Raw genomic sequence first — 57671 nt, 5'->3', positions numbered from 1 at the left:
CTATGTTATCTGCGTAGTGTGGGTCATGCGTTATGCGCGCAAAGTCCGCAATCACCCGGAGTTGTCGATTGTGGCGGATAAAATGGAGGAAAACCGCGCGCATTTCCTCGGCAATCGCGGCAACGCTAACCTTGAATTCACAGCCACGCGTAAGTGGATCCTGCTGATATTCGCCGCCGCCTTTGCGGTAATGATTTATGGCGTCGCGGTACTCGGATGGTGGATGGCAGAAATATCCGCAGTCTTTCTGGCTTCTGCGATTATCGTCGGCGTGATTGCCCGCATGAGTGAAGAAGCCTTCACCAGTACCTTCATTGACGGTGCGCGGGATCTGCTCGGCGTGGCGCTGATTATCGGCATTGCGCGCGGTATCGTCGTGGTGATGGATAACGGTATGATTACCCACACCATTCTGCACAGCGCCGAAAATTTAGTCTCCGGTCTTTCCACTACCATTTTCATCAATGTGACCTACTGGCTGGAAGTATTGCTCTCCTTCCTGGTCCCTTCCTCGTCTGGTCTGGCGGTGCTCACGATGCCCATTATGGCCCCGCTGGCCGACTTCGCCCACGTGCAAAGGGATCTGGTCGTTACTGCGTACCAATCCGCTTCTGGCATTGTGAATCTGATCACCCCCACTTCAGCCGTCGTGATGGGCGGGTTGGCCATCGCTCGCGTTCCTTATGTGCGCTACCTGAAATGGGTCGCCCCACTGCTGCTGATTCTGACGGTGCTGAACATGGTCGTCCTGAGTATCGGCGCAATGCTATAGCCGTTTTGGCCGTCGGCTCCCGACGGCTTTTTTGAGCGTGCTCTCGTTTTTCTGCACAACCGCCCGTTTGAGCCGTTATTGATATAGCAAATGTGGTGAATTTCGCCATCGCATTGATACAAATAATAAATTTAGGGTGTTTTTATGAAGGAATTCGATGATTACTCGACCAAAGAACAGAAACAGCTGGCGATTTGTCAGCGCCTGATTACTGAAAAAAGCTACCTGTCCCAGGAAGCGCTTCGCCGCGATCTACAACAGCATGGTTTTACCGGGATTAGCCAGTCAACGGTATCTCGTCTGCTAAAGCTGCTCGGGGCGATAAAAATAAGAAATACAAAAGGGCAAAAAATTTATTCTGTAAATCCGCAATCGCGACCCGCGCCGGATGCTGCCCGATCGATTGCTGAAATGGTGGTCAGCGTGGAACACAATAGCGAGTTTATCCTCATTCATACTGCAGCAGGTTATGGCCGTGCCGTTGCCAGAATCCTCGATTATCACGCGTTGCCAGAAGTTCTCGGCGTGATTGCCGGTAGCAGTATTGTCTGGGTTGCGCCGCGAGTCGTGCAGCGAACGGGACTGGTGCACAAGCAGATTAACTATCTATTTAAAATGAATTAAAATTCATAAGAACCGTTTGCGATGAATAAATCGTGCATTTTTCGCTTGATCCCATAACGGAGCTGAGTATAATCGCGGACAATTTGCCGGGAGGATGTATGGTTCAGTGTGTACGACATTTTGTCTTACCGCGTCTGAAAAAGGACGCTGGCCTGCCGTTTTTCTTTCCGTTGATCATCCATTCCGAGCCCCTCAATTGAGGGGCTTTTTTTTTGCCCAGGCGTCAGGAGATAAACATGGCTAACCCGCTCTATCAAAAACACATCATTTCCATAAACGACCTCAGCCGCGACGACCTCAATCTGGTCCTCGCGACGGCGGCGAAATTAAAAGCCAACCCGCAGCCGGAGCTGTTAAAGCATAAGGTCATCGCCAGCTGCTTCTTTGAGGCGTCAACCCGCACCCGTTTATCCTTTGAAACCTCGATGCACCGCCTGGGCGCCAGCGTGGTAGGTTTCTCTGACAGCAGCAACACGTCGCTTGGCAAAAAAGGCGAAACGCTGGCCGACACCATTTCCGTCATCAGCACTTATGTCGACGCCATCGTGATGCGTCACCCGCAGGAAGGTGCTGCGCGTCTGGCAACGGAGTTCTCCGGTAACGTTCCGGTACTGAACGCCGGCGACGGCTCCAACCAACACCCGACCCAAACGCTGCTGGATCTGTTTACCATTCAGGAAACGCAGGGTCGCCTGGACAATCTGCACATCGCCATGGTGGGCGACCTGAAATATGGCCGCACCGTCCACTCCCTGACCCAGGCGCTGGCGAAGTTTGAAGGTAACCGCTTCTACTTTATCGCCCCGGACGCGCTGGCGATGCCGCAATACATTCTGGATATGTTGAACGAAAAAGGTATCGCCTGGAGCCTGCACGGCACCATCGAAGAAGTGATGGCGGAGGTCGATATTCTCTACATGACCCGCGTGCAGAAAGAGCGTCTGGACCCGTCCGAATACGCCAACGTGAAAGCACAGTTTGTTCTGCGCGCCAGCGATCTGGCGGGAGCCAAAGAGAACATGAAGGTGCTGCATCCGCTGCCGCGCATCGATGAGATCACCACCGATGTCGATAAGACGCCGCACGCCTGGTATTTCCAGCAGGCTGGCAACGGCATCTTCGCCCGCCAGGCGTTACTGGCACTGGTACTGAATAGCGAACTGGCACTGTAAGGGAGAAAAAGAGATGACACACGATAACAAACTGCAGGTTGAAGCCATCAAACGTGGCACCGTGATTGACCATATCCCCGCACAGGTTGGTTTTAAGCTGCTGACGCTGTTCAAACTGACCGAAACCGACCAGCGCATCACTATCGGACTGAACCTGCCGTCTGGCGAGATGGGCCGTAAAGACCTGATTAAAATCGAAAATACCTTCCTGACCGACGAGCAGGTCAACCAGCTCTCCCTGTACGCTCCGCAGGCAACGGTAAACCGCATTGACGATTATGATGTGGTGGGTAAATCACGCCCCAGCCTGCCGGAGCGCATCGACAACGTGCTGGTGTGCCCGAACAGCAACTGTATCAGCCATGCTGAGCCGGTTTCCTCCAGTTTTGCAGTGAAAAAGCGCGCCGATGACATCGCACTCAAATGCAAATACTGTGAAAAAGAGTTTTCGCATTATGTGGTGCTGGCCAACTAATTAGGGTTGGTTATGAAATCCCGGCTCCCTATAATGAGCGGGAACATTCTATTACCGCTGTAATTCAGGAGAAATCATGAGCAAGACTATCGCGACGGAAAATGCACCAGCAGCAATCGGCCCATACGTTCAGGGTGTTGACCTGGGTAGCATGGTAATCACTTCCGGTCAGATCCCGGTCGATCCGAAAACCGGTGCCGTAGCGGAAGACGTGTCCGCTCAGGCACGTCAGTCGCTGGAAAACGTAAAAGCTATCGTAGAAGCTGCAGGCCTGAAAGTGGGCGATATCGTAAAAACGACCGTTTTCGTTAAAGACCTGAACGATTTTGCCACCGTCAACGCGACCTACGAAGCGTTCTTCACCGAGCACAACGCGACCTTCCCGGCACGCTCTTGCGTGGAAGTGGCCCGTCTGCCGAAAGACGTGAAAATCGAGATTGAAGCGATCGCCGTTCGTCGCTAAGTCTCCTTGTGCCGGATGGCGGCTTCGCCTTATCCGGCCTACGCAAGCGTAGTTTGTAGGCCCGGTAAGCGTGAGCGCCACCGGGCATTTATCACATCACGCCAAACAGTTTCGGCAAGAACAGCGAAATCGCCGGAATGTACGTCACCAGCATCAGCACCAGGAACAGCACGAGGTAGAACGGCAGCATCGCCTTCACCACCTGCTCTATTTTCTGCTTACTCACCGCACTGGCCACAAACAGCACTGACCCTACCGGCGGCGTAATCAGGCCGATCCCTAAGTTCACCAGCATGATCATGCCAAAATGGACCGGATCAATGCCGAGCGCGTTGGTCACTGGCAGCAGAACCGGCGTCAAAATCAGGATCAGCGGCGCCATATCCATCAGCGTACCGATCAGCAGCAACATGATGTTAATGCACATCAGAATGACGTATTTGTTGTCCGAAATACTGGTGAAGGCTTCGGTGATACGCATCGGCAACTGCATATAGGTCATGACGGCACCGAATGCGGCGGCAAAGCCTATCAGGATCATGACGATCGTGACCGTTTTCACCGTGCGGAACATCAGCTTTGGCAGCTCAGACCATTTATAGTCACGATAGATAAACATGGTGACAAAGAAGGCCCACAGACAGGCAATTGCCGCTGATTCCGTCGCGGTAAAGATACCTGACAGGATACCACCCATAATGATCACAACCGTCATCAGGCCCCACAGCGTATCGACGAAAATCTTCAGCGCCTGGCGAAACGGTACGCGTTCCCCTTTTGGGTAACCGCGTTTGTGCGCAAAAGCCACGCACATCACCATCAGGCTGAGGCTTAACAGCAGACCCGGCAGGATCCCGGCGATGAATAGCGCGGCAATCGACACCGTCCCGCCTGTTGCCAGCGAGTAAATAACCGAGTTATGGCTGGGCGGTGTGAGGATCGCCTGCACCGAGCCGCTGGCAGTAACCGCTGCGGCAAAATCGCGCGGGTAGCCTTTTTTATCCATCTCCGGGATCATCACCGAACCGATGGACGCGGTATCAGCCACGGACGATCCAGAAATTGCGCCAAAAAAGGTCGATGCCACAATATTTACCAGCGACAGCCCTCCGCGAATAAAGCCAACAAAAATATAGGCAAAGTTCACCAGCCGCCGCGCAATTCCCCCTTCGGCCATAATAGCCCCGGCCAGAATAAAGAACGGGATCGCCAGCAGCGAAAACTTATTCACCCCACTGGTCAGTTGGATCATCACCGCTTCCAGTGGGATATCAATGTACCAGGCCCCAATGATGGCGCTAATACCAACCGCGTACGCTACCGGTACCCCAATCGCCAGCATAATGCCGAGCGTAAAGACGAGAATAAATGCATCCATCTGCTTTCCTTTCTGAAATGGGGGCGGTAACTAGCTGGTCGAACCCAGCATGACAACGGGACGTTGGTACTGCGGACCACGGAAAATCTTTTCCGCGATAAATAGCAGCGTTATGGCAGAGCCAATCGGCAATGGGAGGTAGTTTTGCCCGGCGCTTAAAAGCGGGAATTCCGCCACGGGCTGGTCCCACAGTTCAAGACAGAGATTGGTTCCGTACCAGAGGATAAACAGGCTTATCGCCACCAGCATAACGTCTGCGATTATCGAGCAATAACGACGGGAAGCATCACCCAGACGATCAATCACCATGCTCACTGCGATATGCGAACCTGCGCGATAGCTCACCGCCGCACCAATAAAGGTGAATGTCACCATACAGAGAATGGCGACGGGCTCAGGCCATGACAGAGCGTTATTCAGAACATAACGCGCGAATATGCCAATAGGGATAATGGCAACCATGACTAATAATGCGATACCGGCAATCCACATTGATACCCGATAAAGAAAATCCATTACCGATGAATAGCATTCACCCATAATCATCACCTCGAATTAATCAAAAGATTCAGGCGGAGGGTTGATATCCTCCACCTGATGAATTACTTCACATCCTGAATCCGTTTGATCAAATCCTGGTGGTCTTTACCGTAATTATCCCGCACTGACTGCGTGGCTTTATAGAAATAGTCCGTATCAATATCGTGGAACTGAACGCCATTGGCTTTCATGGTCTCCAGCGATTTCGCATTATAATCCTGCCAAAGTTTGCGTTGCTCTACCTGGGCTTCTTTAGCGAGCTTAATAATGAGATCCTGGTCTTCTTTTTTCAACTTATCCCATTTAGCTTTCGAGAACAGAAAAAGCTCAGGAATAATAAAATGTTTGCTCCAGGTATAGTTTTTCACGACCGGCAAATAGTTATGCGCAACAAACGTTGGCGGATTATTCTCCGTACCATCAATAACGCCGGTCTGCATGCCGCTAAAGACTTCACTGACGCCCATCACAACGGAGTTAGCGCCCATCGCTTTCAGGGTATCCAGCGCTATCGGACTCCCTTGAACACGGATTTTCATGCCGTGTAAATCTTCCGGTTTCACCACCGGATTTTTGGTGATCAGGTTGCGCGTTCCGGCATCCATCCAGCCGAGGAACACCAGCCGCGATTTGGTGTTTGCCGTCAGGCGGTCGCCAATCTCCTGACCAATCATGCCGTCGAGAACCTTATGCAGATGGTCTTCATCACGAAAGATATACGGCAGGGTAAAGACGTTAATTTCAGGGAGAATGGCGGCAACCGGCGTCATTGAAACGCGAATAATATCGATAGCGCCTAATTGCGCCTGTTCAATCATCTGTTTTTCGTCACCTAACACGCCACCGGGAAAGGTTTTAATCTCCAGACGACCGTCGGTGGCGGCACTCAGTTTTTCCCCCATATGTTTGACGGCGACAACGTTCGGGTAATCAGCCGGATGCACATCTGCGGCGCGAAAGGTTTGTGCCAGCGTTGCATGACTCGCCAGTAATACCGACGCGCCAATACACAGACTTAACAGGTTTTTTGTCAGTTTCATTTGTCCTTCTCCAGAAGTTCATAATATCCATTAACAGGAATAGCTTGCAGAGCAAATGACTGCCGGAATTAAAAATGGGCAGCGTGAAACTTTCTTAACGATGTTACCTGTGCAGACTAACTGGTGTAACAACTTATTTCGATGACTGTGTTCACAAAAAATCACAGACGCTCATTATTTTTAGCACACTGTTTCATTTTTGCAATGCAGATCGTTTTATTGATAAAAAAGCAACGCAAAGAAGGCAATTTGATACTAATTACCGCGTGAGCATTTCAATAAAAATAAAACACCAATATTTCGAGGGAATATCTTTCGAATGAAAAAGTGAAATGCAGGATGGTATTAACACCATCCTGCAGAAGAGAAGTTGAGGATTACTGCCAGCCGTAGCGGCGGCTATAAAAACCTTTCACAAGCTGAGTTAATGTCATGTAACCCGCCAGAATCGCAACCAGCCACGGGAAGTAGCTCAGCGGCAGCGCCTGCAATTGCAGATAGCTGGCCAGCGGAGAGAACGGCAACGCAATGCCCACCACCATCACAACCAGCGTCATCAGCATCAGCGGCCATGCGGCGCGGCTTTGGATGAACGGCACGCGACGGGTACGGATCATATGCACAATCAGCGTTTGCGACAGCAGACCCACCACGAACCAGCCCGACTGGAACAATGTCTGATGTTCAGGCGTATTGGCATGGAAGACGAACCACATCAGGCAAAAAGTCAGAATATCGAAGATCGAGCTGATCGGTCCAAAGAAGATCATAAAGCGGCCCAACTCGGCGGGATTCCAGCGCTGCGGCTTTTTGATCTGCTCTTCGTCGACGTTATCAAACGGAATCGCCACCTGGGATACATCGTACAGCAGGTTCTGAATCAGTAAGTGCAGCGGCAACATCGGCAGGAACGGTAAGAAGGCGCTCGCCACCAGCACGCTAAACACATTACCGAAGTTAGAACTGGCCGTCATTTTGATGTACTTCAGCATGTTAGAGAAGGTACGGCGTCCTTCGATCACCCCTTCTTCCAGCACCATCAGACTCTTTTCCAGCAGGATGATATCTGCCGCTTCACGCGCAATATCAACCGCGCCATCAACGGAGATACCAATGTCCGCCGCGCGCAGCGCCGGGGCGTCGTTAATGCCATCGCCCATAAAGCCGACCACATGACCTTCACGCTTGAGCAGTGTGACAATGCGCTCTTTGTGCATTGGCGTCAGGCGGGCAAACAACGTGGTGCGCTGGGCAAGTCGGGCCAGCTCGTCGTCGCTTAACCCTTCAATGCTGCTGCCGATAACCACATCACCTGCATCCAGACCCACTTCATGACACACTTTCGCCGCAACCAGTTCGCTGTCACCGGTGAGAATTTTCACCGTAATACCGCTGGCTTTCAGCGCTTTCAGCGCCGGGGCGGTCGTTTCTTTCGGCGGATCGAGGAACGCGATATACCCTTCGAGGATCAGATCGGATTCATCAATACGCTGATAGTCCCCTTCACGCGCAGGCAGGTATTTGGTTGCCACCGCCACCACACGCAACCCCTGACGATTCAGCGTATCGGTAACGCGTTTCACCCGACGCAGCATGTTGTCATCTAACGGGACAATCTCACCGTTATGGCGCACCTGGGTGCAAACGCTGAGGATCTCCTGCAGCGCGCCTTTACATACCAGTTGGTGCACATCGGTTTCTTCAGCGACCACCACCGACATGCGGCGGCGTTCGAAATCAAACGGGATCTCATCGATTTTTTGCCAACGGGTAGAGAGCCGGCGGGCGGATTCTTCGTCCACGCCTTCCAGCACTGCCGTATCCAGCAGATTCTTCAGCCCGGTCTGATAGTGGCTGTTCAGCCACGCAGAATGCAGGACATGTTCGCTGGGCTTGCCGGAGATATCGGTATGATTCTCCAGCACTATTTTATCTTGTGTCAGCGTGCCGGTTTTATCGGTGCACAGAATATCCATCGCGCCAAAGTTCTGGATAGCATCGAGGTGTTTAACGATGACCTTTTGTTTTGACAGCTTCACCGCCCCACGCGCCAGCGTCGAGGTGACGATCATCGGCAGCATTTCTGGAGTAAGTCCCACCGCCACAGACAGGGCAAACAGCGCCGCTTCCCACCAGTCACCTTTGGTGTAGCCATTGATGATAAGCACGATGGGCGCCATCACCAGCATAAAGCGGATCAGCAGCATGCTGACGCGGCTGATCCCTTTCTGGAAGGCATTCTGCTCGCTTTCCTGCTCGCTAACACGGCCCGCCAGTTGCCCGAACCAGGTATTGGCTCCGGTCGCAATGACGATAGCCTGTGCCGTTCCGCTCACCACGTTAGTGCCCATAAAGCACAGGGTATCGCATTCCAGCGGGTTGCTTTGCTGCGGGTCGCGGCTGGTGGCGACTTTCTCCACCGGCAACGATTCACCGGTCAGTGAAGCCTGGGCCACGAACAGATCGCGCGCCTGCACCACTCGCAGATCGGCTGGGATCATATCCCCTGCTGCCAGCTTAATAATATCGCCAGGCACCAACTGGTCGATCGGCAGTTCAACCCAGCCGTTCTCCCCTTTCTCGTTGATGACGCGCAGCACCGTAGCAGTGTTGCTGACCATCGCTTTCAACGCATCCGCCGCTTTGGTGGAACGCGCTTCCTGGACAAAATTCAGCAGCGTGGAGATGACAACCATCAAGGCGATAACGCCCGCGGCAAACAGATCCTCGGTGGCATAAGAAATGCCGCCTAAAATAGTCAGCAGAATATTAAACGGGTTGCGGTAGCAGACCCACAGGTGTACCCACCATGGCGACGGCTTCTGCGCCGGTAGCTGGTTCTCGCCATGTAACTCGCGAGCGTTTTCCACTTCTGCGGCGTTCAATCCTTCCGGGTGCGCGCCAAACGTTTTCCACAGCGCTTCTTCGTCCATCAGCGCCATTTTCAGGCAATGTTCGCTCAGCGAAGGCGGGATCGGCGTGCTGGCGACGGTCTGCGCATTGGGTAGCGGATCGCGATGCACCAGACGATGCGGTAAATGGCGGTTTAGCCGGGCAAACAGCTGGCGAGTAATATTTTTGAACATAGGCAGTCCCTCTGCACCAGTATAAGCGGGCGCAGTAAATCCTTCAGGCGTGGCAAAGCCTTGCCTGGTGGCAATTTTAAAATCACAACAGGGACGTCAGAACGTCACTGTCTTACAGCTCCGGTAAGACAGTGAAAACAGGCTTACCGGAGAGGGGGGGTTCTCCATTTAGGGAGAGGGGTGGGATCGGGATCCATATAGCCTCCGGTAAGTGAATGATAAGCGCTGCGGATTATACGCAGAAAACCATAAGGTTTGTGACAATTATGGCGGTATGATACAGCATGGAAACTAAACCAAACGTATACACATCGCCTGAAGGGTGAACGGTTTAAAGCAGACTTTCCCCATTGCACTCCACATGGGTAAAGTTACTCTCTTTGATATAACTGAAAAAGTGCGCAACGGGAAAACAGGATGCAAAATCGGCTGACTATTAAAGACATCGCCCGCTTAAGCGGTGTGGGGAAATCAACGGTTTCCCGTGTGCTCAACAACGAAAGCGGCGTTAGCGAACGCACCCGTGAACGTGTTGAAGCAGTGATGAATCAGCACGGTTTCTCCCCTTCCCGCTCCGCACGTGCCATGCGTGGGCAAAGCGACAAAGTCGTGGCGATTATCGTCACGCGTCTGGACTCACTTTCGGAAAATCTCGCCGTGCAGACCATGCTACCCGCCTTTTATGAGCAGGGTTATGATCCGATTATGATGGAAAGCCAGTTCTCACCTGAACTGGTAGAAGAACATCTGGGAATGCTCAAACGTCGCAACATTGATGGCGTCGTGTTGTTTGGTTTTACCGGCGTAACAGAAACCATGCTCACCTCCTGGCAGGACTCTCTGGTTCTGCTGGCCAGGGATGCCAAAGGCTTTGCCTCCGTCTGTTATGACGACGAAGGCGCCATTCATACCCTGATGCAGCGTCTGTACGATCGCGAACATCGTCATATCAGTTTCCTTGGCGTCCCCCATAGCGACGTGACCACCGGCAAGCGTCGCCATGAAGCTTATCTGGCATTCTGTAAGAAACACAAACTGCATCCTGTCGCTGCTCTGCCTGGTCTGGCCATGAAACAGGGCTATGAGCATGCCGCCGATGTCATTACGCCGGAAACAACTGCGTTAGTCTGTGCGACGGACACGCTTGCCCTTGGCGTCAGCAAATATCTGCAGGAACAGCGAATCGACAACCTGCAACTGGCAAGCGTCGGTAATACGCCGCTGATGAAATTCCTCCATCCGGAAATCATCACTGTCGATCCCGGCTACGCTGAAGCCGGACGGCAAGCGGCCTCGCAGCTGATCGAACAGATCAACGGCCGTAGCGAACCACGACAAATCGTTATTCCCTCCAGCCTCTCCTGATTGCTTTCTGAGCACTAATTTGTGATCTTCACTGCGTTTCGGGAACGTTCCCATTTTTAAATATTCACCGACGATATACTCTGGAACCAACAACGAGACAGCTGCCGGATGACGTCGCGAAAGCGTCTAATCCGACCTACGGGGAACACACGTCATCATGAGCAAAGTAAAACAAGCGGATATCGACCGGCTGATTGAGCTGGTAGGCGGGCGCGACAATATCGCCACGGTGAGTCACTGCATTACGCGCCTGCGTTTTGTGTTGAATCAACCCGCGAATGCCAGACCCAAAGAGATCGAACAGCTATCGATGGTCAAAGGCTGCTTCACCAACGCCGGGCAGTTTCAGGTAGTGATTGGCACCGAGGTGGGCGATTACTACAAAGCGCTGCTGGCGACAACCGGACAGGCCAGCGCCGACAAAGAGCAGGCGAAAAAAGCGGCGCGGCAGAATATGAAATGGCACGAACAGCTGATTTCTCATTTTGCGGAGATCTTCTTCCCGCTGCTGCCCGCGCTAATTAGCGGCGGTTTGATCTTAGGTTTCCGTAACGTGATCGGCGATCTACCGATGAGCAACGGCCAGACGCTGGCGCAGATGCATCCTTCGCTGAAAACCCTTTACGACTTCCTGTGGCTGATTGGCGAGGCGATCTTCTTCTATCTGCCGGTCGGGATCTGCTGGTCGGCAGTGAAAAAAATGGGCGGTACGCCGATCCTCGGTATTGTGCTGGGCGTAACCCTGGTTTCACCGCAACTGATGAACGCCTATTTGCTCGGTCAGCAAGTGCCGGAGGTGTGGAACTTCGGTCTGTTCAGCATTGAGAAAGTGGGCTACCAGGCGCAGGTTATTCCGGCGTTGCTGGCCGGGCTGGCGCTCGGGTTTATTGAAACGCGCATGAAGCGCATCGTGCCGGATTATCTGTATCTGGTGATCGTCCCGGTGTGCTCGCTGATCCTTGCGGTATTCCTTGCGCACGCCTTTATCGGTCCGTTTGGCCGCATGATCGGCGACGGTGTCGCGTTTGCGGTCCGCCATCTGCTGACCGGCAGCTTTGCCCCGATCGGCGCGGCGTTGTTCGGCTTCCTGTACGCCCCGCTGGTGATCACCGGCGTGCATCAGACTACGCTTGCCATCGACATGCAGATGATTCAGAGCATGGGCGGCACGCCGGTATGGCCGCTGATCGCGCTGTCGAATATCGCTCAGGCCTCTGCGGTGGTGGGCATCATTATCTCCAGTCGCAAACACAACGAACGTGAAATCTCAGTCCCTGCAGCCATCTCCGCGTATCTCGGGGTCACTGAACCGGCAATGTACGGCATCAACCTGAAATACCGCTTCCCGATGCTGTGCGCGATGATCGGCTCCGGTCTCGCCGGACTGCTGTGCGGCCTGAACGGAGTGCTGGCAAACGGGATTGGCGTCGGCGGTTTGCCGGGCATCCTCTCCATCCAGCCGACCTACTGGCAGGTATTTGGCATGGCGATGGTCATTGCGATTGTTATCCCAATGATACTGACCTCATTTGTTTACCAGCGTAAATACCGTCTGGGCACATTACAAATTATCTAACTTTTCTTCGGGGCGCAGTTGCGCCCCAGCGTATTTCCAGGAAACAACCATGACTATTCCACACTGGTGGCAAAACGGCGTTATCTATCAGGTTTACCCCAAGAGTTTTCAGGACACCACCGGCAGCGGCACCGGCGATTTACGCGGCGTGACCCAGCGTCTCGACTATCTGCAAAAGCTGGGTGTCGATGCCATCTGGCTGACGCCGTTCTATATTTCGCCGCAGGTTGATAACGGCTACGACGTCGCGGATTACCTGTCTGTCGATCCGGCCTACGGTACGCTGGAAGATTTTGACGAACTGGTGGCGCAGGCGAAAGCGCGCGGTATCCGTATTATTCTCGATATGGTGTTTAACCACACCTCAACCCAGCATGCGTGGTTTCGTGAGGCGCTGGATAAAGACAGCCCGTATCGCCAGTTTTATCTCTGGCGTGACGGTACGCCAGACAGTACACCGAACAACTGGCGTTCCAAATTTGGCGGCAGCGCCTGGGGCTGGCACGCCGCAAGCGAGCAGTATTATCTGCACCTCTTTGCTCCTGAACAGGCAGACCTGAACTGGGAGAACCCGGCGGTACGCGCCGAGCTGAAAAAAGTGTGCGAATTCTGGGCCGATCGCGGCGTGGACGGATTGCGCCTCGACGTGGTGAATCTTATCTCTAAAGATCAGAGCTTCCCGAACGATCCCGACGGCGATGGACGCCGTTTTTATACCGATGGCCCGCGCGCGCATGCGTTTTTACGCGAGATGAACCGCGACGTCTTCACGCCACGCAACCTGATGACGGTGGGAGAAATGTCATCCACTACGCTGGAACATTGCCAGCAGTACGCCGCGCTCGATGGCAGCGAACTGTCGATGACCTTTAACTTTCACCACCTGAAAGTGGATTACCCCAACGGTGAGAAGTGGACGTTAGCCAAACCCGACTATGTGGCGCTGAAAACCCTGTTCCGCCACTGGCAGCAGGGCATGCACAATCAGGCCTGGAACGCGCTGTTCTGGTGTAACCACGATCAGCCGCGCATCGTGTCGCGTTTTGGCGACGAAGGTAATTACCGCGTGCCGGCCGCTAAAATGCTGGCGATGGTGCTGCATGGCATGCAGGGCACGCCCTATATCTACCAGGGGGAAGAGATCGGCATGACCAATCCGCACTTCAGCCAAATTACCGATTATCGCGATGTGGAAAGCCATAACATGTTTGCCGAACTGAACGGTCAGGGGCGAGATGCCAACGAATTGCTGGCGATCCTCGCCAGTAAATCCCGCGATAACAGCCGCACGCCGATGCAGTGGGATGCCAGCCAACACGCGGGCTTCACCAAGGGCGAGCCGTGGATCAATCTGTGTGACAACGCGGCGGAGATCAACGTGGCGGCAGCGCTGAACGATACCGACTCGGTGTTCTATGCCTATCAGAGGCTGATCGCACTGCGCAAAACGGAGCCGGTTATCACCTGGGGCGACTATCAGGATCTGTTACCGGACAGCCCGCACATATGGTGCTATCAGCGCGAGTGGCAAGGGCAGCGACTGCTGGTCATTGCCAATCTGAGCGATACCTTCCAACGCTGGCAGCCGCCCCATACCGGGGGAAACTGGCAGGTGCTGATGCACAACTATGCCGAGGTCGCCAGCCAACCCGCAGACATGACGCTACGTCCTTTCGAAGCCGTCTGGTGGGTGCAAAAATAGCTTGCAATTGGTTTTGAGCCCGGTACGTATAGCGCTATCGGGCTTCAATGCTGACACTGCATTTACCTTCCTGTTTTTGTTGAATAATTAATCAGATTTTTCTTGCCACAATTTACAATCGCTGTACTGCCCGTCATCTGTACGCTCCGATTTTTACTTTGCGCTACATCAAATAAATCGTAAACATCCTTGATGCAAATCACTACATATAGAACTTAAAATGCACGCCGACCCAATATGTTGTATTAATCGACTACAATTGCTACAACTACAGTGCACCGCTTTACGGTGGAATTGTGGATAAAGTGGGTCAGGATTGCGGGAAGTCATTGGCCTGATAGATGAATAAACCCATGACCGCTTCCCCAACCTCTGTGGATAACCTGTTCTTATAAATATGGAGTGATCATGACACCGCATGTGATGAAACGAGATGGCTGTAAAGTGCCGTTTAAATCAGAGCGCATCAAAGAAGCCATTCTGCGTGCAGCTAAAGCAGCGGGAGTCGATGACGCAGATTACTGTGCCACCGTCGCAGAAGTCGTTAGCAGTCAGATGAATGAGCGCAGCCAGGTCGATATCAACGAGATCCAGACCGCGGTAGAAAACCAACTGATGTCTGGTCCGTACAAACAACTCGCCCGTGCGTACATCGAATATCGCCACGACCGTGATATCCAGCGTGAAAAACGTGGCCGTCTGAACCAGGAAATTCGTGGTCTGGTTGAGCAAACCAACTCTGCTCTGCTGAATGAAAATGCCAACAAAGACAGCAAAGTGATCCCGACCCAGCGTGACCTGCTGGCCGGTATCGTCGCCAAACACTATGCGCGTCAGCACCTGCTGCCGCGTGATGTGGTCCAGGCACATGAGCGTGGTGATATTCACTATCACGACCTCGATTACTCGCCGTTCTTCCCGATGTTCAACTGCATGCTGATCGACCTCAAAGGCATGCTGACACAGGGCTTTAAGATGGGTAACGCGGAGATTGAGCCGCCAAAATCCATCTCGACCGCGACCGCCGTCACTGCACAAATCATCGCGCAGGTTGCCAGCCATATTTATGGCGGTACCACCATTAACCGTATTGACGAAGTTCTCGCACCATTCGTGACCGAGAGCTTTAACAAGCATCGCAAAACCGCTGAAGAGTGGCAGATCCCGGATGCCGACGGTTATGCGCATTCCCGTACCGAGAAAGAGTGCTACGACGCATTCCAGTCCCTCGAGTATGAAGTGAATACCCTGCATACCGCTAACGGCCAGACGCCGTTCGTCACCTTCGGTTTTGGCCTGGGAACCAGTTGGGAATCACGTTTGATCCAGCAGTCCATTCTGCGTAACCGCATTGCGGGACTGGGTAAAAATCGTAAAACCGCCGTCTTCCCGAAACTGGTGTTCGCCATTCGCGACGGCCTGAACCACAAGTTTGGCGATCCGAACTACGACATCAAACAGCTGGCGCTGGAGTGCGCAAGCAAGCGTATGTATCCGGACATCCTGAACTACGATCAGGTAGTGAAAGTGACCGGTTCGTTCAAAACGCCGATGGGCTGCCGTAGTTTCCTCGGTGTCTGGGAAAACGAGAACGGCGAACAGGTTCACGACGGGCGTAACAACCTCGGCGTTATCAGCCTCAACCTGCCGCGTATCGCGCTGGAAGCGCACGGTGATGAAGCCACCTTCTGGAAACTGCTCGACGATCGCCTGGTGCTGGCGCGTAAAGCGCTGATGACCCGCATTGCGCGTCTGGAAGGTGTGAAAGCCCGCGTTGCGCCAATCCTGTATATGGAAGGCGCCTGCGGCGTGCGTCTGAAAGCGGACGATGATGTGTCTGAAATCTTTAAAAATGGTCGTGCATCCATCTCTCTGGGTTACATCGGCATTCATGAAACCATTAACGCGCTGTTTGGTGACAAACATCTGTACGACAGCGAGCAGCTGCGCGCCAAGGGTATCGCCATTGTGGAACGTCTGCGTCAGGCGGTCGACCAGTGGAAAGACGAGACCGGCTACGGCTTCAGCCTGTACAGCACGCCGAGCGAAAACCTGTGCGACCGTTTCTGCCGTCTTGATACCGCCGAGTTTGGTGTGGTGCCAGGCGTGACCGACAAAGGTTACTACACCAACAGCTTCCACCTCGACGTGGAGAAAAAGGTTAACCCGTACGACAAAATCGATTTCGAAGCGCCGTACCCGCCGCTGGCAAGCGGAGGCTTCATTTGCTACGGCGAATACCCGAATATTCAGCACAACCTGAAAGCACTGGAAGACGTCTGGGATTACAGCTATCAGCACGTGCCGTATTACGGGACCAACACGCCAATTGATGAATGCTACGAGTGCGGCTTTACCGGTGAGTTCGAGTGCACCAGCAAAGGCTTTACCTGCCCGAAATGTGGTAACCACGACGCCGCGCGCGTGTCGGTCACCCGCCGCGTCTGCGGTTATTTGGGCAGCCCGGACGCTCGTCCGTTTAACGCCGGTAAGCAAGAAGAAGTGAAGCGCCGCGTTAAGCATTTAGGTAACGGGCAGATAGGTTAATTTCGACAGTATTATTGCCCGGCAATGCGACGCTTTTCGCAAAGCAATTGGCGCCAGGACAAGGCGGCAAGCAAGCGAATCCCGGGGAGCTTACATTAGTAAGTGACCCGGGCGAGCGAGCGCAGCCAACGCAGTAATGACGTCAATTGAGACGCGAAAATGCAATACCATCAATATTACCCCGTCGACATCGTTAACGGCCCCGGCACCCGCTGCACGCTGTTTGTGTCCGGGTGCGTGCATGAATGCCCCGGCTGCTATAACAAAAGCACCTGGCGGCTCAATTCCGGCAAGCCATTTACCAAAGAGATGGAAGACAAGATCATTGCCGATCTGAACGATACGCGAATCAAGCGTCAGGGGATCTCGCTCTCCGGTGGCGATCCGCTACATCCGCAAAACGTGCCGGAAATCCTGCAACTAGTGCAGCGCGTTCGCGCTGAGTGCCCCGGCAAAGATATCTGGGTGTGGACCGGCTACAAGCTCGATGAACTCAACGCCGCGCAAATGCAGGTGGTCGATCTCATCAACGTACTGGTCGATGGCAAATACGTGCAGGATCTTAAAGACCCGGCGCTGATCTGGCGCGGCAGCAGCAACCAGGTCGTACATCATTTGCGTTGATCGCTAAAGCCGTTTGTTTGCATCGAGATAAACGGCCGAATGTTCTCGCTTGCCGACCGCGACAACAAACACGGTCACAACCTCATCCCGAACCTGGTACACCAGACGATAGCCGGACGATTTAAGCTTAATTTTATAGCAATCTGGAAGACCGTTTAAACGGGCAGAGTCAATTCTGGGGTTCAACAACACGTCGGCCAACTTCTTCTTAAACTGAGCCTTCACCGTATCACCCAGTTTATGCCACTCTTTTAAGGCTCTCGGGTCGAATTCCAGTTCATAAGTCATCCAGACTAACCTTGATTCCTTTTTGCGGGCTGGCCAGCCTCTCCCGGACTGTCTGAATCAGTGTATCTTCGCTGTCGCTAACGGTGACGGTTTTCACTGGCATGCGCCCCGTTTCCGCGACGTACTGAAACAGTAATCGCACAGCTTCCGTTGGAGTAATGTTCAGTTTTTCCAGCACGGCATAAGCCTCATTTTTGAGTTTGTCATCCAGACGGACGTTCAGCGTGGCCATTATGCCTCCAGTAGAATCGAATGTGTAATGCAGTTTAGCATTACATACGCATTACATCGAATTCTGGATAACGCCTCTCAAAAACGGCTCACACACTCCATGGCAACCGTTTTGAACTCGGCAAAATTCTGACATGCGCAGAGCCGCGTCATGGCGCGCTCGCGCAGGAAGGTGACGAAAATATCGTAAATGGCCATCGCCTCTTCGTATTCGCTTTTGCTGATGGCGAGCAGGAAGATCACGTGCGCGGTTTCATCGCCCCAGGCAATACCCTGCGGGGCGAGGATGGTGTAGACCACCGTTTTCTTTGCCAGCAGACCGAGGGCGTGCGGCAGCGCGATGCCATCACCCAGCATAGTGCTGACGATGGCCTCACGTTCAACCACCGAATCAAGAAACTCCGCGTCGACAAAACCTTCATCCTGCAACTGATGGCATAACGTTTTGAACAGCGTCTGCTGATCCATGGTGCCGTCGATCACGCGAAAATGGGCGGCATCGAAAAATTTATTCAGCATCCACGGGCGGGTTCTGTCCACCAGCACCAGCTTGCCAATTTGCTCCAGTTGATAATCGGTCGGAAACGGCGCAATCATCGCCACGGGCTTATCTTTTTCACCGATCCGCGCGGTCGAGATAACAAAATCTTCGCTAATGCTTTCCCGCTGTTCGTAGTCGCGCAACGTGACGGTATCGACGATTTCTATCTGCGGATACTTACGCGCCAGCACCGCTTCAATCATCCGCGCCATCGCATTTCCGGCATCGCATACCAGCAGAACTTTCGGTTGCCTCTGGTAACCGATGTTGTAACTACGTTCCAGCCCCACGCCAATATGCAGGACCAGAAAGCCAATCTCATTTTCACTGATGGTATACGGCGTATATTTCCCCCATCCCGAGACGGCGGCCAGCGTCATATCCCATGCCATCGGGTAGTGCTGTTTAATATTTTCCAGCAACGGATTAGGGATCATTATCTGGTAACGCACGCGGGTGATCATCGTCTTAATATGCGTCAGCAGATCGGCATGCAACTGTTTGTCATTCAACAGGTTGTAGTTGTATTGAGTATTGATAAAACGCAGGATGTAATTAACCAGCGCTTCGTCATCATCCGCATTAATAGCACTGGGGGCGATCTCTTGAACCTGACGGGCGGCGATGTGCACCTGTAGCCAATTCTCTTCGAAAACAGAAAGCGGTTTGTCTGCCAGCCGGTGCAGGACCGCCGCAATCTCACGCGCGGCCAGGCACACCGCCTGTTCAGTTTCTTCAGCGGCAAACTCCGGCAATGGATACCCTTCACTAATCCGCCGGATAGCCACCGCACAGTACAAGCGTAAAAACAGCTCGCCCTCGTCGGTCAAACGAATATGAAAACGGGCAAAAATGTCCTGTAAAACAGGCTGTAGCTGCTCAGGGATCCCGGCATTCAGCGCCTCCTGCATCACTAACGGGTGCTGCGGATCCTGCTGTGCCAGCGTCCACAACAGATCGGTCAAACAGGCGCGGATCGCCATCTCGCTGCCAAACAGCTTCATGCCGTGACGGGGACGCGTTTCCAGCGTCAGATGATAACGTTGCAGATGCTCACGCACCTCAGCCATATCGTTTTGCAGCGTCGCGCGGCTGATAAACCATTCATCAGCCAAATCTTCAAGCTTTAGCGAAAAGGCCGACGTCAGAAAACGGACCACCAACCAGTGTATCCGCTCCTGGCTGGTTCGCGGGATGCGCAGCAACGTTTCAGGCTGCTGCGTTTGCAGAGAGTGATAACTTGCCGGGTCGTCAATTTTGAGCTGATAACCGCTGCCCCGGCTGAGGACAAACTGCGCGCCGTACTGAGTAAGCAGCGCGTTTAGCGCAGTGATATCCGCCCGTACGGTGCGTGTAGAAACCGACAACCGCTGCGCCAGCTCATCCTGTGGAAGCGCTTCGTTTTGCAACATATCAAACAGCTGTGCTAAACGTTGGTTGGGGAATCGCACGTCAGTCTCCTCATCTGTCAGTTAGCCTATGCAAGCCCGGGTCATCGCCATCAGTTGGCGCACGTCGTCCGGGCGGGTGTTACCACTCACCTTATCAATAATCGAACTATAGATGTGAGGAATGATTTTGCTCACTCCGGCATCCAGGGCGATCTGCAGGATTTCAGTAAAATTATCCAGATCGATACCCCCGGTAGGCTCCAGCCAGAAGTCATGCCGGGCACAGGCCTGCGCGACGGCGATGTACTCGTCACGGCATTTCAGGCCGCCCATCGGGAAGTATTTAATCGAGCTACCGCCCATATCTTTGAGCAGCGCAATCGCGGTTTCTACCGGCACAATGCCGTCCGGCGTCTGGCTGCTCAGCGGACCGGTGGAGATTTTCACCATCCCCGGCGTACCCGTTGGCGAGACCAGACCGTTGACTACCGTCTCCTGCTGGCCCAACAGCGCCCGACTGGTCGCCACGCCGGTAAAGACCTGATTAACATGCTGCGGCTGTACCTGACGGGAGATCTCACTGACCATCGCCGACTGGTTTGGATCGCCCGCCCCCAACCCCACTGAAAGCGCATTGTCGATAAGCGCTGCGTATTCACGCATATCCGCGACCGCGCTTGCGACATCCGGGTAATTTTTTGACAACACGCCGACCAGCACGTGTCCTTCCGCCGCCGCGTAAATATCCCGCGCATTTTCTTTGGAGCCTGCCAGCACGTTCAGGCAGACGCGGTCGCGATAAAAGTTAGGGGTCAGTTTCATACGTTTTTCTCCTGCGAAATCACTTCACCAATTCGACGGGCCACAATTTCCAGCTGCACGCGATCCACGCTGCGCACATCGGCTTCGATAATGCCTTCGTTGGCTTTGTACCCACGGAAGTAAATCGCGTACTCGCCGTGTTTCAGGGCTTCAACCAGTTCGCCCGTGGCGATACCAGTTACCGCTTCGTCAAACTTAATTTCGGTACGGGCGATGTCGCGCCCTGCGCTGTCCCACACCACGCGGGCGCTGACGCCATTAAAGGAATTTAGCGCATTAATGAACGGCGTCATTTTCTCGACCATCTCCGCGCCGCTCTCTTTCTGCGCGTTCAGATACAGTTCGATAGCGCAGGTCAGGCCAAGAATCCCCTCTTTGCCCACCTTCATCGCCCGGCCGATCCCCGCCGTCTGGCGTTTCACCCACTCAACATACTGGGTTTTGCCAATCACCAGTCCACTGGTTGGCCCTTCAATCGCCTTTGCGCCGCTATAAATCACCAGGTCCGCACCAAGGCGGTAGTAGCACTGCAAATCTTCTTCCGCCGCGGCGTCCACAATCAGCGGCAGGTTATGCGTGCGCGCCACCACCGCAGCCTGCTCCACGCTGAGCATACTTTTCTGTACGCAGTGATGAGATTTGATATACAGAATCGCCGCCGTGCGCGGTGTAATGGCTGCCGCCAACTGTGCCGCGGAACATTCATTGGCATAGCCCGCTTCCACCAGCTTGCCGCCGCCGAGCGCCACCATAGTGCCTACCGGTGCGCCAAAGTTGACGTTGTGGCCTCTGGGCAGCACGATTTCGTTGTTCTCGATGGGCGTAACGTGCAGATTTTCCAGCAGCCAGTCGCTGTCTTTCACCAGCACCGCAGCCACCGACTGGGCGATTCCAGCCGATGCGCAGGAGACGACAGTCGCCCCTTCCACTTCCAGCAATTTCGCGATGTAGTCGCCGGTTTTATTGACCAGATCTTTCATTTCGAAGTACTGATTCATCCCCGCCATCGCCGCTTCAACCACTTCTGGTCGCGGCGTGGAAACGCCGAGCGCCGTCATGCGGCCTGATGTGTTAATCACCTGTTTTAAATTGTATTTCTCAAAAATCGAAGGCATGTTCCGCGCTCCCTTGTTCGGTCATATAGCCCTTGCCCGCACGTATTGCGGCAAGCGGCACCAGCATTTGTTCAGCCTGCAGGCTGTCGTTTTCAGCATCTACCAGCACGGTTGGCTGGCGCTTAAGCGTAAAGAGGGTTAAATCGGCATCCAGACCAGGCTGCAGTCGCCCTTTCTGTTTCAGGCGCAGGCCGTCAGCGGCATTGGCGGTCACGCACTCAATGACCTGTGGGAGCGACATCCCCATGGCGAGAAATTTCGACATCACATTCGCCAGGGAAAACACCGGACCGCTGATACGGTTGCGGCAATAAATATCGGAACTGATGGTGTGTGGCAAAATACCCAGTTCGATAGCGCGTTTTGCCACCGCAAAGCTCAGGCTGGCGGTGCCATGCCCAACGTCCAGACGCACGCCGCGTGAAATCGCCCGCGTCACTGACGCCCGCAGCTCGCCTTGCGGCGTCAGAATGCGATTCGGCTTACCGTTGTAACAGTGGGTAATGATGTCACCCGCGCTCAGGCGTTCGGCGATCTCATCGAGATTCGGCGGGTTGTTGCCAATGTGCACCATCAGCGGCAGGTCGCCGTTCTCTTTTTGCATCGCTTTGGCACGATCCAGCGGCGTGATGCCGTTTTCACCTACCACGCTGCTGCTCATGCGTGCCTTCAGGCCGACAATAAAATCAGGGTGGCGTTTCACCGCCTGGCGCACCGCATCGGCGTCAATGTTGGCCATGTTGGCCAGCTCATTCTGGGCGATAAGCCCAACGCGGGAGATGTTCAGCAGCGCATACACTTCCGTCGCCGCTTCCCGGGTCAGGGTGTAAAACTCGTCGATATCATCCGCCCCGGTACTGCCCGCATCCACGACCGTGGTGACGCCAGTCGCAATACCGACGCTGTCCGGCTGGTCGTGATAAATCGGGGATTTCGGGTAGCAATGAACGTGGGAGTCAATCCAGCCTGCGCTGACGTAGCACTCGCCGCCCAGCTCAATGGTTTTCAGCGCCGGGCCATCAACGTCGCCCAACGCCGCGATCTTGCCGTCTTTCAGCGCAATATCGCTCACCGTATCGTCAACGAGGCGCGCACGGCGCAGGAGTAAATCAAACATCGCTCTCTCCTATGCCGGATGGCGGCGTAACCGCCTTATCCGGCCTGCAAATCAACAGTTAGCTAATGGCAATCGGGAAGATGGAACCCAGGATCATTGCCCCAAGGATCGCCCCGCCGGTAATCGGTTTTTGCCACAGATAAAACAGCAGCGCACCCGCCAGAGAACCAATTCCGATAGGAATAGAAGCCGTCATCGCGCTGAGGATAATCAATGGCCCGAGGAAGCGGCCGGAGGCGTTACCGGCCCCCATCATGACGTCCGCACCGTAGGTTGAGTCGCTCTGGTTGATGGTGAACTTACGCGCCAGAATGATGATGTAGCCAATCGCCAGACCAATCACCAGACCGGTGACCAGCGAGGCGGCGAAGTTGGCGACCGGGAAGATAATGCCCGCGCCCAGCAGCAGCGCCGGAACACCTAACCCGACCCCGGTCTGAATCGCGCCGCCGATATCCAGAATCCCCACCAGCGAACCTTCAATGATGCGGGCAAACAGGAAGCTTGCGCCAAATGCCGCCACCGCGCCGTAAGAGCCGGTGTCCATTCCCGCCTTTAGCATCGCCACAAAAGCGACTTCGTTAAATGCGCCGATACCGTACAGGTAGTACATGTGCGTTCCGGCAAAGACGCCAGAGGAGAGCAGGCCAACGAAGATCGGGAACGACCAGTCGGCAAACCAAAAACCTTTATTCTGTTCCATGATGGCCTCCGTTATTTGCCGCTGAGCGAGTTGTGGATCAGTTCCAACCAGTTCGGCACGGTCAGATGGAAGGACTCGATCATCTTCATGTCGAAACCGCGGAAGAAGCCGCTCAGGACAAACAGTGCGACGATAGCTACCATCATCACTTTCGTGACGTGGTTCCAGCCGCTTTCTTCAACACCTTTGCCGATCAGAATGCCGAGCACCAGCCCCGGAACGGCGTTGCCCATGATCAGTTGCGCCGCGCCGCCAAAAACGGTGGCCCAGAAGCCGGATTTCTTACCGGCATCGATCGCCGCCAGCCAGAAGATCACCGGCATCACGGTATTAACCAGCAGGTTAGCCGCAGGCACCAGCACCTTGACGGCGGTAACCTGCAGCGCTTCCGGTACGGATGACGCGGTGAGGTTCAGGAAGGTCACGACAATCATCCCGATAACGCCACAGGCAATCGCCATGCGTTTGGGATCGTGTAGCGTTTCACCGACGTTGCGGTTTTTAACCATCAGCGCGGCGGCACCCCAGTTGGGAATGATGCGATGGTCGACATCCTGTGTGAACGCCCCCGCCGCAACGGAAGAAGCCCAGGCGTTAAAGAAGAAGCCCAGGCCGAACGAGAAGTGAGAAGCCGGATCCCCTTCGCAGGAATTCAGTTCTCCCAGAGTACGAAACGCGCCCATCCCTTGAGTGGTAGGCGCATGAAACATGCGTGCAGCCCCAGCGCCGACACCGACGCCAACCAGGCCACCAATGATGAGCGATTTTATTAATATTATCAGGAACATATTTATGCCTTTTAATAAAGAATCAGCGTTGCGTAACGAAATCCACCTTGTCGAGATTGATGGCAGTCACGTTGACGGTCACATCCAGCTCCACGCTGAAGGTGCGTCTTTCCCGGCGCAGAAAGAGGAATAAAAACGCCTCTTTACGCACCGTTTCACGCGCTTGAACAACCTGCACATCCTGTGGCTCAATACGCAGTAAGATATGCGGCGACGCTTTCATCACCGCAGCCTGAACGTGGTTCAGGGCATCGGCAAAGGCGCGCGCTTTGGCCTCGCCCTTGCCAGTGACTCTCACCGTTGTGGTGAATTGCTCTTTCATACTTAAGCGCCGTGTTTCTTTTGCCAGGCCTGCACCAGGCGCTCGCCGAGCTCTTCTTTGTCCATAAAACCGAATCCCAGCACGTTGCAACCTTCGTTGATGGCCGTTACGCCTTCATCAACCGAGCGCATGCCATATTTCGCCTTGTAGCCGTATTTGGTCTGTGCGGTAATCGCCCCTGCCCCGCCACTGCCGCAAAACGAGATACCAAAGGTGGCGTTTTCCGCTTTCATTACGTCACCCAGCTTCATGTCAGCCGCCACGCCCGGTACCACAACCGCACGGCCACCCGCTTTCTCAACGCCTGCCGCCACTTTCTGGCCTTTACCCAGACGATCGCCAATCACTACGGTAATCTGTTCCATCTTTTGCTCCTTAAAGGTTGTCTTTCGCGACTTCGAAGTGCACCGACAGCAGCCAGGCTTCTTCCTCGGGAAGATTGCCAAACTCGGCGACCACGTCGCGGGCAAGCGCCATTGACTCGGCAGAAATTTCATCAAATAAGCTGGCATCGACTTCTGGTAAGGGTTCACCCGTTATCGAGCGGTGCGCCATGGCGCGAACATGCGATGTCAGCATCTGTTCCTGTACGGCGTTGGGAATAATGTGGCGTTCACGCAGCAAGGCATATACCTGCGCCAGCATGCGGTCGGCCAGTTCCACCGATTCCCCCATGTCATTCATTACAGCTCCGTTATTCACTCGTCTTACCCCACTAATGGCTCTGAGGGTAAATTAGCGGTGGGGGTTAAAAGTTTGTAGCGAGTTGTTTTCCACTTCGAAGTGGAAAGGGGGTCAGCGATAGTGATCTGTGCCGCAAAACGGGTCGGGTTCACGATTTATCACTGGAAGAATGTGATTGAGATCGCAAGAGTGAGCCGCAAATTGGAAGGAAGTGCGAACAATGAATGGACGATAAAAATGAAAAAATGTGATGGGTATAGCGTTTACTTATGGGGCGTGCAGTAGCGGGGGATTTTATCCGGCCTACGGGTATGCAGGCCGGATAGCGTAGATTAGCGGAACTTCTTGTGGTTTTCGTTGCGCGTGGTTTTCAGCTCTTCCGCAACGGCTTTCGCCTCTTTGACTTTACCTTCGTTCGCCAGCTTAAGCGCACCATCAATCTGGCCGATCAGCGTGTCAAAACCGTGGCGGAAATCCTTCATCTCCGGGCTGTCCGGGGATTTGTTTTCCAGCTTCGGCGGCGTGGCCTTTTGAGCATCCAGCGCGGCTGCACGCATTTTGGTTAACGCATCTTTCAGTTCAGTCGCATTATCCGTTTTTTCAACGATCTTCAGGTTGTCGTTGAGGATCCCCATGTCGTCTTCAAGATCGGCTGCAAACGCAGAAGAACCAAGAACCAGCGTTGAAGCCGCGACGATCGCTAACAGGTGTTTACGCATTGCTCACTTCCTTTTTTATTATTAAAAATTAACGCCTTAACGAGTATCATTGCCCGGCGATTTTCATCTCCGGTAACAATACCGAACCACACTGGATATTACTGCGCGTTTCAATATCGTTCCCCACGGTCACAATATTGCGCCACATCTCTTTTAAGTTCCCGGCGATGGTAATTTCACTCACCGGATACTGAATTTCGCCGTTTTCGACCCAGAAACCCGCCGCGCCGCGCGAGTAATCGCCGGTAATGCCGCTTACGCCCTGGCCCATCAGCTCGGTAACCACAAGGCCTGTGCCCATCTCCTTGAGCAACTGCTCGAAGCTTAGACCCTGTCCCGGAATTCGCCAGTTGTGGATCCCGCCCGCATGCCCGGTGCTCTTCAGCCCCAGCTTACGCGCAGAGTAGTTGGTCAACAGCCATTGAGTCAGCACGCCGTCTTTAATGATGTCACGGCGTTCGGTCCGTACGCCTTCGCTGTCGAACGGCGACGACGCCAGCCCTTTCAGCAGGTGCGGATGCTCTTCAATGGTCAGCCATTCCGGCAGAATTTGTTTGCCCAGTGAATCCAGCAGGAAGGTAGATTTGCGGTACACCGAACCGCCGGCAATCGCGCCGACCAGGTGTCCGAACAGTCCGGTCGCCACTTCGTTGGCGAAAATCACCGGCGCTTTCATGGTGGACAGCTTACGCGGCGACAAACGAGATAAGGTGCGGCGAGCACAGTCAGCCCCTACCCACTCCGGCGTTTGCAGATCGCCCATCGCCCGGCCAATGGTGTAGGCGTAATCGCGTTCCATATCGCCATTTTCTTCCGCGATCACACAGCTGGAAAGGGAATGACGCGTGGAGCAGTAGCCCTGCAGCATGCCGTGGCTGTTACCAAACACTTTGATGCCATAGTGGCTGTTAAAGCTGCCGCCTTCGGTATTGGTGATACGCTTATCAGCCTGCAGCGCCGCCTGTTCAGCACGAGCAGCCAGTTCGATGGCTTCATCAGGGGAAACTTCCGCCGGGTGGAACAGGTCCAGATCGGGCGCCTCAAAGGCCAGCAAGTCTTTATCTGCCACGCCTGCGCACGGATCCGGCGAAGTGTAACGTGCAATGTCCAGCGCAGCCTGCACGGTGCGTGCAATTGCCTGCGGGCTTAAATCGGTGGACGATGCGCTGCCCTTACGGTTCTGGTGATAAACCGTAATCCCCAGTGCGCCATCGCTATTGAATTCGACGTTCTCCACTTCACCATAACGGGTGCTGACGCTAATACCCGTGGTCTTGCTTACAGCGACTTCCGCGCCATCCGACTTACCTGACGCTAATTCCAGTGCCGTCGAGACTGCTTCTTCCAGAATCTTACGCTGCGCTTCAACTTGTGAGATTACTTTCATCGCAAATGCCATAATGTAGAGAGAGTTTCTCTGAAGTCTAACAGAGAACCGTTTTTCAGTGCGCATCTTAACTGGTAACATTAGCCTCTTTTTTTAAGGAGCCTGACATGACTAAGCAGCCCGAAGACTGGCTCGACGACGTTCCCGGTGATGACATCGAAGACGAAGACGATGAAATTATCTGGGTCAGTAAAAGTGAAATAAAACGTGACGCCGAGGAGTTAAAACACCTGGGTGTGGAACTGGTAAAACTGGGGAAAAACGCGCTGGATAAAATCCCGCTCGATGCGGATTTACGTGCCGCGATTGAGCTGGCCCAGCGTATTAAGATGGAAGGTCGCCGCCGCCAGCTGCAGCTGATTGGCAAAATGTTGCGCCAGCGCGATGTTGATCCTATCCGTCAGGCGCTGGACAAGCTGAAAAACCGTCACAACCAACAGGTCGTTGTCTTCCATAAGCTGGAGCAACTGCGTGACCGTATGGTTGACGGTAGCGATGAAGCCATCGAAGAAGTGATGAACCTGTGGCCTGACGCCGACCGTCAGCAACTGCGTTCGCTGGTGCGTAACGCCAGGAAAGAAAAAGCGGGCAACAAGCCGCCAAAATCTTCCCGCCAGATCTTCCAGTATCTGCGTGAACTGGCGGAAAACGAAGCGTAATTCGTCGGCTATGACTCTTATAAGGGTAATAAATTACCCTTATAAGACATTTATATTATAAATATAATATTTAATATTATTCCTTCCAGCTATTTTTATAGTGCTCAAATATTGTTGCAGTCAGCACCTGAAAGTGATTGAATCTGAATTCTGAACGGAAGCGCTTCGGATAATATTCATATTCACAAGGATTATAAAATGGAGAAAGAATCAATTAATGCAAAATGGCGAGAGCGTTTTGACTTTCTGAGCACGCATGGATTGCCAGGAACACCATCTTATACAAAAATTTATAGAACAATGAAGTTTGGACAGAGGATAAGTATAGGAGCCAACTTATATGCTTTTTTCTTCGGCTTTGTCTACTTCTGCATCCTGGGCTTATGGAAAAAGGGACTGGTATTATTTTTGGGCGTAGCGGCCATACAGGCCGTACTGATCGCAATAGAAACTGCGGCAGATATTGATATGAATGCCTTTTCCAAAGTCATAAATATTGGATACGCCATTGTATGCGCTCATTTAGTCAATACCGCCTACTACCTGCGCACAGTGAAAGGTGTTGACAGTTGGAACCCGTTCCAGGGGTTAACCCGAAAAAGCGCAGAAGCGTTGTCAAACCTGCCATCACGTCAGTATTAATCTCACAGGGAGCATATTTGGCTCCCTGCTATTATTAAAAAGCAAATAATAATGTGGTAGATACGTACATTGCAGCTGATAAGCAGGTGATAATGAAAGCACAAAACGCCTTTAAACGATAATTCGACGATATCATTCCGGCAATACTCATCGAAAAACCAATAACAAAAAAGAGTATTCCAGCCATGACGAAAAATATCGCTATACAATCACCATCATCAATACCTGCGGTTATGAGATACAAGAAAAAGCAAATTGCAAGAATTAACCCAATGAAACTTACCCATAGAGAAACCGTTACCATTTCTCTGTTGCCATCACATGAAGAGGCTATGCTCGCTGTCATATTAAGGAACACCGATCCTTGTGTTGAATATTAAAATAACATTTTCAATGTGCAGCAAAATTATATTTATTGCAATAACCTATCAGAACAGGAAAAAGAAATCTGACGACATTAACTTTCTTTTTATTTAGAGAAACAAAGTTTAGCGAAATGAGCTTGCCGGATGGCGGTGCAAACACCTTATCCGGCCTACAATCCGTGAATTCGTTGTAGGCCCGGTAAGCGTAGCGCCACCGGGCATTTTTTTACTCTTGCGCTTCCGCCTGAGCTTTCTTCGCCAGACCATCCAGCAGTTTTTGATGAATACCACCAAATCCGCCGTTGCTCATCACCAGAATGTGATCGCCTGGCTGCGCGGTTTTCACCACCATATCTGCCAGGGCATCCACATCGCCACTCCAGTGCGCCGGCTGAACGCAGGCTTCAGCGACTTCTGCTACCTGCCACGGAATATGCGGGGGTTGCAGCAGGAACACTTCGTCCGCACGGCCTAACGACGGCGCCAGATCATCTTTGCACAGTCCCATTTTCATGGTGTTAGAGCGAGGCTCCAGAACCGCAATAATGCGTGCCGTACCGCCCACTTTCCCGCGCAGCGCCGCAAGCGTTGCCAGAATCGCGGTTGGATGATGGGCAAAATCGTCATACACCGTCACGCCGTGCGCTTCACCACGCAGTTCAAGACGACGACGGGCGTTAATGAACGAGCCTAGCGCATTGGCTGCATCCGCAGGCACGACGCCCACGTGACGGGCTGCCGCAATCGCCATCAGGCCATTGTGCATGTTGTGTTCGCCGACCAGACCCCACTTAACTTCACCCACTTTTTCACCGTCCAGCCACACTTCCCACTCGGAAGCATCGGTAGTGAGCTTTTTCGCCTGCCAGTGACCCTGCTCGCCCACCAGCTCCTGTTCGCTCCAGCAGCCCATCGCCATCGTCTGTTTCAGATTGATGTCGTTTTCCGGGTAGATGATGCGTCCCTGGCCCGGCACGATACGCACCAGATGGTGGAACTGTTTCTGGATCGCTTTCAGATCGTCAAAGATATCTGCGTGATCGAACTCAAGGTTATTGAGGATCAGGGTACGCGGGCAGTAATGCACGAATTTAGAACGCTTATCGAAGAACGCGCAGTCGTACTCATCCGCTTCAATCACGAAGAAGTCACTTTCGCCCAGACGCGCGGAAACCTCAAAGTTACCCGGCACGCCGCCGATCACGAAGCCCGGTTTATAACCACAGACTTCGAGGATCCAGGTTGCCATTCCAGCCGTAGTCGTTTTGCCGTGCGTCCCCGCCACCGCCAGTACCCAGCGGTCGCGCAACACAAAGTCATGCAGCCATTGCGGGCCAGACATGTATGGAATGTTCTTCTCCAGCACCGCTTCCACGCAGGGGTTACCACGGGTCATCGCATTACCGATGATCACCAGGTCCGGCTGCGGGTCGAGCTGGCTGGCATCGTAACCCTGAATCAGATCAATGCCTTGCTTCTCAAGTAAGGTACTCATCGGCGGATACACATTGGCGTCCGAACCCGTTACTTCATGACCGAGCGAGCGTGCCAGCATCGCCAGACCGCCCATGAAAGTGCCACAAATTCCCAAAATATGAATGCGCATACGTCACTATCCTTTTTTAATCTGGGGGCCATTTTACGCACATGTCTGGCAACTGAGAAACGCATTTCAGGATATTCCGTAGTTTGCTGGCGCGATTCACCTGAGCGCGATAGCTGAAATATTTGTTAATATTGTTGCGGTCGCTTTACTCCACATAAATTGCAGGGAAAGTGTTATGAAAACGTTAGGTGAATTTATTGTCGAAAAGCAGCACGAGTTTTCTCATGCTACCGGTGAACTCACTGCTTTGTTGTCGGCAATAAAGCTGGGCGCCAAGATCATCCACCGCGATATCAATAAGGCCGGTCTGGTCGATATCCTGGGTGCCAGCGGTGCAGAGAACGTGCAGGGAGAGGTGCAACAAAAACTCGATCTGTTCGCAAACGAAAAACTGAAAGCTGCACTGAAGGCACGCGACATCGTGGCGGGAATTGCCTCAGAAGAAGAAGATGAAATTGTCGTCTTTGAAGGCTGTGAACACGCAAAATACGTTGTGCTAATGGATCCGCTGGATGGCTCATCCAACATCGATGTTAACGTCTCTGTCGGTACGATTTTCTCTATTTATCGCCGCGTAACCCCCGTCGGCACGCCGGTCACGGAAGAGGATTTCCTGCAGCCGGGCAACAAGCAAGTTGCTGCGGGCTACGTGGTTTATGGTTCTTCCACCATGCTGGTGTACACCACCGGCTGTGGCGTGCACGCCTTCACCTACGATCCTTCTCTGGGCGTATTCTGCCTCAGCCAGGAACGTATGCGCTTCCCGGCGAAAGGTAGCACGTACTCCATTAACGAAGGCAACTACATTAAATTCCCGAATGGCGTGAAGAAATACATTAAATTCTGTCAGGAAGAAGATAAGTCAACCAAGCGCCCGTACACCTCGCGCTACATTGGCTCTCTGGTTGCGGACTTCCATCGCAATCTGCTGAAAGGCGGGATCTACCTGTACCCAAGCACCGCCAGCCACCCGGAAGGGAAACTACGTCTGCTGTACGAATGCAACCCAATGGCCCTGCTGGCCGAGCAAGCGGGCGGCAAGGCGAGCGACGGTAAAAATCGTATTCTGGATATCATCCCGGAAAGCCTGCACCAACGCCGCTCCTTCTTCGTGGGTAACGACCATATGGTTGAAGATGTAGAACGCTTTATCCGCGAGTTCCCGGACGCATAAGCGCAACATCCGGTCTACAGCACGTTGCAGGCCGGATAAGCGAAGTGCCATCCGGCACAATGCGATGATATTGCCGGATGGCGGCTTCGCCTTATCAGGCCTACGTTCGGTTAGGCTGTCTGTAGCTTAAATACGGCCATGGCTTCGATTAGCGCTGAAGACTGCTCTTCCAGCGAGCGGGTAGCCGCTGATGACTGCTGTACCAGCACCGCATTTTGCTGCGCCGTTTCATCCATCTGAATCACCGCAATATTCACCTGCTCAATGCCGCGACTCTGTTCCTGGGACGCACTGGCAATTTCACGCATCAGTTTGGTCATACGCATGACCTCGGTCGCAATCTCATCCATGGTTTCACCCGCCTGCTGCGCCAGTTCACTTCCCTCACCCACATGCGTATGGGAATCGCTGATCAATGTACGGATCTCTTTTGCCGCCTCGGCGCTCCGGCTGGCAAGATTGCGTACTTCCCCTGCTACCACCGCAAAACCACGGCCTTGCTCACCCGCGCGCGCCGCTTCAACGGAGGCGTTAAGCGCAAGGATATTGGTCTGGAAAGCAATACCGTCAATCACACTGAGGATATCGGCGATTCGGCTGGAACTGCCGGAAATATCGCGCATTTTTTCAATTACATAACACACCATCTCACTGCCCCTATCGGCGGTATCCGATACCGATTTTGCAAGCTGATGCGCCTGTTCCGCGTTCTGTGCATTCTGTTTCACCGTCGCGGTGAGTTCTTCCATACTGGCGGCGGTCTGCTCCAGTGAAGTGGCTGTCGATTCAGTGCGTTGTGCCAGATGCTGGTTCCCGGCCGTCAGTTCACGACTGCCAATATCAATTTGCGAGCTGGCATCGCGTACGCGTTGTACTGAGTCGCCCAGCGCATGGCGCATGTTATCCATTGCCGCGTTCAGGCGGTTGAATTCGGCGCTGGCCGATAACGCGCTAACAGGCGACAAATCCCCCGTCGCCAGACGTTCCAGCTGTTCAACAATGTTATCCAGGGGTTTAAGAAACTTATTTCGCAGCATAAACCAAATGACCGCCAGCAACACAATGGCAGCCAACATGGCAGCACTCATAATACCGTGATAAACCAAAGAGTTAACAACGCGGGTAGCGGCATAAAGCCCCATGCCGCCGGTCAGCAACAGAAGAAACGTCAGCAAAGACAATAACACCAACAAACTTGATCGAATTGAAAGGGATTTTGGCATCGTTATATTTCCGGTTGTAGGGTTAAAACAGACCTGTACAGAACCTATCGACTACAACCGGAAAAAGTTTAGGTATTTAAATGTTTTGTGCAAAATCAGGATGTTACTTTGGTGTTGCCGCCGTACCCACTCGGGTTACCGGCGAGCTCTGACGATTTTCCCAAAGCACCGTGAGACCACGTTGTAACGCTATAAAAATAAACAATAAAATGCCAATCGCGATCTTCGTCCACCAGGAACTTAATGTGCCATCAAAATTAATGTAGGTCTGGATCAGCCCTTGGATCGCCACGCCAAAAAGCGTACCTAACACCGTACCGACCCCACCACTTAGCAGCGTTCCGCCAATCACCACTGAGGCAATCGCATCCAGCTCAACGCCAACGCCCGCCAGCGCATAACCCGCCTGGGTGTAAATGGAAAAGACAATGCCGGCCAGCGTAGCAAGCCCGGTAGACAGCATATAAATGCGGATCGTTGTGCTGCGAGTAGAAATGCCCATCAGGTTAGCAGAGGTGGCGTTGCCGCCAATGGCGTAAACCTGATTACCAAAGCGCGTACGATGCGCAAGGAAGATGCCAATCACCACCACGCCCAGCATCAACAGCCCCATGGCGCTCAGGCGACCGCCGCCAGGAATTTTCCATGCCAGACTGGAGAGCGTGTCATAAATCGGATGGTTAATCGGGATGGATTCTTCTGAGACCAGATAGCTGACGCCGCGCAGGAAGAACATTCCCGCCAGCGTAATAATGAATGCCGGGATCTTCAGCGCATCAATCAGTAGCCCCATAAACGCGCCAAACGCGCAGCCCATTGCCAGAATCAAAGGAAACGCCAGCAGTGGCGAAATCCCCCAGTAACCAATCGCCTTTGCTAAAAATACCCCCGTAAAGGCAATCACCGACCCGACGGAAAGATCAATCCCCCCGGAGAGAATGACGAAGGTCATGCCCACGGCAATAATCCCTAAAAAAGCGTTATCGGTCAGGATATTGCAAATCACCCGGGTGGAAGCAAAAGCTGGAAATTGCGTCAGGCAGTAAAGGTAGCCCAGCACAAACACGCCGAGGGTGATCATCAGCGGTAAATTACGTTTTATCATGACCGCGCACTCCTTTTATCAGGCTGATAAAGCGTTGTGACTGCACGACCAGCACGCACAACACCACGATGGCTTTGACCACCTGATTCAGTTCCGGCTGGAAGCCCGACAGCAAAATCCCGGTGTTCATCCCCTGAATGATCAACGCGCCAATTACCGATAGCAGCAGGTTAAAGCGCCCGCCCATCAGCGAACCGCCGCCGATAACCACCGCCAGGATGGCATCCAGCTCCAGCCATAATCCGGCGTTATTGGCATCTGCCCCACGAATATCCGCCGTGACGATAATACCGGCGATAGCCGCACACAGGCCGCTCAGCACATAAGTGAGCATCACAATGATGCGGGTATTCACCCCGGCGTTTTTCGCCGCACGAATGTTAATGCCCACCGCTTCAATGAACATGCCCAGAGCCGTTTTACGCGTTAGCAGCCAAAAGGCGACCAGCGTCAGCAGCGCGATAATCACCGGCGTGGGAAACAGTAACAGCGAGCCGCTGCCAAACCACGACAGCTCGGGCGAGTTGAAAGTGACGATCTGCCCGGAAGTGATAAGCTGCGCCACTCCACGCCCGGCCACCATCAGGATAAGTGTCGCAACAAACGGCTGGATCTTGAGGATTGCCACCAGAATCCCGTTCCACAACCCGGCCAGAATGCCGGAGCCTAAGGCGGCAAACAGCACCACCGGCAGACTGTGCCCGGCCACCGTCATCGCCGCGGTGGTCGCTCCTGCAATAGCCATCACCGCGCCAACGGAAAGATCGATGCCGCCAGTGGCAATCACCAGCGTCATACCAATCGCCAGCAGCGCCACGGGAGCGGCACGGTTGAGAATATCAATCGGGCTGCCGAACAGGCGACCATCCTGCAAAACCACCTGGTAGAAGTGCGGGGCCACCAGGCTGTCGACCAGCAGCACCAGCAGTAGCGCCACCAGTTGCGGCATACCTTTTGGCCAACGGAACCGTCGTTTCGCGGTGTTGGATTGAGGGAGAGATTGAGGCATCACCATAGTCTCCTTAGGCCGCAATGGCATTCATGATCGCCGGTACGGACAGTTCAGCCAGTGGGATCTCGGCCACCTGTTTGCGATCGCGCATAATAATGACCCGATCGGCATAACCCACTAACTCTTCCAGTTCGGATGAAATCACCAGCAGCGCCAGACCATCCGCGCACAGCGTTTCGATCAGTCGGATAATCTCCGCATGTGCGCCGACGTCGATCCCGCGCGTGGGTTCATCGAGGATCAGGAACTGCGGTTTGGTCAGTAACCAGCGCGAGAGCAATACTTTTTGCTGATTGCCGCCGGAGAGAAACTCGATCGGCTGTTCAGCGTTAGGGGTGCGAATTCCGAGCTGGCGGATAAAACGCTCGGCAATCTCGTTTTGTTCTTTCCGTGGGATAGGCCGCAGCCAGCCGCGCTGCGCCTGCAATGCCAGAATGATGTTTTCCCGCACCGAAGCGGCGGCAATAATGCCATCCGTTTTGCGATCCTCCGGACAGAAACCGATCCCCAGACACGAAGCCTGATGCGGCGATCGCAAGGTCTGCGGTTTGCCTTTGATCAGCGCACTTCCGCTGTCGGCGGGTTTAATTCCGAAGATCACCTCTGCCGTTTCCGTTCGCCCGGATCCCAGCAGTCCTGCGAGACCGACGATCTCACCGGGACGCACCTGTAGATCAAACGGCGCGATGGTGCCTTTTTTGCCAAAGTCGCTAAAGGCCGCCACCGGCTTATCGCTCAGCAAGGTGCGGCCCGCACGCTGTAGCGCATGGGTATCCAGTTCGCGACCCAGCATCATTTTGACCAGTTCGATCTGTGGCAGTTCGCGGGTTTCGCGGCAGCCAACGAAGCCGCCGTTACGCAGGACGGTGATGCGATCGCTGACCTGATAAACCTGATCGAGAAAATGGGTGACGAAGATCAGGCTGACACCGCGATCGCGCAGATGACGCATCAGGCCGAACAGCATTTCAACTTCCTGGGTATCGAGGCTGGCGGTGGGTTCGTCGAGGATCAGCACTTTCGCGGAGAGATCTATTGCCCGACAGATGGCAACTATCTGCTGCATCGCCACGGAAAAGCGGTTCAGCGGCTCGCGGACGTCGAGGGAAAAACCGTATGACGCCATCAGCTCCGTCGCGCGTTTTTCCATCTGCTTACGCTGTAGCAGACCAAAACGCCGTGGTTCACGGCCAATAAACAGGTTATCTGCCACCGACATATTGGGCAGCAGGTTCACTTCCTGATACACAGTGCCAATCCCCAGTTGCTGGGCATGGGCGGTATTTTTCGGGGAGATCGGCTGGCCTTCGAGCCAGATAGTGCCACGATCGGCGTGGTAAACGCCGGTCAGCGCTTTGATGAGCGTCGATTTACCGGCTCCGTTTTCGCCCAGCAGCGCCATAATCTCGCCCCGACGCAGGCTGAAATCCACGTTATCCAGTGCTTTGACGCCGGGAAAAAATTTACTTAATCCTTCGGTGCGGAGGATCTCCTGATGTTGGTCGGTGGTCATGGTATTCCTCCGGAACGAAATCACGGCGTTTCGTAGGCCTGATAAGCGCAGCGCCATCAGGCAATAAATGCCGGATGGCGGCGTAACGCCTTATCCGGCCTACGGAAGACCGACAGCAAAACTAGTAGCCCATGTTTTTCTTCTTCTCTAACTCTTCTTTCGCCGTATCCGGCAGATAGAGGATAGATTTGGTAATGGTCAGCTTCTCAGGCATCGTGCCGTCTTTCTTGAATTTCTCCAGCGCATCGAATGCCGGCCCTGCCATATTTGGCGTCAGTTCGACGCTGGCGTTGGCTTCGCCATCAATCATCGCTTTATAGATATCCGGTACGCCGTCGATTGAACCGGTCAGAATATCTTTGCCCGGCTTCAGACCCGCTTCTTTGATCGCCTGGATAGCCCCGATCACCATGTCATCGTTGTGAGCGTAAACCATGCAGATGTTCTTGCCGTTGTTTTCAGCTTTGATAAAGCTCTCCATCACTTCTTTGCCTTTGCTGCGGGTGAAGTCCCCGGACTGAGAGCGAATAATTTTGATGTTTGGCGCGCTGGCGATGGCTTCGGCAAAACCTTTTTTACGGTCAATCGCCACGCTGGCCCCGACGGTCCCTTGCAGCTCAACGACGTTACACGGTTTGCCGTTCACCTCTTTAATCAGCCAGTCGCCGATTAATTTACCTTCCAGCACGTTATTGGCGGTAACGGTGGTCATATAGAGAGATTTGTCTTTTACATCGATGGAACGATCGAGCAAAAAGACCGGAATGTTGGCATCTTTCGCTTCTTTTAACACCGGCTCCCAACCCGTTGCCACGACCGGCGCAATGAAGATGGCATCCACGCCCTGCGCAACAAATGAGCGTACGGCTTTAATCTGGTTTTCCTGTTTTTGCTGGCCGTCAGCGATTTTCAGCGTAATACCTCGCTTTTCGGCCTCGCTTTTCGCCACATTGGTTTCCGCCGCGCGCCAGCCGGATTCAGAGCCAACCTGCGAAAATCCTACGGTTAAAGGGGCTGCCAATGCCATAGACGACATGGCTGTCGAAACTGCTGTGACTAAAAGTAAGCGCTTCCACATAAGTGCGTCCTCGTAGGGGGATTATTGTTGGTTAATAAACAGTCGCGAAAAAACTATAGACAATTGAGCATGTAACGAATTGCGTTACATCACACTTCAAAAAAGTAAATAAAACGTTAATCACAACTTTGTAATCGCTTTCATATCACTATGAAAAATGCGGCTGAAGATATGGATTTTTCTGTCACAAAAGAGAAGGGAAAAGAAGAAAATGTGCGCCGCGAAATCGAAAACAAGCGGAGACATTCGGCGCGAGTTGGCTATAATACCCGCCACTTGTTTGCCATAGCTTATTTAAAGGAAACAGACATGAGCTTACTCAACGTCCCTGCCGGTAAAGATCTGCCGGAAGATATCTACGTTGTTATCGAGATCCCTGCAAACGCAGATCCGATCAAATACGAAGTTGACAAAGAGAGCGGCGCCCTGTTCGTTGACCGCTTCATGTCCACCGCGATGTTCTATCCGTGCAACTACGGTTACATCAACCACACCCTGTCTCTGGATGGTGATCCGGTAGACGTTCTGGTCCCGACTCCGTATCCGCTGGAGCCAGGTTCAGTGATCCGCTGCCGTCCGGTTGGCGTACTGAAAATGACCGACGAATCCGGCGAAGATGCAAAACTGGTTGCGGTACCGCACACCAAACTGAGCAAAGAATACGATCACATTAAAGATGTGACCGACCTGCCGGACCTGCTGAAGGCACAGATCACCCACTTCTTCGAGCACTACAAAGACCTCGAAGCAGGCAAATGGGTAAAAGTTGACGGTTGGGACAACGCTGAAGCCGCTAAAGCTGAAATCGTTGCTTCCTTCGAGCGCGCGAAGAAGTAAGTTCGCCTGCTCTGAAAACCCTGAACACCAGCCTCTGGTTAGTAAGGGTTTTTTTATGCCTGTGCTTTTCCTCCCTTTATTTTCCCGGTATCCCGCTGGTTTCTTTTTGACCTACCAGATTGGGTAGTCACATTTCATTTATCTTAATTGCGAATGAGATTAGATCTCATTATCATTCGCACCATGTAAATAAATGTGAATAAAAGTCAATGAATCTCCACACTGTGAAGTCCCTGAAACGCTATTCTTGTGTGGCGCTCGCCACAGCACTGTTATTTACCAGCCTGCCCAGCGTGGCGCAGACGCTACCTGAGAAAGATTTTCTGACCCACGACGTCGGGAACGGCGTGTATGAACTGGCGGTTGATAGTCAGCAGAACACGCTCTTTGCCGCCTCGTCTCCGTCATTTGATAAAGACAAAACCCGCGGGCTTATCTACAAACTCGATCTGGAAAAACTCACAACCACCGAAGTCATCGACACCAGCCGTCGTGCCTTTGCCACCGCGCTGGACGAAGAAAATCAGGTGCTATATGTGGGCAACACGCTGGAAGGTTCGGTAACGCTAATTGATACCCGCAGCGGTAAAGAGTTGGCGATACTGCAACTGAGCGAGACCAAAAATCCAAAGGAAATCGTCCATACGCGTGAAATGGTGCTCGATAAGCAGCATCACCGTTTGTACGTTTCCGGCGTGGCTGAAAAAGGCATTGTCTGGGTGGTGGATACGCAAAAGCGCGAAAAAATCGCCACCATTGAAAATATGGGTCAGTATCCGACCGGTATGGCGGTGGATGCAAATAAGAACCGCCTGTATGTAGTGAATGGCAGAAACGAGCTGATTACGCTGGACACCAGCAGCCACAAAATCATTAGCCGCTTTTCCATTGAACCCGCTAAAAAACATTTCTTCCTGAATATTGCGCTGGATGCAAAAAATAACCGCGCGTTCCTGACCGATCCGGATTTAGCAGATGTTTTGGTTGTCGATATTAATACTGGCAAAGTTATTGCGCCAATTAAGGTCATTAACTCTTTGGCAGTTATATATAACGAAAAACGCCAGGAAGTGTATATCACCCACCGCAATGCAAAGCGCATCAGCATTGTGGACAGCAAGACTTATCAGGTAAAACAAAGCATTGAAACCACTGCGTTACCTAACAGCCTTGCACTTTCCCAGGACGCTAACACCTTGTATGTCAGCGTAAAACAGCCGGAAGAAATGATTGGCGTAAAGCCCGATTACGTGCTGAAAATCGATCTCTCTAAATATTAATAATTAAAAACGCTTCTTACACCTTGCAGCTTTTCCGGGCTGCAAGGTGATGCTTTTGTTTTTTACTTTTCAGGTGTCTTATATTATGAAAACGCGTCAACTTATTACGCTGACAGGGATCGTTGCATTCTCTGGCGGGGTTATTTTCCCCACTCAGGCAGAAGAACTCACCGAAACCTCACGCAATAATGAAGATGAAATGGTGATCACCGCATCCGGGTTCTCGCAGCAAAAGCGCGTAGCGCCGGCCACCATTTCAGTTATCGATCGTAAAACGCTGGATATTCAGCCGGACCGTAGCATTGGTGAAGCGATTAAAAACCTTCCTGGCGTCTCGGTTACCAACAGCAGCGGCATGAATGCGGGCAGCATTATGATCCGCGGTATGGACCCGTCCTATACCGCTTTTATGGTCAACAGTGTCAAACAAAATACCGGTGAGTCGCGCCCCTACGGCCATGATATCGGTACTGAAGCCAACTTCTTACCGCCAATGGAGGCCATTGAGCGTATCGAAGTTATCCGCGGGCCAATGTCCTCGCTGTACGGCTCAGATGCCATCGGCGGTGTGGTCAACGTGATTACCAAAAAGCCGTACGGCGCGAAAGACTGGACGACGGCAATTGCCGCCAATACCTGGCTTCAGGAACACCAGTATTTGGGTAATACCAGCCAGATGAATCTGTTTACCATGGGGCCGATTGTGCCAGATGTTCTCGGCCTTAGCGTAGCGGCTGACTGGCTCGACCGTCGCGATGACGATCGCAATGACTATTTTGGTAAGCACAACCGTAAATCCATTGATATGACTTTGGGCCTGGCCGCCAGCGAAAACAACCTGTTCGACCTCAACGTGGTCACCGGCGAGCAGGAGAAAAATCGCACTCAGAAACGCGGCGCGCCATGGTCATGGTTGTTTGATCGTAACGCCGCCACCCTGACACATACCGGCTGGTATGCAGATGACACCATCGCGACGACCAACTACATCAACTACGAAAAGGGCCGCTCAAAATACGTTTATGACGGTCAGTCCCCGCAGTATGTGCAGATGGAAAACTATGTCGCTAATTCGCAAACCACGTTTACACTCGACAACCATAAACTGACCATCGGGGCGAATTTTACCCGCGAAGAGTTAAATGACCGCTTTGATGTGGCTAACAAAACGCTGCCCGGCTCAGAGCCGGTAACCAAAATCAGCCGCAACGGCTGGGCGCTGTTTGCTGAAGATGGCTGGAGTGTTGACGATTTCATCCTGACCACTTCGGCGCGTATAGATCAGGACGATAACTTTGGTACACATATTACGCCAAAAATGTACGGCAACTGGGCCTTCAGCGATGCCTGGGCGCTAAAGGGCGGTATTTCGGCAGGATATAAAAAACCGGAGCTACGCGCGACCTCCAGCAACTTCGTCACCCCTTACGGCTCAACCGTGCCTTATCCCTTCCTGACGGTAGGTAATGACGACCTGAAACCAGAGAAAAGCGTTAACTCTGAACTGGGACTCTACTGGACGGGCGATGCGCTGGCTCTGGATAGCACGGTCTTCTATACCCAGTTCAAAGACAAAATCGCTGAACAAACCATTTGTGAAACCACGGCGACAAACCAGTGCTCGGTGAATGGCTACAAAGCAGATTCCGTCAGTAAATACTTTAACGTCAGTGAGGCAGACGTATACGGCATTGAGCTGAATGCCGACTGGCAAATTAGCGCCGACCTCAAAGCCAACGCTAACTACACCTGGAACCACAGCGAACAGAAAAGCGGCATAAACAAAGGCTACGCGCTCAACGATTATCCGCGTCATATGGCGAATCTGTCGCTGACCTGGGCGGCGACACAGAGTCTCGACGTGTGGAGTACGGTGAACTATCGCAGCAGTAACCGCAACAGTGGTAATAACTACAAGTACGATGACTACACAATGGTTGATGTGGGCGTACGTTATCAGCTCAATAAGCACACGCAGTTGATGGCAGGGGTCTACAACGTGCTGGATGAGGATCCGAAGCTGACTACCGCGTGGAATGAATCCGCGCAGGTGGAAGGCCGTCGCTATAATCTCGGCGCGCGCGTAGAGTTTTAAGCCTTAAATAAACAACGCCACCCGAAGGCGGCGTTGTTTATTCTCGTAGGCGATATATCAGTACTGGTCTCGGTCTAACCAGTTACCGCTTTCAATCAGCGTTAATCCCTCGACTGAACGTTGGTACACGTACATCCATGCACTTCCGTACGGCGTCTGAATTAACTGGCGTGCATATTCGCCACCTCGCGTACGCAGAGCGTCAAGCTCTGCCAGCGTGGCGTTGTCAATACGATAAACTTCCCCGTGTACCGTTCCGTTCCCCGGAACTGCGCCTGGATAGTGGCCCAGGCTGTACAACTGGTAGTTGTCGATACTGAAATTTCCCAGCAACAGGGCATTGGTCATCCAGTGGCTGTTGCCTTGTTTGGTTCGTAAACTGCCGTAGACAAATATTCGCATTGCTAAAACTCGAACTGATAGAGCAAATCAAGTGCCTGATCTACGCCAGACACGGCTTCCAGATATAGCTTAGGCATCAGACGATAACGTAGCGTGAGTGTCGCTAAGGAGTCAAATATACCCACACCATATTTCACCTGCAGACCTGGCAGTACGTATCCGCTGACAACCACCTGAGAGGAGTCACCCACCCCTTGCGTGTCCAGTGCCAGATTGCTTACGCCAAATGTCTCCCCGATTTTACCCACAACCTGACCACTTTGTGCAACCCCCAGGCCAATAAGCATTGAGGTCATCGCCGCGCTGTCGCTCTGCTCGCTGTCCAGCCCTTGTCCGCGCAGCAGGTAGGAAAGCGCCATTTGCTGCGACATTGCCGGGTCAGAGAAGATCTCCGCTTTCGGTTCATCAGCAGTGCCGGTGACGCGAACGCCGGCGATCACATCGTCTTCGGTGGCATCCGGGTTACGAATCGCTTCGATGTTAAGCAACGGCTGATCCGGCGGGCCGGAGAACAACAGCTCGCCCTTACGCACAATCAGATCCTGACCATAGGCATGGAAGCGACCGCTCGGGATATTAATTTGTCCGTTCAGCCCCAGCCCCTGCTTATCCTGCGCAACTTTCAGATCGCCCGTCAGACGTGCTTTCAGACCAAAAGCATCAATACGTACGTTGTTGCCTACATGAATGTTCAGGTTGCTGTTGATCGGAATACCGGCGCTTTGCGGCTTCTCTGGCTGCAGGTTGTCGTTGAGCATGACCATGTCGCTGGACACCCCTACCGCACTTTCCGGCAGGTCGTGCACCACAATACGCGCCCACGGCACATCCACGTTGCCATCCAGGGTAAACAGACTCGGCGTGGCTTCAAAGACCACGTCCGGAGAGACATCCAGACGAACCATCGGTGGCACGGTAATACGAACCCTACTGCCTTTAGCCGCGACCCGCGCCCGCCAGTTGTCTATCTGACTCCAGTCGGCATCGCCGCTCAGGTTAATCTGCCCCTGCTGCGTACGCACCACGCCCGCTAACGTCGAACGCGTTCCGGTGAAGTTAACGGCTAACTGGCTGGGCTGCATGTCAAACGGCATAAAGTTGCCGTCGATATCCAGACCGCTCAGTTGCAGTTGTCCAAGCAGTTGTGGGCTTTGCACATCGCCGCCCAGACGCAGGTTGGCGTTGATCATTCCCGCGGCTTTTTCACCTCTGGAGAAGATAGGGTTCACCATCGCCAGATTGAAGTTGCGGATATTCACATTACCGCCAAGATTACGTCGCCCCTGCGGATCGGTTACCTGCACCTGGCCGTCGAACTGCCCGTTGTTGGTCAGGCGAATCAGCCAGCCCAGTTCAGCACGGTTGTTGTGCAGGTCAGCGGTCAGATTCAGCGTCTCAAACGCCACCGGTAACGCGGCATCGTTTACGCTCTGGGTGACCTTCACGTTACGCCCACTTAGCGTGACCTGTCCCTGCGGCAGCCCCTCTTTGGTGGTGTCCCAGCTCACATCGGCTTTACCGGTGAACACGCCGCTGGCCTGGGTTGTCTCCGGCATAAACGGTTTCAGCATTGCCAGATCGAAACGGTTCAGATTCACCACCGCGCGCCCTTCCGCGCCCGCATCAATCGTCTGTGGCACGCACAGTTCCGCATTCGGGTTATTCCAGCAGTGTGGCCCAATGCTGATTTTCTGTTCCTGATTACGGTAATCAAGCGCAATCGCGCGGTTAAGCGACCACGGACCAACCGGCGTCTGGAAGCGCGTATTGCTCAGCGTCCCTTTCCAGCGCTGTTCTTTGCGATCAAAGCTACCCGCCAGATCAAGCTGTCCGGAAACCGGCTCCCCCTGAATGCGTAGCTGTAATTCATGTTGCTTTTCACTGCCTTTCGCGTTGAGCGTCACGAGGCCGATATTCACGTCAGGTTGTACAATCCGCTCTACGCGAACATTGAGATTACCGGCGATTTGCTCGGCCGATTTCACGTCGCCTTCGACGCGTACCTGAGCGACGGAAAGTTCCTGCCAGCGCAGACCACGGGCGGTGATATCCGCCAGCAGCTGTGGTGCTTCAACCGTACCGCGAACTTTTACCAGCCCTTTCGCCGTACCGCCCAGCCCCGGCAGCGCGTTATCCAGGCTTGGGGCATCAATCGTCGCATCCAGATTGAGATCTTTAACCCCCAGTTCCCCTTTCACATCCGCGCTGTTGCGTCCCAGCTCCAGATGCAGGCCCGGAATGATCCATTGCAGGTAACTGTTACCCTTCAGCGAACCGTTCACATTGACCTTATTCTGTTTTACATTCCCAGTCAGCTTCAGCTCCGGAACCTCCATCTGCCAGCTTCCGCCATACAGACTGCCGCGGGTTTTCACCAGACCATTCAGTTTTGACGGCCAGTCCGGGATCTCTTTTGCCGTATTGATGCCATCCAGCGTCAACTCTCCGCGCCAGCTGATCGCCTGCTGCCAATCCACCAGCGCTTTCAGCTCGGTTTTTCCTTCCAGCGCCGCAATGCTGAGTTTGTCGAGATTGATCTGCTGTTCGTTGCCTTTAGCGTCCAGCGTGATGGTAGCTGGAGGAATATCCTGTCCCTTCACGGCGGTACGCATCGACAACGTGTAGTCGGTCATCTTGCCGGTCAGCTTGAGCTTGATGTCATCGGCCTGAAACTGTTTGTCGCCGGTAAACGGCCAGTAAATCTGCTTACTCACCACTTCCAGATTGAGCGGCAACCCGGCTTCCGCCAGACGCGTTTGCGCCCGCAGATCCATATCCACCGGACCGGACAGGTTTATGCCGACTTCCAGTTGGTCACGCAGCGCGCCGCCGACCTTCAGCTTCACCTTTTCGCCTTTTAACGGGTCGATGTTCAGCGTGCTGTTTAACGTAATATCGACCGGCCATGTGTCGGTGAGCTGCGCCGTGCCGCTGGCTTTTACCGCCCCCTGATTCGAGTCGATATCCAGCGCGTCCAGCTTCATGTTGCCGTCAATGCTGCTCACTTTCAGCAGCAGGTTATGTACCGTGAGATCCGTATCCCCGGTCACGCGCAGCTGCTCGCCGCGAAATTCTTCAATATTGAGATTGAGCGGCAGATGCACATCGGCCATTTCCGGCAGCACCGGCTTTGAGAACAGATCTTTTAGCGTTTCGCCGAGCGGTTTTTCATCCGGCTGCGGGTTTTGAATTTTTGGTTCAACGACCTCTTCCTGTGCCACTTCCGCCACTTTAGGCAGGGCAATCAGCAACCCCTGCAATGACGTTGGCTTCAGGGTCAGCGTTTTTTCCTGCCAGTTCAGGCCAGAGGTAAAATCCAGCACGGAAACCGTGGTGTCATCAATTTTGATATTGATGTTGTTAAGCGCCACGTGTGAAAGCGTGATGGGGTAAGGCGTGGAAAGGTTAAGCGGACCGCTCTCTTCTTCCTCCACCGGCGCTGATGGTGGCATTTTTTTGCTGTCGATCGCTACGTTGATATTTTTCAGCGACAGATCGTTGACGCACAGACTGCTGTTCCACAGGCAATTAAGCCCCACGGCCAGATGTACTTCGCCAGCATTCACCGCCACGCCGGGCTGGTCATAACGAATATTTTTCAGTGATAAATCCCGCCAGCCGCCGGTGACCTGACCGATCTCCAGCCCAGGCACCCAGCGATTAGCTGCCTTGAAGACCAGATGCAGACCGGAGGTTGTCCCCACCAGGAACGCGACGGTACCTAACAACAGCAGGATAACAACCAGTACCCCGAGGCTTATCTTCTTCCATAAACTCATAATTCAGGCCCCAGACCGATGTAAAACTGTAAACCATGTTCATCTTTGTCGCCGACGGGGACGGCAAAGTCGAGCTTGATAGGTCCTACCGGCGATTGCCAGCGAACGCCGACCCCGGCACCGGTTTTGAAATCGCTTTTGCGAATATCGCTGACCGCTTCACCGCTATCGACAAACATCGCGCCCCACCATTTCCCGGTCACGTTGTACTGGTATTCCAGCGAGCCCGTCGCCAGCTTCGAGGCCCCTTTCAGCTTGCCGTCGCTGCCTTCGGGTGAAATAGATTTGTATTTGTAGCCGCGGATACTACGGTCGCCCCCGGCGAAGAAACGCAGATCTGGCGGGACTTTGTCGAAGTCACCGGTTTCAATCCAGCCGAGGTTACCGCGCATCACAAAACGGTGCTTGTCGTACAGTGTACGGATCCAGACGTTCTGCGCCTGGAAAACGGAGAAATCAACGTCTGAGCCCCAGGCTGTGTTGGAGTAATCGATGGAATAACGTTGGGAGTCGCCCCAGACGGGCATCAGGCCGCCGCGCGAGCGCGTCCGGCTAATCATCACCCCCGGATAAAGCAGCATGGTGGTATTGGTAACGTTACCCTGGGTAAAGTGGTCGAGGCTCCAGCGCAGGTTGATTGCACGCTGCCAGCCGCTGGAGAGGTCCCAGTAGCGGGAAACCGCAAGCGTTGTGGAGTCCTGCTCGGTGTCGTTTAAATCGGTTCGCTTAAAGCCGCCCTGTACCAGGTAATACTGTTCCAGAGGGTTCTTTAACAGCGGCATTTTATAGCTGAAATCAAGAACCTGCTCTGGCGCCGAGATACTGGCGCTGGTCGTCAGGCTATGGCCGTAGGAGTTCATCCACGGCTTTTTCCACGAGGTTTTCACCCGTGGCCCGACGTCAGTTGAATAGCCGACCCCGGTTTCGATGGTGTTTTCGGTGCGCGGCGAAACCACGCCTTTCAGCGGCAGCACTTTGGTTTTGCGGGCTTTATCAAACTCCGGCGCGACGACCACGGAGTTAAACCATCCGGTCGCCGACAGACGACGGTTCAGTTCACCCAAATCTTTCGACTCGTACTCTTCACCTTCTTTAAAGGGCACCAGATTTTGCAGATACTCATCGCGAATTTGCGAGCCTTCAAAGGTGACATGCCCAAAGCGATAGCGTTCGCCGCTGTTGTAATCGATATCCCAGAACGCCTGGCGGCGCTCAAGCGCTATTCCAAGCTGGCTTTTATTAAATTCACTGTCGAAATAACCTTTGCGCAGCGCCACGCTGGTGAGTGACTTTTTGAAGTTGTCATAGTCCCCCTGATTCAGCACGGTGCCGATTGCCGGGCGCGTTTTCAACAGATCCAGATAATCTTTATCCGTACGTGCGCCACCGCGCAGAATCACTTCTGTGCCGCCAATCAGCACCGGCTCACCGGGGGTCACTTTGGCAATCAGCACCTGGCGTCCTTTCGCCGGCGGCGGACGCAGTTCAAAATCAATGGTCGGCTCAAAGTAGCCCAGCGCTTTTAGCCCTTCGCGGATAGCATCATCAACGCGCGCACGAAAGCGTCGGTCTGGTGTGACTTCATCACTTTGAATCGTGGACAGCTGCGCACGGACGTTTTTCTCCAGCGGCCCTGATAATCCTTCGACCTGTAAGCGAACATTCGCAGCAGCGGCGGAGCCACTTAAGCACAGTAATCCCACCCAACATAACTGACGGATATGTGGCACATTTTCTCCTGAATATCCTTTTTTCCACCCCTGGAAAAAAATACTATGCCGTTCCTCGGCTTAACAAAAAATCAACAATAAGAGTTGAAAAACAGACGACAACCCAAATATTTCTTATGTTTAACTCTAGACGCATTCACGCTGTTTATTTTGGGCAAAGACGCGTCTCGTTACAACCTTAACCCAAATGACTGATTTCGGGAGAACGGCCATGAGTTTATTTGATAGAAAGCATCTCGTTACTCAAGCAGATGCCCTACCTGGACGCAACACCCCGATGCCAGTGGCAACGCTGCATGCGGTTAATCAACATTCGATGACCAACGTGCCCGACGGTATGGAGATAGCTTATTTCGCCATGGGATGCTTCTGGGGCGTTGAACGTTTATTCTGGTCATTACCCGGCGTATATAGCACCGCAGCCGGCTACACCGGTGGCTATACCCCTAACCCAACCTATCGGGAAGTCTGTTCCGGCGATACCGGACACGCCGAAGCGGTACGCGTCGTCTATGACCCGCATGTTATCAGCTACGAACAACTGCTGCAGGTGTTCTGGGAAAATCACGATCCGGCGCAGGGCATGCGTCAGGGGAACGACCAGGGTACGCAGTATCGCTCCGCCATTTACCCGTTAACGCCGGAACAAACCGCCGCCGCACAGGCCAGCCTTGAGCGTTTTCAGGCAGCAATGACCGCCGCAGGCGATGAACGCGAGATTACGACGGAAATCAGCACGGCGACTCCGTTCTACTACGCCGAGGACGATCACCAGCAGTATCTGCATAAAAACCCTTATGGATACTGTGGCATTGGCGGCATAGGCGTTTGCCTGCCGCCGCAAGGATAATCGCCGCCCTCTGGCGGCTTTACAGTACCTTACGCTATACTAGCTCCTGAAATTGCCGGTCCACTCCCTTCGGACCGGTTTTCAATGTGTATTTCACACAGATTTATCAATTTATCCCTTCCGAGGATCTGGCCTTAACGGTCGGATAAGATATGTTAAACAGTATTTTAGTCATTCTCTGCCTGATCGCCGTGAGTGCGTTTTTCTCGATATCCGAGATCTCGCTTGCTGCGTCACGCAAAATCAAACTTAAACTGCTTGCCGATGAAGGCAACGTAAACGCACAGCGTGTTTTGAAGATGCAGGAAAACCCCGGCATGTTCTTTACCGTTGTGCAAATTGGTCTTAATGCGGTTGCTATTCTTGGCGGTATCGTCGGTGACGCGGCGTTTTCACCGGCATTTAACGGTCTGTTCTCGAAATACTTCGCCCCAGAGCTGTCCGAACAGTTAAGCTTTATTCTGTCGTTCTCCCTGGTGACTGGCCTGTTCATCCTGTTCGCGGATTTAACCCCGAAACGCATCGGTATGATTGCGCCAGAAGCTGTAGCTTTGCGTATCATCAACCCGATGCGCTTCTGTCTGCTCGTGTTCCGCCCGCTGGTATGGTTCTTTAATGGTCTGGCAAATAACATTTTCCGTCTGTTTAAGATCCCGATGGTGCGCAAAGACGACATCACCTCGGACGATATTTACGCCGTAGTAGAAGCCGGCGCATTGGCAGGGGTTCTGCGCAAGCAGGAACATGAGCTGATCGAAAACGTATTTGAACTGGAATCCCGTACCGTGCCGTCTTCAATGACCTCGCGCGAAAACGTTATCTGGTTTGATCTGCACGAAGATGAACAGAGCCTGAAGAACAAAGTGGCGGAACATCCGCATTCCAAGTTTCTGGTCTGTAACGAAGATATCGACCACATCATTGGCTATGTTGATTCAAAGGATCTCCTCAACCGCGTACTGGCAAATCAAAGCATGGCGCTGAACAGCGGCGTACAGATCCGCAATACGCTGATTGTTCCGGATACGCTGACGCTCTCAGAAGCGCTGGAAAGCTTCAAAACCGCAGGTGAAGACTTTGCCGTCATCATGAACGAGTATGCACTGGTGGTGGGGATTATTACGCTTAATGACGTAATGACGACACTGATGGGTGACTTAGTCGGCCAGGGTCTGGAAGAACAGATTGTGGCGCGTGATGAGAACTCATGGTTAGTTGATGGTGGTACGCCGATTGATGACGTGATGCGTGTGCTGGATATCGACGAGTTTCCGCAGTCCGGCAACTATGAAACCATCGGCGGTTTCATGATGTTCATGCTGCGTAAAATCCCGAAACGCACCGACTCGGTGAAGTATTCTGGCTACAAATTTGAAGTGGTGGATATCGATAACTACAAGATCGATCAGCTGCTGGTGACGCGCCTGGACAGCAAACCTACCGTTCTGGTACCAAAGCTGCCGGATGCAAAAGAAGAGACCAAAGCGTAATCCCGCCAGAAACATCAACGGCTCCCATCAGGAGCCGTTTTTTTAACTACTGCATAGCACTTTGATCAAGCCATCTCAGTTTGCAGACGCAAGACCTGACGGTTAACTTCGGACATAACAGAAAAATGCAGTTTGTCCTTCACTTTTGGGATAAGAATCTTACCCTTATCAAACTCAAAAGCGCCTACGTCCTTGATATATAACCGTCCACGAAACAGGATCTTCACGTACTTCGCCACCTGCAGCGGGTTGTATCGTTGGAAAATTTTCATTGTATCTCCTGCTGAGCGTTACGCCTTTGCGGTACCACAATCGGTCCGACAATCCTCAGGCGCAAATTTTAATGCCTTATGACTATAGACTATCTGAACGATGTTTCCAGCGTGTATAAGTTTATTTACCTTCAGGTTACAATTATTCAGAATTATCTTTTCAACGCTTCGCTGTCTTCAGTATAAGCCTTCATTTTTCGCAGGATTTGTGCGCCCGTCCGCAAACTGGCATCGCGCTTGCGGGAAAAAGCATCATTCGCACATATGATTAAATTCCAGGCCCAAGTGGTCGGATCACCTGCAAAATAAAGAAAGAAGGAAAACCCATGACCTTACAAAAACTGCTGGCCCTATCGTGCCTGCTGCTGCCGATGATTGCCTCCGCACATTCGTTTGAGACTAACCAGCGCGTGCCGCCGGTGGGTATTGCCGATCGCGGCGAACTGATTCTTGATAACGATAAGTTTAGCTACAAAAGCTGGAATAGCACGCAACTGCCAGGGAAAGTCCGCATTGTGCAACACATCGCCGGACGTACCTCCGCCAAAGAGAAAAATGCGACACTGATTGAAGCCATCAAAGCGGCCAATCTGCCGCATGATAAATACCAGACCACCACTATCGTCAACACCGATGACGCCATTCCCGGCTCCGGTATGTTTGTGCGCAGCAGTCTTGAGAGCAATAAGAAGCTCTACCCGTGGTCACAATTTATTGTCGACAGCAACGGCATTGCGCGTAAGGCCTGGCAACTGGATGAAGAGAGCTCCGCTATCGTCGTTCTCGACAAAGACGGACGCGTACAGTGGGCAAAAGATGGGGCGCTAACGCAGGATGAGGTGCAGCAGGTGATTGCCCTGCTGCACAAACTGCTCAGTAAATAGAGACGCGGAAGCCGGGGTTGAGGAACGATTCACGTGGGGTGTAATCCAGAGGTTTCCCCTGCCAGTCGTGAACGTGCGCTCCGGCTGCGGCAGCAACCGCGTGGCCCGCAGCGGTGTCCCACACGTTTGTGGGTCCAAAACGCGGATACAGTTGCGCCTGCCCTTCCGCCACCAGGCAGAACTTCAGCGAGGAACCAATCGAGGTGGTCTGGTGCTCACCCAACTGTTGCAGATACTCTTTTAACTCATTGTCGGCATGGGAGCGGCTAATCACCACCAGCGGCGGACGCGCATCACGCACCTGGATTTGTTTGCGCACACCGCACTCTTCTTTCCACGCTTTACCTTCTGCTGCGCTGTACATCACTTTCATTACCGGCGCGTAAACCACGCCCAGAACCGGCTTTCCCTTCTCGATAAGCGCAATGTTAACGGTAAATTCACCGTTACGCTTAATGAACTCTTTGGTCCCATCCAGCGGATCGACCAACCAGTAGCGCTGCCAGTGTTGACGAACATCCCAGCCCGGAGGCGCCTCTTCAGACAGAACCGGAATATCCGGCGTCAGCGCCAGTAATCCCTCGAGGATCACAGTGTGCGCTGCGATGTCTGCCGCCGTGACCGGAGAATCGTCCTGCTTGCTGGTAATCTCCATCGGTTTGAGTCCATCGTAGACCTGCATAATGGCATCGCCCGCGTTCCGTGCAAGCTGGCATACATGTTCTAACATTCTCCACCTCGTTTCTTTCGTGGTGTTAACTCGTTGTTTTACTTATACCCGATCGCCAGGGGATCCGCCAACTGTGATAGCGTCTGCGGTTTTAAACGCTATATTCATGTCATGATTCACAGTTCTGTAAGCAAGAAGATTTATATACATTTTCTTTTGTGGCTTAGATCTTAAAAGGATGCCCCTGATGATTAAGTTTAGTGCAACGCTTCTGGCTACGCTGATTGCAGCCAGTGTGAATGCCGCGACCGTCGATCTACGGATAATGGAAACCACTGATTTGCATAGCAATATGATGGATTTCGATTATTACAAAGATACGGCGACTGAAAAATTTGGCCTGGTGCGTACAGCGAGTCTTATCAACGCTGCGCGTGGTGAAGTCAAAAACAGCGTGCTGGTTGATAACGGCGATTTGATTCAGGGCAGTCCGCTCGGGGATTACATGGCGGCCAAGGGGCTGAAAGCGGGCGAAACTCACCCGGTCTATAAGGCGCTGAATACGCTGGATTACGCGGTGGGTAACCTCGGCAACCATGAATTCAACTACGGTCTTGAGTATCTGCACAACGCACTAGCCGGGGCGAAGTTCCCTTACGTTAATGCCAATATCATCGACGTTAAGACCAAAAAGCCGCTGTTTACGCCTTATCTGATCAAAGACACTGAGGTTGTCGACCAGCAAGGGAACCAGCAGACGCTGAAGATAGGCTATATCGGTTTTGTGCCGCCGCAGATCATGACCTGGGATAAAGCCAACCTCAGCGGTAAAGTGACGGTGAACGACATCACCGAAACCGCACGTAAATACGTGCCTGAGATGCGAGCCAAAGGCGCGGATGTGGTGGTGGTGGTAGCTCACTCCGGGCTTTCAGCCGACCCGTATCAGACAATGGCGGAGAACTCCGTTTACTACCTCAGTGAAGTCCCGGGCGTGGATGCCATTATGTTTGGTCACGCTCACGCCGTCTTCCCGGGTAAAGACTTTGCCAATATCAAAGGCGCAGATATCTCTAAAGGTACCCTGAACGGCGTTCCGGCGGTGATGCCTGGCATGTGGGGCGATCATCTGGGCGTGGTCGATCTGGTACTGAATAACGACAGCGGGAAATGGCAGGTCACCCAGGCGAAAGCCGAAGCACGCCCGATCTATGACGCCGCGGCGAAAAAATCACTGGCCGTTGAAGATAAGAAAATCGTTGAGATCCTGAAAGCCGATCACGATGCCACGCGCGAGTTCGTCAGCAAGCCAATCGGTAAATCCGCCGACAACATGTACAGCTACCTGGCGCTGGTGCAGGACGATCCGACTGTGCAGGTGGTGAATAATGCGCAGAAAGCCTATGTAGAGCACTTTATTCAGGGCGATCCGGATCTGGCGAAACTGCCGGTACTTTCCGCCGCCGCGCCGTTTAAGGTCGGCGGACGCAAGAACGATCCGGCAAGCTTTGTCGAAGTCGAAAAAGGTCAGCTCACCTTCCGTAACGCCGCCGATTTGTATCTCTATCCCAATACTCTGGTGGTGGTGAAAGCCAGCGGTAAAGAGGTGAAAGAGTGGCTGGAATGTTCCGCCGGGCAGTTCAATCAGATTGATATCCACAGCAGTAAACCACAGTCGTTGATTAACTGGGACGGCTTCCGTACCTATAATTTCGACGTGATTGATGGCGTGAATTATCAGATTGATGTTTCACAACCCGCCCGCTACGACGGGGAATGTCAGACCATTAATCCGAAAGCGGAACGTATTAAAAATCTGACCGTTAACGGCAAACCAATCGATCCGAATGTCACCTTCCTCGTCGCGACCAACAACTACCGCGCCTACGGCGGTAAGTTTGCCGGAACCGGCGACAGCCACATCGCGTTTGCTTCTCCGGATGAAAACCGCTCGGTGCTGGCCGCGTGGATTGGTGCGGAGACGAAGCGTGCCGGTGAAATACATCCGGCGGCAGATAACAACTGGCGTCTGGCGCCAATTCACAGCGATACGCCACTGGATATTCGCTTTGAAACATCGCCAACCGAGAAGGCCGCCGCGTTTATCAAAGAGAAAGGGCAATATCCGCTGAAAAAAGTCGCGACCGATGACATCGGTTTCGCCATTTATCAGTTGGATTTGAGTAAGTAACTTTAGTGCCGGATAAGGCGTTAGCCGCCATCCGGCAATACTTTACGCCGCCCGCTCTTCCCGCTGCGCCAACACCTGCGGCAAATTCAGTTCTATCCAGTCCGCCAGTGCGGCGACTTTATCGCTCACCTGCTCACCCAACGACGTCAGGCTATACTCCACATGCGGCGGTACGACCGGATACGATACCCGGTTGATAAACCCGTCCTGCTCCAGCGCTTGCAGAGATTGCGCCAGCATCTTTTCACTGACGCCGCCCATCTTACGACGCAAGTCGCTGAAACGGTGCGTACCGTCGCGCAGCGCAACCAGAATCAACACCCCCCAGCGGCTGGTGACGTGTTTTAACACCTCGCGGGAGGGGCACTGCTCGGCGAACAAGTTGCCATCGCGTAACTGCTGAGAAAGCGTTGGTGTGGCCATTTTCATACTTACCTTTTTGTACGTACTTACTAAAAGTTAGTTTAGGTGTTAGCGTGTTTAAACACAAGACCAATACCAAGGAATCACCCCATGATCGCGATTACCGGTGCCACCGGCCAACTGGGCCAACACGTTATTGAAACTCTGCTGAAAACTGTTCCTGCCAGCCAGATTGTGGCCATTGTGCGTAACCCTGCGAAAGCGACGGCGCTTAGCCAGCAGGGCATTACCGTTCGTCAGGCGGATTACAGCGATGAAACCGCCTTTACAGCTGCCCACGTGAAATTTATCGCCTACACCAGCCTGCTACATGCCGACTCTTCCCCACTGGGATTGGCTGATGAGCATATCGCAACCGAGAAGATGCTGGCTGAATCCGGTATCGCCTACGCGCTGCTGCGTAACGGCTGGTACACCGAAAACTATCTCGCCAGCGCCCCGGCCGCGCTGGAACACGGCGTCTTTATTGGCGCGGCAGGTGAAGGTAAAATCGCCTCGGCGACCCGCGCCGACTATGCCGCTGCCGCCGCGCGCGTCATCAGTGAAGACGGTCACGCCGGTAAAACCTATGAGCTGGCGGGCGACGCAGGCTGGACCCTGAGCCAGTTGGCTGCCGAACTGGCAAAACAGAGCGGTAAAAAAGTGGTGTATCAGAACCTGAGCGAAACTGACTTTGCCGCCGCACTGAAGGGCTTTGGTCTACCAGCCGGGCTGGCGGACATGCTGGCTGACTCAGACACTGGCGCCTCCAAAGGCGGCCTGTTCGACGACAGCCATACGCTAAGCAAACTGATTGGTCGCCCGACCACCTCGCTGGCTGACAGCGTCAAAGGCATCGTGTAAGTGTTAAAAATTAGTTAATTGTGGTGGCATCCCCGCGCATCCTCTCTGATAATGACAGGATGATGCGTGGGGAGAGAAAACGTGCAAGGTGTACCTGAGCAGTTTATTGATGAGAAAGACAGCGCCCGCTTTCGCCATCTGGCGCAGGTGCCGGGCGTAGAGCTGTATCATGCGCACATCTCACGTTACGCCTTTGAGCCGCACACTCATGAAGCGTTCGGCATTGGCGCGATAGAAGCCGGAGCCGAGCGTTTTCGCTATCGCGGCACGCAGTACGTGGCCCCCGCCCATTCCGTCGTAACCATGAATCCTGATGAGCTGCACACCGGCGAGGCCGAAACCGCCGACGGCTGGCGCTATCGGATGATTTATCTTGAGCCCGATCTTCTGGAAGAGGTCACCGGGATCCGCCACTGGTGGTTCCATGACGTTACCCGTCACGATCCGCTGCGCTCGCGCCAGATCTGCTCGTTGATCCACGGTCTGTGGAACACCGAAGATCCGTTGGCGCAAAAAGGACTATTGCTCGATCTGATCGACACGTTCCAACCGCTGGCCCGCCATGCGCCGGTATTACCGGAGGGGGCGCATCGCTTTGAACGCGTGCGCGAGTATCTGCACGATAATTACATGCACCCGGTCACGCTCGATGAACTGGCGCGGGTGGCATCGCTGAGTCCCTGGCATTTTCAGCGCCAGTTCAAATTGCATTTCCACGTCACGCCGCACCAGATGCTGATGGCGATCCGTCTGTGGCGAGCCAAAGGTTTTCTTACCTACGGTATGCCCGCCGCAGAGGTCGCCGCCGCAACCGGCCTCACCGACCAGTCGCATCTCACCCGCGCCTTTACCCATCGCTACGGCATTACGCCGGTACGTTATCAGAAACAAGTCGTCCGGCGTTGATCAGCAATCTCATACAATACGGCGGCATTTTTCCTGCCTACACTCGACCTTATGTTAAGCGATGTGGATGTCAAAAATGATTAGCGGTGTGTTGTATGCCCTGCTGGCCGGGCTGATGTGGGGATTAATTTTTGTTGGGCCGCTGATCGTTCCGGAATACCCGGCGGTGTTACAGTCGATGGGGCGTTATCTGGCGCTGGGGCTGATCGCATTGCCGATTGCCTGGCTGGGTCGCGGACGACTGCGTCAGTTGACGCGCAAAGACTGGGTAACCGCTCTGGCGTTAACCCTGATGGGCAATCTGATTTATTACGTTTGTCTGGCAAGCGCTATCCAGCGCACCGGCGCACCGGTCTCCACGATGATTATTGGTACATTGCCGGTGGTGATCCCGGTCTTCGCTAACCTGCTCTACAGCCAGCGTGACGGCAAATTATCATGGTGGCGTTTGTCGCCTGCGCTGGTGTTGATTGGTATAGGCCTGCTGTGCGTGAATATCTCAGAGCTGAGTCAAGGGCTGCCTGATTTTAGCGGCTGGCGGTATGGCTCTGGCATCGCACTGGCGCTGATTTCGGTGGTGTGTTGGGCGTGGTATGCGCTGCATAATGCCCGCTGGCTGCGCGAGAATCCGGATAAGCACCCGATGATGTGGGCGACGGCCCAGGCACTGGTGACGCTGCCTGTTTCTCTGCTCGGCTATGTTGCCGCCTGCCTGTGGCTAAACGGGCAAACGCCGGACTTCGCTCTGCCCTTCGGTCCGCGTCCAGGCGTGTTTATCGGCCTGATGATAGCCATTGCGGTCTTGTGTTCGTGGGTTGGCGCACTGTGCTGGAACGTCGCCAGCCAGAAGCTGCCGACGGTGATCCTCGGCCCGTTGATTGTCTTCGAAACGCTGGCTGGCCTGTTGTACACCTTTATTCTGCGCAAGGAATTTCCGCCGCTGCTGACGGTAAGCGGTATTGCGCTGCTGATAATAGGCGTGGTGATTGCGGTGCGGTCAAAACCGCAGAAACCGGCGGTAGTGCCGGTTTCGGGGGATGCCTGATGGCGCTGCGCTTATCAGGCCTACAAGGACTATACGATCTCATGTAGGCCGGATAAGGCGTTTACGCCGCCATCCGGCGCGACACTTTAAACACCGCCACCGTCTGGTTCAACCGCGCGGCCTGC

56 protein-coding genes (2 of these 56 running past the window's edge) are annotated in these 57671 nt (G+C 53.4%); 25 read left to right on the top strand and 31 right to left on the bottom strand.

Translation table 11 applies throughout. The features are described from left to right. Together OGY19_RS17670 and OGY19_RS17665 are read left to right on the top strand one after the other, a co-directional pair. Positions 1–772, top strand: partial view of a YfcC family protein gene (locus OGY19_RS17670; protein WP_048212835.1) — the 3' portion only. The gene continues 632 nt to the left of window position 1, outside the view; the window shows 772 of its 1404 coding nt (coding positions 633–1404); the start codon falls outside the window, past its left edge; the stop codon is at positions 770–772. A gap of 144 nt (positions 773–916) precedes the next feature. Continuing rightward, on the top strand, positions 917–1396 hold the full coding sequence (locus OGY19_RS17665) for an arginine repressor (RefSeq protein WP_115601074.1): 480 nt from the start codon (positions 917–919) through the stop codon (positions 1394–1396). Here the strand turns inward: OGY19_RS17665 and OGY19_RS17660 are convergent. Beyond that, on the bottom strand, positions 1393–1515 hold the full coding sequence (locus OGY19_RS17660; RefSeq protein ID WP_086523826.1) for a hypothetical protein: 123 nt from the start codon (positions 1513–1515) through the stop codon (positions 1393–1395). The genes OGY19_RS17665 and OGY19_RS17660 overlap by 4 nt on opposite strands. On the opposite strand from OGY19_RS17660, the gene pyrL reads away from it, so the two are divergent. The 5 genes from pyrL to ridA all read left to right on the top strand — a co-directional run bounded on the left by pyrL (position 1495) and on the right by ridA (position 3506). Beyond that, positions 1495–1596: a pyr operon leader peptide gene (gene pyrL, locus OGY19_RS17655; protein WP_016155570.1), complete on the top strand. Its 102-nt coding sequence runs from the start codon at positions 1495–1497 to the stop codon at positions 1594–1596. The genes OGY19_RS17660 and pyrL overlap by 21 nt on opposite strands. After that, positions 1577–1630 carry a pyrBI operon leader peptide gene (locus OGY19_RS24485; RefSeq protein ID WP_106875647.1) on the top strand — a complete coding sequence of 18 codons (54 nt, stop codon included), beginning with the start codon at positions 1577–1579 and terminating at the stop codon, positions 1628–1630. Before pyrL ends, OGY19_RS24485 begins: the two co-directional genes overlap by 20 nt. A 2-nt stretch (positions 1631–1632) precedes the next feature. Next, positions 1633–2568, top strand: coding sequence for an aspartate carbamoyltransferase (pyrB, locus tag OGY19_RS17650; RefSeq protein ID WP_061067131.1), 936 nt, complete (start codon positions 1633–1635; stop codon positions 2566–2568). A gap of 13 nt (positions 2569–2581) precedes the next feature. Beyond that, positions 2582–3043, top strand: a complete 462-nt coding sequence (gene pyrI / locus OGY19_RS17645; protein ID WP_003025816.1) for an aspartate carbamoyltransferase regulatory subunit — start codon at positions 2582–2584, stop codon at positions 3041–3043. A gap of 76 nt (positions 3044–3119) precedes the next feature. Next, positions 3120–3506: a 2-iminobutanoate/2-iminopropanoate deaminase gene (gene ridA / locus OGY19_RS17640; protein WP_000047544.1), complete on the top strand. Its 387-nt coding sequence runs from the start codon at positions 3120–3122 to the stop codon at positions 3504–3506. A gap of 91 nt (positions 3507–3597) precedes the next feature. On the opposite strand, the gene OGY19_RS17635 is transcribed toward ridA, so the two are convergent. The 4 genes from OGY19_RS17635 to mgtA form a co-directional block, all read right to left on the bottom strand. Next, positions 3598–4884, bottom strand: coding sequence for a TRAP transporter large permease (locus OGY19_RS17635; RefSeq protein WP_003830349.1), 1287 nt, complete (start codon positions 4882–4884; stop codon positions 3598–3600). Positions 4885–4914: 30 nt separating this feature from the next. Continuing rightward, entirely contained in the window at positions 4915–5424 is a 510-nt protein-coding gene (locus OGY19_RS17630) for a TRAP transporter small permease (RefSeq protein ID WP_061067129.1), read from the bottom strand. 62 nt (positions 5425–5486) lie between these two features. Continuing rightward, positions 5487–6464, bottom strand: a complete 978-nt coding sequence (locus tag OGY19_RS17625) for a TRAP transporter substrate-binding protein (RefSeq protein ID WP_048212839.1) — start codon at positions 6462–6464, stop codon at positions 5487–5489. Positions 6465–6841: 377 nt separating this feature from the next. Beyond that, positions 6842–9550 carry a magnesium-translocating P-type ATPase gene (mgtA, locus tag OGY19_RS17620; RefSeq protein WP_048212840.1) on the bottom strand — a complete coding sequence of 903 codons (2709 nt, stop codon included), beginning with the start codon at positions 9548–9550 and terminating at the stop codon, positions 6842–6844. Positions 9551–9967: 417 nt separating this feature from the next. Between mgtA and treR the strand changes: the two genes are divergently transcribed. The 5 genes from treR (at position 9968) to nrdG (ending at position 17364) form a co-directional block, all read left to right on the top strand. Then, positions 9968–10915 (top strand): trehalose operon repressor TreR, encoded by a 948-nt coding sequence (gene treR, locus OGY19_RS17615; RefSeq protein WP_115601075.1) that lies wholly within the window; start codon positions 9968–9970, stop codon positions 10913–10915. Positions 10916–11072: 157 nt separating this feature from the next. Continuing rightward, positions 11073–12491 (top strand): PTS trehalose transporter subunit IIBC, encoded by a 1419-nt coding sequence (gene treB, locus OGY19_RS17610; RefSeq protein WP_115601076.1) that lies wholly within the window; start codon positions 11073–11075, stop codon positions 12489–12491. 49 nt (positions 12492–12540) lie between these two features. After that, entirely contained in the window at positions 12541–14193 is a 1653-nt protein-coding gene (gene treC / locus OGY19_RS17605) for an alpha,alpha-phosphotrehalase (protein ID WP_115601077.1), read from the top strand. Positions 14194–14601: 408 nt separating this feature from the next. Then, positions 14602–16740 carry an anaerobic ribonucleoside-triphosphate reductase gene (nrdD, locus tag OGY19_RS17600; protein WP_115601078.1) on the top strand — a complete coding sequence of 713 codons (2139 nt, stop codon included), beginning with the start codon at positions 14602–14604 and terminating at the stop codon, positions 16738–16740. 159 nt (positions 16741–16899) lie between these two features. Beyond that, the gene (gene nrdG / locus OGY19_RS17595) at positions 16900–17364 is read left to right on the top strand and encodes an anaerobic ribonucleoside-triphosphate reductase-activating protein (RefSeq protein WP_115601080.1); all 465 of its coding nucleotides are present in this window, start codon (positions 16900–16902) and stop codon (positions 17362–17364) included. Positions 17365–17367: 3 nt separating this feature from the next. Here the strand turns inward: nrdG and OGY19_RS17590 are convergent, their stop codons facing one another. The 13 genes from OGY19_RS17590 to pmbA all read right to left on the bottom strand — a co-directional run bounded on the left by OGY19_RS17590 (position 17368) and on the right by pmbA (position 27484). Beyond that, positions 17368–17652: a type II toxin-antitoxin system RelE family toxin gene (locus tag OGY19_RS17590; RefSeq protein WP_003839578.1), complete on the bottom strand. Its 285-nt coding sequence runs from the start codon at positions 17650–17652 to the stop codon at positions 17368–17370. After that, on the bottom strand, positions 17642–17884 hold the full coding sequence (locus OGY19_RS17585) for a type II toxin-antitoxin system RelB/DinJ family antitoxin (RefSeq protein ID WP_003839576.1): 243 nt from the start codon (positions 17882–17884) through the stop codon (positions 17642–17644). Before OGY19_RS17585 ends, OGY19_RS17590 begins: the two co-directional genes overlap by 11 nt. 77 nt (positions 17885–17961) lie before the next feature. After that, entirely contained in the window at positions 17962–19875 is a 1914-nt protein-coding gene (locus OGY19_RS17580; RefSeq protein WP_115601081.1) for a BglG family transcription antiterminator, read from the bottom strand. 21 nt (positions 19876–19896) lie between these two features. Then, positions 19897–20637, bottom strand: coding sequence for a 2-dehydro-3-deoxy-phosphogluconate aldolase (gene dagF / locus OGY19_RS17575; protein WP_048212847.1), 741 nt, complete (start codon positions 20635–20637; stop codon positions 19897–19899). Next, positions 20634–21752 carry a DgaE family pyridoxal phosphate-dependent ammonia lyase gene (locus tag OGY19_RS17570; protein WP_115601082.1) on the bottom strand — a complete coding sequence of 373 codons (1119 nt, stop codon included), beginning with the start codon at positions 21750–21752 and terminating at the stop codon, positions 20634–20636. The genes dagF and OGY19_RS17570 overlap by 4 nt, the downstream gene beginning before the upstream one ends. Continuing rightward, the gene (locus OGY19_RS17565) at positions 21736–22869 is read right to left on the bottom strand and encodes an amidohydrolase/deacetylase family metallohydrolase (protein WP_115601083.1); all 1134 of its coding nucleotides are present in this window, start codon (positions 22867–22869) and stop codon (positions 21736–21738) included. The genes OGY19_RS17570 and OGY19_RS17565 overlap by 17 nt, the downstream gene beginning before the upstream one ends. 58 nt (positions 22870–22927) lie before the next feature. Beyond that, positions 22928–23572, bottom strand: coding sequence for a DUF4310 family protein (locus OGY19_RS17560; RefSeq protein ID WP_003830379.1), 645 nt, complete (start codon positions 23570–23572; stop codon positions 22928–22930). An 11-nt stretch (positions 23573–23583) separates the two neighbouring features. After that, positions 23584–24360 carry a DUF4311 domain-containing protein gene (locus OGY19_RS17555; protein ID WP_005134210.1) on the bottom strand — a complete coding sequence of 259 codons (777 nt, stop codon included), beginning with the start codon at positions 24358–24360 and terminating at the stop codon, positions 23584–23586. A gap of 22 nt (positions 24361–24382) precedes the next feature. Next, on the bottom strand, positions 24383–24682 hold the full coding sequence (locus tag OGY19_RS17550) for a DUF4312 family protein (protein WP_038636649.1): 300 nt from the start codon (positions 24680–24682) through the stop codon (positions 24383–24385). Positions 24683–24684: 2 nt separating this feature from the next. After that, a complete protein-coding gene (locus OGY19_RS17545) occupies positions 24685–25047 on the bottom strand; it encodes an SFCGS family glycine-rich protein (protein ID WP_003830384.1) in 363 nt (120 codons plus the stop codon). A gap of 10 nt (positions 25048–25057) precedes the next feature. After that, the gene (locus OGY19_RS17540) at positions 25058–25366 is read right to left on the bottom strand and encodes a glycine dehydrogenase (protein ID WP_048212850.1); all 309 of its coding nucleotides are present in this window, start codon (positions 25364–25366) and stop codon (positions 25058–25060) included. A gap of 332 nt (positions 25367–25698) precedes the next feature. Further along, positions 25699–26085 (bottom strand): cytochrome b562, encoded by a 387-nt coding sequence (gene cybC, locus OGY19_RS17535; RefSeq protein WP_061067120.1) that lies wholly within the window; start codon positions 26083–26085, stop codon positions 25699–25701. Positions 26086–26131: 46 nt separating this feature from the next. Then, entirely contained in the window at positions 26132–27484 is a 1353-nt protein-coding gene (gene pmbA / locus OGY19_RS17530; protein WP_048212852.1) for a metalloprotease PmbA, read from the bottom strand. A gap of 95 nt (positions 27485–27579) precedes the next feature. On the opposite strand from pmbA, the gene yjgA reads away from it, so the two are divergent. After that, positions 27580–28131 carry a ribosome biogenesis factor YjgA gene (gene yjgA, locus OGY19_RS17525; protein WP_008786039.1) on the top strand — a complete coding sequence of 184 codons (552 nt, stop codon included), beginning with the start codon at positions 27580–27582 and terminating at the stop codon, positions 28129–28131. A gap of 198 nt (positions 28132–28329) precedes the next feature. Beyond that, on the top strand, positions 28330–28773 hold the full coding sequence (locus OGY19_RS17520) for a DUF2628 domain-containing protein (RefSeq protein ID WP_115601085.1): 444 nt from the start codon (positions 28330–28332) through the stop codon (positions 28771–28773). 591 nt (positions 28774–29364) lie between these two features. Here the strand turns inward: OGY19_RS17520 and mpl are convergent. Beyond that, positions 29365–30744, bottom strand: coding sequence for a UDP-N-acetylmuramate:L-alanyl-gamma-D-glutamyl-meso-diaminopimelate ligase (mpl, locus tag OGY19_RS17515; protein ID WP_048212853.1), 1380 nt, complete (start codon positions 30742–30744; stop codon positions 29365–29367). Between the two features lie 175 nt (positions 30745–30919). Between mpl and fbp the strand changes: the two genes are divergently transcribed. Further along, positions 30920–31918, top strand: a complete 999-nt coding sequence (gene fbp / locus OGY19_RS17510) for a class 1 fructose-bisphosphatase (RefSeq protein ID WP_286596896.1) — start codon at positions 30920–30922, stop codon at positions 31916–31918. Between the two features lie 110 nt (positions 31919–32028). On the opposite strand, the gene OGY19_RS17505 is transcribed toward fbp, so the two are convergent. From OGY19_RS17505 to ytfQ, 5 genes are all read right to left on the bottom strand, one after another. Next, entirely contained in the window at positions 32029–33141 is a 1113-nt protein-coding gene (locus OGY19_RS17505; protein ID WP_115601087.1) for a methyl-accepting chemotaxis protein, read from the bottom strand. Between the two features lie 103 nt (positions 33142–33244). Beyond that, positions 33245–34246 (bottom strand): galactofuranose ABC transporter, permease protein YjfF, encoded by a 1002-nt coding sequence (yjfF, locus tag OGY19_RS17500; RefSeq protein WP_101742929.1) that lies wholly within the window; start codon positions 34244–34246, stop codon positions 33245–33247. Further along, positions 34233–35255, bottom strand: coding sequence for a galactofuranose ABC transporter, ATP-binding protein YtfT (gene ytfT / locus OGY19_RS17495; RefSeq protein ID WP_137364816.1), 1023 nt, complete (start codon positions 35253–35255; stop codon positions 34233–34235). Before ytfT ends, yjfF begins: the two co-directional genes overlap by 14 nt. Positions 35256–35268: 13 nt before the next feature. Continuing rightward, on the bottom strand, positions 35269–36771 hold the full coding sequence (gene ytfR / locus OGY19_RS17490; RefSeq protein ID WP_016149467.1) for a galactofuranose ABC transporter, ATP-binding protein YtfR: 1503 nt from the start codon (positions 36769–36771) through the stop codon (positions 35269–35271). 121 nt (positions 36772–36892) lie between these two features. Further along, positions 36893–37849, bottom strand: a complete 957-nt coding sequence (gene ytfQ / locus OGY19_RS17485) for a galactofuranose ABC transporter substrate-binding protein YtfQ (protein WP_048212856.1) — start codon at positions 37847–37849, stop codon at positions 36893–36895. 309 nt (positions 37850–38158) lie between these two features. Between ytfQ and ppa the strand changes: the two genes are divergently transcribed. The 3 genes from ppa to OGY19_RS17470 all read left to right on the top strand — a co-directional run bounded on the left by ppa (position 38159) and on the right by OGY19_RS17470 (position 42061). Beyond that, positions 38159–38686 (top strand): inorganic diphosphatase, encoded by a 528-nt coding sequence (gene ppa, locus OGY19_RS17480; protein WP_048212857.1) that lies wholly within the window; start codon positions 38159–38161, stop codon positions 38684–38686. Between the two features lie 209 nt (positions 38687–38895). Continuing rightward, on the top strand, positions 38896–39966 hold the full coding sequence (yncE, locus tag OGY19_RS17475) for a 7-bladed beta-propeller protein YncE (RefSeq protein ID WP_115601088.1): 1071 nt from the start codon (positions 38896–38898) through the stop codon (positions 39964–39966). A gap of 85 nt (positions 39967–40051) precedes the next feature. Then, on the top strand, positions 40052–42061 hold the full coding sequence (locus OGY19_RS17470) for a TonB-dependent receptor domain-containing protein (protein ID WP_115602363.1): 2010 nt from the start codon (positions 40052–40054) through the stop codon (positions 42059–42061). 57 nt (positions 42062–42118) lie between these two features. Here OGY19_RS17470 and OGY19_RS17465 read toward each other — a convergent pair whose 3' ends face one another. Genes OGY19_RS17465 through tamA form a run of 3 tightly spaced genes read right to left on the bottom strand, consistent with a single transcriptional unit; the run spans position 42119 to position 47972 of the window. Further along, positions 42119–42463: a gamma-glutamylcyclotransferase family protein gene (locus OGY19_RS17465; protein ID WP_048212859.1), complete on the bottom strand. Its 345-nt coding sequence runs from the start codon at positions 42461–42463 to the stop codon at positions 42119–42121. A gap of 2 nt (positions 42464–42465) precedes the next feature. Then, on the bottom strand, positions 42466–46242 hold the full coding sequence (gene tamB, locus OGY19_RS17460) for an autotransporter assembly complex protein TamB (RefSeq protein ID WP_115601089.1): 3777 nt from the start codon (positions 46240–46242) through the stop codon (positions 42466–42468). After that, the gene (gene tamA / locus OGY19_RS17455) at positions 46239–47972 is read right to left on the bottom strand and encodes an autotransporter assembly complex protein TamA (protein WP_038636617.1); all 1734 of its coding nucleotides are present in this window, start codon (positions 47970–47972) and stop codon (positions 46239–46241) included. The genes tamB and tamA overlap by 4 nt, the downstream gene beginning before the upstream one ends. A 211-nt stretch (positions 47973–48183) precedes the next feature. Between tamA and msrA the strand changes: the two genes are divergently transcribed. Then, positions 48184–48822, top strand: coding sequence for a peptide-methionine (S)-S-oxide reductase MsrA (gene msrA, locus OGY19_RS17450; RefSeq protein ID WP_061067116.1), 639 nt, complete (start codon positions 48184–48186; stop codon positions 48820–48822). Between the two features lie 152 nt (positions 48823–48974). Beyond that, a complete protein-coding gene (paeA, locus tag OGY19_RS17445; protein ID WP_061067115.1) occupies positions 48975–50312 on the top strand; it encodes a polyamine export protein PaeA in 1338 nt (445 codons plus the stop codon). Positions 50313–50377: 65 nt separating this feature from the next. Here the strand turns inward: paeA and OGY19_RS17440 are convergent, their stop codons facing one another. Continuing rightward, positions 50378–50584 carry a DUF1107 domain-containing protein gene (locus OGY19_RS17440; RefSeq protein WP_003025710.1) on the bottom strand — a complete coding sequence of 69 codons (207 nt, stop codon included), beginning with the start codon at positions 50582–50584 and terminating at the stop codon, positions 50378–50380. Between the two features lie 326 nt (positions 50585–50910). On the opposite strand from OGY19_RS17440, the gene OGY19_RS17435 reads away from it, so the two are divergent. Next, entirely contained in the window at positions 50911–51468 is a 558-nt protein-coding gene (locus OGY19_RS17435; RefSeq protein ID WP_286596895.1) for a YtfJ family protein, read from the top strand. Here the strand turns inward: OGY19_RS17435 and cysQ are convergent. Continuing rightward, a complete protein-coding gene (gene cysQ / locus OGY19_RS17430) occupies positions 51458–52198 on the bottom strand; it encodes a 3'(2'),5'-bisphosphate nucleotidase CysQ (protein ID WP_115601090.1) in 741 nt (246 codons plus the stop codon). The two genes, OGY19_RS17435 and cysQ, sit on opposite strands and share 11 nt — an antisense overlap. 187 nt (positions 52199–52385) lie before the next feature. Here cysQ and cpdB point away from each other — a divergent pair, with 187 nt between their 5' ends. Continuing rightward, the gene (gene cpdB / locus OGY19_RS17425; protein WP_286596894.1) at positions 52386–54329 is read left to right on the top strand and encodes a 2',3'-cyclic-nucleotide 2'-phosphodiesterase; all 1944 of its coding nucleotides are present in this window, start codon (positions 52386–52388) and stop codon (positions 54327–54329) included. A 42-nt stretch (positions 54330–54371) separates the two neighbouring features. On the opposite strand, the gene OGY19_RS17420 is transcribed toward cpdB, so the two are convergent. After that, entirely contained in the window at positions 54372–54752 is a 381-nt protein-coding gene (locus OGY19_RS17420; protein WP_005134463.1) for a winged helix-turn-helix transcriptional regulator, read from the bottom strand. A 90-nt stretch (positions 54753–54842) separates the two neighbouring features. On the opposite strand from OGY19_RS17420, the gene OGY19_RS17415 reads away from it, so the two are divergent. From OGY19_RS17415 to OGY19_RS17405, 3 genes are all read left to right on the top strand, one after another. Then, positions 54843–55595 (top strand): SDR family oxidoreductase, encoded by a 753-nt coding sequence (locus OGY19_RS17415; RefSeq protein WP_286596893.1) that lies wholly within the window; start codon positions 54843–54845, stop codon positions 55593–55595. Between the two features lie 81 nt (positions 55596–55676). Then, positions 55677–56501 (top strand): AraC family transcriptional regulator, encoded by an 825-nt coding sequence (locus OGY19_RS17410; protein WP_048213486.1) that lies wholly within the window; start codon positions 55677–55679, stop codon positions 56499–56501. 76 nt (positions 56502–56577) lie between these two features. Next, the gene (locus OGY19_RS17405; RefSeq protein WP_115601092.1) at positions 56578–57546 is read left to right on the top strand and encodes a DMT family transporter; all 969 of its coding nucleotides are present in this window, start codon (positions 56578–56580) and stop codon (positions 57544–57546) included. Positions 57547–57607: 61 nt separating this feature from the next. Here OGY19_RS17405 and OGY19_RS17400 read toward each other — a convergent pair whose 3' ends face one another. Further along, a protein-coding gene (locus tag OGY19_RS17400) for a methyl-accepting chemotaxis protein (protein WP_115601093.1) crosses the window boundary here: on the bottom strand, positions 57608–57671 show its end. 1508 nt of this gene lie beyond the right edge of the window; the window shows 64 of its 1572 coding nt (coding positions 1509–1572); the start codon falls outside the window, past its right edge — the gene reads right to left on this strand; its stop codon occupies positions 57608–57610.

It is taken from the genome of Citrobacter sp. Cy070 (genome assembly GCF_030332245.1).
In the GTDB taxonomy this organism is placed as follows: domain Bacteria; phylum Pseudomonadota; class Gammaproteobacteria; order Enterobacterales; family Enterobacteriaceae; genus Citrobacter; species Citrobacter youngae.
The sequence above is the reverse complement of the archived record's forward strand: the minus strand, read 5'-3'. Positions and strand labels throughout refer to the sequence as shown.

Bases quoted from the DNA above. Each gene is read 5' to 3' on its own strand.
- OGY19_RS17665 (WP_115601074.1), top strand. From the start codon at position 917: ATGAAGGAATTCGATGATTACTCGACCAAAGAACAGAAACAGCTGGCG.
- pyrL (WP_016155570.1), top strand. From the start codon at position 1,495: ATGGTTCAGTGTGTACGACATTTTGTCTTACCGCGTCTGAAAAAGGAC.
- OGY19_RS17660 (WP_086523826.1), bottom strand. From the start codon at position 1,515: ATGTCGTACACACTGAACCATACATCCTCCCGGCAAATTGTCCGCGAT.
- pyrB (WP_061067131.1), top strand. From the start codon at position 1,633: ATGGCTAACCCGCTCTATCAAAAACACATCATTTCCATAAACGACCTC.
- pyrI (WP_003025816.1), top strand. From the start codon at position 2,582: ATGACACACGATAACAAACTGCAGGTTGAAGCCATCAAACGTGGCACC.
- ridA (WP_000047544.1), top strand. From the start codon at position 3,120: ATGAGCAAGACTATCGCGACGGAAAATGCACCAGCAGCAATCGGCCCA.
- OGY19_RS17635 (WP_003830349.1), bottom strand. From the start codon at position 4,884: ATGGATGCATTTATTCTCGTCTTTACGCTCGGCATTATGCTGGCGATT.
- OGY19_RS17630 (WP_061067129.1), bottom strand. From the start codon at position 5,424: ATGGGTGAATGCTATTCATCGGTAATGGATTTTCTTTATCGGGTATCA.
- OGY19_RS17625 (WP_048212839.1), bottom strand. From the start codon at position 6,464: ATGAAACTGACAAAAAACCTGTTAAGTCTGTGTATTGGCGCGTCGGTA.
- mgtA (WP_048212840.1), bottom strand. From the start codon at position 9,550: ATGTTCAAAAATATTACTCGCCAGCTGTTTGCCCGGCTAAACCGCCAT.
- treR (WP_115601075.1), top strand. From the start codon at position 9,968: ATGCAAAATCGGCTGACTATTAAAGACATCGCCCGCTTAAGCGGTGTG.
- treB (WP_115601076.1), top strand. From the start codon at position 11,073: ATGAGCAAAGTAAAACAAGCGGATATCGACCGGCTGATTGAGCTGGTA.
- treC (WP_115601077.1), top strand. From the start codon at position 12,541: ATGACTATTCCACACTGGTGGCAAAACGGCGTTATCTATCAGGTTTAC.
- nrdD (WP_115601078.1), top strand. From the start codon at position 14,602: ATGACACCGCATGTGATGAAACGAGATGGCTGTAAAGTGCCGTTTAAA.
- nrdG (WP_115601080.1), top strand. From the start codon at position 16,900: ATGCAATACCATCAATATTACCCCGTCGACATCGTTAACGGCCCCGGC.
- OGY19_RS17590 (WP_003839578.1), bottom strand. From the start codon at position 17,652: ATGACTTATGAACTGGAATTCGACCCGAGAGCCTTAAAAGAGTGGCAT.
- OGY19_RS17585 (WP_003839576.1), bottom strand. From the start codon at position 17,884: ATGGCCACGCTGAACGTCCGTCTGGATGACAAACTCAAAAATGAGGCT.
- dagF (WP_048212847.1), bottom strand. From the start codon at position 20,637: ATGAAACTGACCCCTAACTTTTATCGCGACCGCGTCTGCCTGAACGTG.
- OGY19_RS17570 (WP_115601082.1), bottom strand. From the start codon at position 21,752: ATGCCTTCGATTTTTGAGAAATACAATTTAAAACAGGTGATTAACACA.
- OGY19_RS17565 (WP_115601083.1), bottom strand. From the start codon at position 22,869: ATGTTTGATTTACTCCTGCGCCGTGCGCGCCTCGTTGACGATACGGTG.
- OGY19_RS17560 (WP_003830379.1), bottom strand. From the start codon at position 23,572: ATGGAACAGAATAAAGGTTTTTGGTTTGCCGACTGGTCGTTCCCGATC.
- OGY19_RS17555 (WP_005134210.1), bottom strand. From the start codon at position 24,360: ATGTTCCTGATAATATTAATAAAATCGCTCATCATTGGTGGCCTGGTT.
- OGY19_RS17550 (WP_038636649.1), bottom strand. From the start codon at position 24,682: ATGAAAGAGCAATTCACCACAACGGTGAGAGTCACTGGCAAGGGCGAG.
- OGY19_RS17545 (WP_003830384.1), bottom strand. From the start codon at position 25,047: ATGGAACAGATTACCGTAGTGATTGGCGATCGTCTGGGTAAAGGCCAG.
- OGY19_RS17540 (WP_048212850.1), bottom strand. From the start codon at position 25,366: ATGAATGACATGGGGGAATCGGTGGAACTGGCCGACCGCATGCTGGCG.
- cybC (WP_061067120.1), bottom strand. From the start codon at position 26,085: ATGCGTAAACACCTGTTAGCGATCGTCGCGGCTTCAACGCTGGTTCTT.
- pmbA (WP_048212852.1), bottom strand. From the start codon at position 27,484: ATGGCATTTGCGATGAAAGTAATCTCACAAGTTGAAGCGCAGCGTAAG.
- yjgA (WP_008786039.1), top strand. From the start codon at position 27,580: ATGACTAAGCAGCCCGAAGACTGGCTCGACGACGTTCCCGGTGATGAC.
- OGY19_RS17520 (WP_115601085.1), top strand. From the start codon at position 28,330: ATGGAGAAAGAATCAATTAATGCAAAATGGCGAGAGCGTTTTGACTTT.
- mpl (WP_048212853.1), bottom strand. From the start codon at position 30,744: ATGCGCATTCATATTTTGGGAATTTGTGGCACTTTCATGGGCGGTCTG.
- fbp (WP_286596896.1), top strand. From the start codon at position 30,920: ATGAAAACGTTAGGTGAATTTATTGTCGAAAAGCAGCACGAGTTTTCT.
- OGY19_RS17505 (WP_115601087.1), bottom strand. From the start codon at position 33,141: ATGCCAAAATCCCTTTCAATTCGATCAAGTTTGTTGGTGTTATTGTCT.
- yjfF (WP_101742929.1), bottom strand. From the start codon at position 34,246: ATGATAAAACGTAATTTACCGCTGATGATCACCCTCGGCGTGTTTGTG.
- ytfT (WP_137364816.1), bottom strand. From the start codon at position 35,255: ATGCCTCAATCTCTCCCTCAATCCAACACCGCGAAACGACGGTTCCGT.
- ytfR (WP_016149467.1), bottom strand. From the start codon at position 36,771: ATGACCACCGACCAACATCAGGAGATCCTCCGCACCGAAGGATTAAGT.
- ytfQ (WP_048212856.1), bottom strand. From the start codon at position 37,849: ATGTGGAAGCGCTTACTTTTAGTCACAGCAGTTTCGACAGCCATGTCG.
- ppa (WP_048212857.1), top strand. From the start codon at position 38,159: ATGAGCTTACTCAACGTCCCTGCCGGTAAAGATCTGCCGGAAGATATC.
- yncE (WP_115601088.1), top strand. From the start codon at position 38,896: ATGAATCTCCACACTGTGAAGTCCCTGAAACGCTATTCTTGTGTGGCG.
- OGY19_RS17470 (WP_115602363.1), top strand. From the start codon at position 40,052: ATGAAAACGCGTCAACTTATTACGCTGACAGGGATCGTTGCATTCTCT.
- OGY19_RS17465 (WP_048212859.1), bottom strand. From the start codon at position 42,463: ATGCGAATATTTGTCTACGGCAGTTTACGAACCAAACAAGGCAACAGC.
- tamB (WP_115601089.1), bottom strand. From the start codon at position 46,242: ATGAGTTTATGGAAGAAGATAAGCCTCGGGGTACTGGTTGTTATCCTG.
- msrA (WP_061067116.1), top strand. From the start codon at position 48,184: ATGAGTTTATTTGATAGAAAGCATCTCGTTACTCAAGCAGATGCCCTA.
- paeA (WP_061067115.1), top strand. From the start codon at position 48,975: ATGTTAAACAGTATTTTAGTCATTCTCTGCCTGATCGCCGTGAGTGCG.
- OGY19_RS17440 (WP_003025710.1), bottom strand. From the start codon at position 50,584: ATGAAAATTTTCCAACGATACAACCCGCTGCAGGTGGCGAAGTACGTG.
- OGY19_RS17435 (WP_286596895.1), top strand. From the start codon at position 50,911: ATGACCTTACAAAAACTGCTGGCCCTATCGTGCCTGCTGCTGCCGATG.
- cysQ (WP_115601090.1), bottom strand. From the start codon at position 52,198: ATGTTAGAACATGTATGCCAGCTTGCACGGAACGCGGGCGATGCCATT.
- cpdB (WP_286596894.1), top strand. From the start codon at position 52,386: ATGATTAAGTTTAGTGCAACGCTTCTGGCTACGCTGATTGCAGCCAGT.
- OGY19_RS17420 (WP_005134463.1), bottom strand. From the start codon at position 54,752: ATGGCCACACCAACGCTTTCTCAGCAGTTACGCGATGGCAACTTGTTC.
- OGY19_RS17415 (WP_286596893.1), top strand. From the start codon at position 54,843: ATGATCGCGATTACCGGTGCCACCGGCCAACTGGGCCAACACGTTATT.
- OGY19_RS17405 (WP_115601092.1), top strand. From the start codon at position 56,578: ATGATTAGCGGTGTGTTGTATGCCCTGCTGGCCGGGCTGATGTGGGGA.